Source organism: Pedobacter lusitanus (assembly GCF_040026395.1).
In the GTDB taxonomy this organism is placed as follows: domain Bacteria; phylum Bacteroidota; class Bacteroidia; order Sphingobacteriales; family Sphingobacteriaceae; genus Pedobacter; species Pedobacter lusitanus.
The window spans coordinates 1,326,444-1,384,114 of the sequence record NZ_CP157278.1 but is presented as its reverse complement, the minus strand read 5'-3'; the positions used below and the strand labels follow the sequence as shown (position 1 = coordinate 1,384,114).

General features: G+C 36.3%; 55 protein-coding genes (1 of these 55 only partly in view). 35 read left to right on the top strand and 20 right to left on the bottom strand.

Translation table 11 applies throughout. From position 1 onward, the window contains the following. Nucleotides 1-25: 25 nt before the first annotated feature. Nucleotides 26-1,147, bottom strand: coding sequence for an AI-2E family transporter (locus PL_RS05860; RefSeq protein WP_041886935.1), 1,122 nt, complete (start codon nt 1,145-1,147; stop codon nt 26-28). A 96-nt stretch (nt 1,148-1,243) separates the two neighbouring features. On the opposite strand from PL_RS05860, the gene mnmE reads away from it, so the two are divergent. Next, nucleotides 1,244-2,614: a tRNA uridine-5-carboxymethylaminomethyl(34) synthesis GTPase MnmE gene (gene mnmE, locus PL_RS05855; RefSeq protein WP_041886937.1), complete on the top strand. Its 1,371-nt coding sequence runs from the start codon at nt 1,244-1,246 to the stop codon at nt 2,612-2,614. A gap of 311 nt (nt 2,615-2,925) precedes the next feature. On the opposite strand, the gene PL_RS05850 is transcribed toward mnmE, so the two are convergent. Then, complete coding sequence (locus tag PL_RS05850; RefSeq protein ID WP_041886940.1) at nt 2,926-3,162, bottom strand: helix-turn-helix domain-containing protein; 237 nt, start codon at nt 3,160-3,162, stop codon at nt 2,926-2,928. Between the two features lie 413 nt (nt 3,163-3,575). Between PL_RS05850 and PL_RS05845 the strand changes: the two genes are divergently transcribed. The 4 genes from PL_RS05845 to PL_RS05830 all read left to right on the top strand — a co-directional run bounded on the left by PL_RS05845 (nt 3,576) and on the right by PL_RS05830 (nt 7,727). After that, entirely contained in the window at nt 3,576-3,965 is a 390-nt protein-coding gene (locus tag PL_RS05845) for a helix-turn-helix domain-containing protein (RefSeq protein WP_160292167.1), read from the top strand. Then, nucleotides 3,965-5,089 (top strand): site-specific integrase, encoded by a 1,125-nt coding sequence (locus PL_RS05840; protein WP_041886941.1) that lies wholly within the window; start codon nt 3,965-3,967, stop codon nt 5,087-5,089. Before PL_RS05845 ends, PL_RS05840 begins: the two co-directional genes overlap by 1 nt. Before the next feature lie 234 nt (nt 5,090-5,323). Then, on the top strand, nt 5,324-6,859 hold the full coding sequence (locus PL_RS05835; protein ID WP_041886944.1) for an ATP-binding protein: 1,536 nt from the start codon (nt 5,324-5,326) through the stop codon (nt 6,857-6,859). A 58-nt stretch (nt 6,860-6,917) separates the two neighbouring features. Continuing rightward, nucleotides 6,918-7,727 (top strand): DUF6602 domain-containing protein, encoded by an 810-nt coding sequence (locus PL_RS05830; RefSeq protein ID WP_041886946.1) that lies wholly within the window; start codon nt 6,918-6,920, stop codon nt 7,725-7,727. A 933-nt stretch (nt 7,728-8,660) separates the two neighbouring features. Here PL_RS05830 and PL_RS05825 read toward each other — a convergent pair. Together PL_RS05825 and PL_RS05820 are read right to left on the bottom strand one after the other, a co-directional pair. Next, nucleotides 8,661-10,826, bottom strand: a complete 2,166-nt coding sequence (locus PL_RS05825) for an ATP-binding protein (RefSeq protein WP_052496625.1) — start codon at nt 10,824-10,826, stop codon at nt 8,661-8,663. Then, entirely contained in the window at nt 10,823-12,277 is a 1,455-nt protein-coding gene (locus tag PL_RS05820; RefSeq protein WP_052496626.1) for an SIR2 family protein, read from the bottom strand. Before PL_RS05820 ends, PL_RS05825 begins: the two co-directional genes overlap by 4 nt. A gap of 157 nt (nt 12,278-12,434) precedes the next feature. Between PL_RS05820 and PL_RS05815 the strand changes: the two genes are divergently transcribed. The 6 genes from PL_RS05815 (at nt 12,435) to PL_RS05790 (ending at nt 19,885) form a co-directional block, all read left to right on the top strand. Next, complete coding sequence (locus tag PL_RS05815) at nt 12,435-13,178, top strand: hypothetical protein (RefSeq protein WP_041886948.1); 744 nt, start codon at nt 12,435-12,437, stop codon at nt 13,176-13,178. A 201-nt stretch (nt 13,179-13,379) separates the two neighbouring features. Continuing rightward, nucleotides 13,380-14,441, top strand: coding sequence for a DUF3644 domain-containing protein (locus PL_RS05810; RefSeq protein WP_052496627.1), 1,062 nt, complete (start codon nt 13,380-13,382; stop codon nt 14,439-14,441). 304 nt (nt 14,442-14,745) lie between these two features. Then, complete coding sequence (locus tag PL_RS05805) at nt 14,746-16,401, top strand: RNA-directed DNA polymerase (protein ID WP_041886950.1); 1,656 nt, start codon at nt 14,746-14,748, stop codon at nt 16,399-16,401. A 133-nt stretch (nt 16,402-16,534) separates the two neighbouring features. Continuing rightward, a complete protein-coding gene (locus tag PL_RS05800; RefSeq protein WP_041886952.1) occupies nt 16,535-18,856 on the top strand; it encodes a hypothetical protein in 2,322 nt (773 codons plus the stop codon). 58 nt (nt 18,857-18,914) lie between these two features. Beyond that, nucleotides 18,915-19,109: a hypothetical protein gene (locus PL_RS05795; protein ID WP_348621201.1), complete on the top strand. Its 195-nt coding sequence runs from the start codon at nt 18,915-18,917 to the stop codon at nt 19,107-19,109. A gap of 17 nt (nt 19,110-19,126) precedes the next feature. Then, complete coding sequence (locus PL_RS05790) at nt 19,127-19,885, top strand: hypothetical protein (RefSeq protein WP_041886955.1); 759 nt, start codon at nt 19,127-19,129, stop codon at nt 19,883-19,885. A gap of 822 nt (nt 19,886-20,707) precedes the next feature. On the opposite strand, the gene PL_RS05785 is transcribed toward PL_RS05790, so the two are convergent. Then, the gene (locus PL_RS05785) at nt 20,708-21,199 is read right to left on the bottom strand and encodes a hypothetical protein (protein WP_041886957.1); all 492 of its coding nucleotides are present in this window, start codon (nt 21,197-21,199) and stop codon (nt 20,708-20,710) included. 25 nt (nt 21,200-21,224) lie between these two features. Then, a complete protein-coding gene (locus tag PL_RS05780) occupies nt 21,225-22,535 on the bottom strand; it encodes a C39 family peptidase (RefSeq protein WP_041886959.1) in 1,311 nt (436 codons plus the stop codon). Between the two features lie 355 nt (nt 22,536-22,890). On the opposite strand from PL_RS05780, the gene PL_RS05775 reads away from it, so the two are divergent. Continuing rightward, the gene (locus PL_RS05775) at nt 22,891-23,124 is read left to right on the top strand and encodes a hypothetical protein (RefSeq protein ID WP_041886961.1); all 234 of its coding nucleotides are present in this window, start codon (nt 22,891-22,893) and stop codon (nt 23,122-23,124) included. 202 nt (nt 23,125-23,326) lie between these two features. After that, nucleotides 23,327-23,626: a hypothetical protein gene (locus PL_RS05770; RefSeq protein ID WP_041886964.1), complete on the top strand. Its 300-nt coding sequence runs from the start codon at nt 23,327-23,329 to the stop codon at nt 23,624-23,626. Nucleotides 23,627-23,797: 171 nt separating this feature from the next. On the opposite strand, the gene PL_RS05765 is transcribed toward PL_RS05770, so the two are convergent. Next, a complete protein-coding gene (locus PL_RS05765) occupies nt 23,798-24,886 on the bottom strand; it encodes an NAD(P)-binding domain-containing protein (protein WP_041886966.1) in 1,089 nt (362 codons plus the stop codon). 80 nt (nt 24,887-24,966) lie between these two features. Between PL_RS05765 and PL_RS05760 the strand changes: the two genes are divergently transcribed. The 3 genes from PL_RS05760 (at nt 24,967) to PL_RS05750 (ending at nt 26,570) form a co-directional block, all read left to right on the top strand. Then, nucleotides 24,967-25,389 (top strand): hypothetical protein, encoded by a 423-nt coding sequence (locus PL_RS05760; protein ID WP_152620402.1) that lies wholly within the window; start codon nt 24,967-24,969, stop codon nt 25,387-25,389. 245 nt (nt 25,390-25,634) lie between these two features. Then, entirely contained in the window at nt 25,635-26,042 is a 408-nt protein-coding gene (locus PL_RS05755) for a DUF1016 N-terminal domain-containing protein (protein WP_348621854.1), read from the top strand. Between the two features lie 39 nt (nt 26,043-26,081). Beyond that, on the top strand, nt 26,082-26,570 hold the full coding sequence (locus PL_RS05750) for a DUF1016 domain-containing protein (RefSeq protein ID WP_262497000.1): 489 nt from the start codon (nt 26,082-26,084) through the stop codon (nt 26,568-26,570). A gap of 399 nt (nt 26,571-26,969) precedes the next feature. Here the strand turns inward: PL_RS05750 and PL_RS05745 are convergent, their stop codons facing one another. Further along, nucleotides 26,970-27,563: a Crp/Fnr family transcriptional regulator gene (locus PL_RS05745; protein ID WP_041886971.1), complete on the bottom strand. Its 594-nt coding sequence runs from the start codon at nt 27,561-27,563 to the stop codon at nt 26,970-26,972. Nucleotides 27,564-27,683: 120 nt separating this feature from the next. Then, nucleotides 27,684-28,451: an SDR family NAD(P)-dependent oxidoreductase gene (locus PL_RS05740; protein WP_348621197.1), complete on the bottom strand. Its 768-nt coding sequence runs from the start codon at nt 28,449-28,451 to the stop codon at nt 27,684-27,686. Nucleotides 28,452-28,900: 449 nt separating this feature from the next. On the opposite strand from PL_RS05740, the gene PL_RS05735 reads away from it, so the two are divergent. From PL_RS05735 to PL_RS05715, 5 genes are all read left to right on the top strand, one after another. Next, complete coding sequence (locus PL_RS05735; protein WP_041886973.1) at nt 28,901-29,098, top strand: hypothetical protein; 198 nt, start codon at nt 28,901-28,903, stop codon at nt 29,096-29,098. A 158-nt stretch (nt 29,099-29,256) separates the two neighbouring features. Then, nucleotides 29,257-30,228 carry a hypothetical protein gene (locus tag PL_RS05730; RefSeq protein ID WP_348621196.1) on the top strand — a complete coding sequence of 324 codons (972 nt, stop codon included), beginning with the start codon at nt 29,257-29,259 and terminating at the stop codon, nt 30,226-30,228. A gap of 170 nt (nt 30,229-30,398) precedes the next feature. Further along, on the top strand, nt 30,399-31,451 hold the full coding sequence (gene gwsS, locus PL_RS05725) for a grasp-with-spasm system SPASM domain peptide maturase (RefSeq protein WP_348621194.1): 1,053 nt from the start codon (nt 30,399-30,401) through the stop codon (nt 31,449-31,451). A gap of 172 nt (nt 31,452-31,623) precedes the next feature. After that, a complete protein-coding gene (locus tag PL_RS05720; RefSeq protein WP_348621192.1) occupies nt 31,624-33,819 on the top strand; it encodes a peptidase domain-containing ABC transporter in 2,196 nt (731 codons plus the stop codon). Beyond that, the gene (locus PL_RS05715; RefSeq protein ID WP_041887303.1) at nt 33,809-35,113 is read left to right on the top strand and encodes an HlyD family secretion protein; all 1,305 of its coding nucleotides are present in this window, start codon (nt 33,809-33,811) and stop codon (nt 35,111-35,113) included. Before PL_RS05720 ends, PL_RS05715 begins: the two co-directional genes overlap by 11 nt. Nucleotides 35,114-35,708: 595 nt before the next feature. On the opposite strand, the gene PL_RS05710 is transcribed toward PL_RS05715, so the two are convergent. Together PL_RS05710 and PL_RS05705 are read right to left on the bottom strand one after the other, a co-directional pair. Further along, entirely contained in the window at nt 35,709-36,173 is a 465-nt protein-coding gene (locus PL_RS05710; protein ID WP_041887346.1) for a hypothetical protein, read from the bottom strand. Nucleotides 36,174-36,183: 10 nt separating this feature from the next. Next, on the bottom strand, nt 36,184-37,491 hold the full coding sequence (locus PL_RS05705) for a hypothetical protein (protein WP_041887349.1): 1,308 nt from the start codon (nt 37,489-37,491) through the stop codon (nt 36,184-36,186). 767 nt (nt 37,492-38,258) lie between these two features. Here PL_RS05705 and PL_RS05700 point away from each other — a divergent pair. The 4 genes from PL_RS05700 (at nt 38,259) to PL_RS05685 (ending at nt 39,679) form a co-directional block, all read left to right on the top strand. Next, on the top strand, nt 38,259-38,597 hold the full coding sequence (locus tag PL_RS05700; protein WP_041887351.1) for a YybH family protein: 339 nt from the start codon (nt 38,259-38,261) through the stop codon (nt 38,595-38,597). Nucleotides 38,598-38,609: 12 nt separating this feature from the next. After that, complete coding sequence (locus PL_RS05695) at nt 38,610-38,933, top strand: MazG-like protein (protein ID WP_041887353.1); 324 nt, start codon at nt 38,610-38,612, stop codon at nt 38,931-38,933. A gap of 139 nt (nt 38,934-39,072) precedes the next feature. Beyond that, on the top strand, nt 39,073-39,336 hold the full coding sequence (locus PL_RS05690) for a hypothetical protein (RefSeq protein ID WP_041887355.1): 264 nt from the start codon (nt 39,073-39,075) through the stop codon (nt 39,334-39,336). Further along, entirely contained in the window at nt 39,323-39,679 is a 357-nt protein-coding gene (locus PL_RS05685; protein WP_041887357.1) for a hypothetical protein, read from the top strand. The genes PL_RS05690 and PL_RS05685 overlap by 14 nt, the downstream gene beginning before the upstream one ends. A 448-nt stretch (nt 39,680-40,127) precedes the next feature. On the opposite strand, the gene PL_RS05680 is transcribed toward PL_RS05685, so the two are convergent. Next, nucleotides 40,128-40,865, bottom strand: a complete 738-nt coding sequence (locus tag PL_RS05680) for an SDR family oxidoreductase (RefSeq protein WP_041887359.1) — start codon at nt 40,863-40,865, stop codon at nt 40,128-40,130. Between the two features lie 94 nt (nt 40,866-40,959). Between PL_RS05680 and PL_RS05675 the strand changes: the two genes are divergently transcribed. From PL_RS05675 to PL_RS05655, 5 genes are all read left to right on the top strand, one after another. Then, nucleotides 40,960-41,316 (top strand): winged helix-turn-helix transcriptional regulator, encoded by a 357-nt coding sequence (locus PL_RS05675; RefSeq protein ID WP_041887361.1) that lies wholly within the window; start codon nt 40,960-40,962, stop codon nt 41,314-41,316. Between the two features lie 300 nt (nt 41,317-41,616). Next, complete coding sequence (locus PL_RS05670) at nt 41,617-44,079, top strand: TonB-dependent receptor domain-containing protein (RefSeq protein WP_348621187.1); 2,463 nt, start codon at nt 41,617-41,619, stop codon at nt 44,077-44,079. A 41-nt stretch (nt 44,080-44,120) separates the two neighbouring features. After that, nucleotides 44,121-44,960, top strand: a complete 840-nt coding sequence (locus tag PL_RS05665; protein ID WP_348621185.1) for an AraC family transcriptional regulator — start codon at nt 44,121-44,123, stop codon at nt 44,958-44,960. A gap of 161 nt (nt 44,961-45,121) precedes the next feature. Then, entirely contained in the window at nt 45,122-45,628 is a 507-nt protein-coding gene (locus PL_RS05660) for a DUF2911 domain-containing protein (protein ID WP_235324470.1), read from the top strand. 10 nt (nt 45,629-45,638) lie between these two features. Beyond that, a complete protein-coding gene (locus tag PL_RS05655; protein WP_041879969.1) occupies nt 45,639-47,156 on the top strand; it encodes a M28 family peptidase in 1,518 nt (505 codons plus the stop codon). Between the two features lie 94 nt (nt 47,157-47,250). Here the strand turns inward: PL_RS05655 and PL_RS05650 are convergent, their stop codons facing one another. Both PL_RS05650 and PL_RS05645 read right to left on the bottom strand, forming a co-directional pair. Continuing rightward, nucleotides 47,251-47,580 carry a TfoX/Sxy family protein gene (locus tag PL_RS05650; RefSeq protein WP_041879972.1) on the bottom strand — a complete coding sequence of 110 codons (330 nt, stop codon included), beginning with the start codon at nt 47,578-47,580 and terminating at the stop codon, nt 47,251-47,253. Nucleotides 47,581-47,649: 69 nt separating this feature from the next. Continuing rightward, nucleotides 47,650-48,348 carry a DUF1826 domain-containing protein gene (locus PL_RS05645; protein ID WP_041879974.1) on the bottom strand — a complete coding sequence of 233 codons (699 nt, stop codon included), beginning with the start codon at nt 48,346-48,348 and terminating at the stop codon, nt 47,650-47,652. 245 nt (nt 48,349-48,593) lie between these two features. Here PL_RS05645 and PL_RS05640 point away from each other — a divergent pair, with 245 nt between their 5' ends. The 3 genes from PL_RS05640 to PL_RS05630 all read left to right on the top strand — a co-directional run bounded on the left by PL_RS05640 (nt 48,594) and on the right by PL_RS05630 (nt 51,733). Continuing rightward, complete coding sequence (locus tag PL_RS05640; RefSeq protein WP_041879976.1) at nt 48,594-49,508, top strand: DUF4274 domain-containing protein; 915 nt, start codon at nt 48,594-48,596, stop codon at nt 49,506-49,508. A 339-nt stretch (nt 49,509-49,847) separates the two neighbouring features. Then, nucleotides 49,848-50,480 carry a TetR/AcrR family transcriptional regulator gene (locus PL_RS05635; protein WP_041879978.1) on the top strand — a complete coding sequence of 211 codons (633 nt, stop codon included), beginning with the start codon at nt 49,848-49,850 and terminating at the stop codon, nt 50,478-50,480. A gap of 41 nt (nt 50,481-50,521) precedes the next feature. After that, on the top strand, nt 50,522-51,733 hold the full coding sequence (locus tag PL_RS05630; RefSeq protein ID WP_041879981.1) for an FN3 domain-containing metallophosphoesterase family protein: 1,212 nt from the start codon (nt 50,522-50,524) through the stop codon (nt 51,731-51,733). A gap of 52 nt (nt 51,734-51,785) precedes the next feature. On the opposite strand, the gene PL_RS05625 is transcribed toward PL_RS05630, so the two are convergent. The 5 genes from PL_RS05625 to chrA form a co-directional block, all read right to left on the bottom strand. Next, nucleotides 51,786-52,694: a DUF4267 domain-containing protein gene (locus tag PL_RS05625; protein WP_348621182.1), complete on the bottom strand. Its 909-nt coding sequence runs from the start codon at nt 52,692-52,694 to the stop codon at nt 51,786-51,788. A 73-nt stretch (nt 52,695-52,767) separates the two neighbouring features. Beyond that, nucleotides 52,768-53,343, bottom strand: a complete 576-nt coding sequence (locus PL_RS05620) for a Crp/Fnr family transcriptional regulator (RefSeq protein WP_041879984.1) — start codon at nt 53,341-53,343, stop codon at nt 52,768-52,770. A 51-nt stretch (nt 53,344-53,394) separates the two neighbouring features. Continuing rightward, entirely contained in the window at nt 53,395-53,706 is a 312-nt protein-coding gene (locus tag PL_RS05615) for a pyridoxal-phosphate dependent enzyme (RefSeq protein ID WP_041879987.1), read from the bottom strand. A 26-nt stretch (nt 53,707-53,732) separates the two neighbouring features. Continuing rightward, nucleotides 53,733-54,113 carry a RidA family protein gene (locus PL_RS05610; protein ID WP_041879990.1) on the bottom strand — a complete coding sequence of 127 codons (381 nt, stop codon included), beginning with the start codon at nt 54,111-54,113 and terminating at the stop codon, nt 53,733-53,735. A gap of 126 nt (nt 54,114-54,239) precedes the next feature. Next, a complete protein-coding gene (gene chrA, locus PL_RS05605) occupies nt 54,240-55,562 on the bottom strand; it encodes a chromate efflux transporter (RefSeq protein WP_348621179.1) in 1,323 nt (440 codons plus the stop codon). 369 nt (nt 55,563-55,931) lie between these two features. On the opposite strand from chrA, the gene PL_RS05600 reads away from it, so the two are divergent. Next, nucleotides 55,932-56,645, top strand: a complete 714-nt coding sequence (locus PL_RS05600) for a hypothetical protein (protein ID WP_041879992.1) — start codon at nt 55,932-55,934, stop codon at nt 56,643-56,645. 32 nt (nt 56,646-56,677) lie between these two features. Here the strand turns inward: PL_RS05600 and PL_RS05595 are convergent, their stop codons facing one another. After that, nucleotides 56,678-57,091 (bottom strand): hypothetical protein, encoded by a 414-nt coding sequence (locus PL_RS05595; RefSeq protein WP_152620272.1) that lies wholly within the window; start codon nt 57,089-57,091, stop codon nt 56,678-56,680. 288 nt (nt 57,092-57,379) lie between these two features. Between PL_RS05595 and PL_RS05590 the strand changes: the two genes are divergently transcribed. Next, nucleotides 57,380-57,671, top strand: the beginning of a protein-coding gene (locus PL_RS05590; protein WP_041879995.1) for an aminoglycoside 6-adenylyltransferase. The gene runs 1,484 nt beyond the window's last position; 292 of the gene's 1,776 nt are visible here — the first part of the coding sequence; the start codon lies at nt 57,380-57,382; the stop codon falls past the right edge of the window.

Here is a 57,671-nt window from a genome sequence, read left to right as displayed (position 1 = left end):
CGTGAAATAATTTTTAGAAATCTGGTTAATCTTTTTGCGTTCCTGATGTTAATTCAACAGGGCCTTTTCGCCTGAAACCGGGAAAAGTCATTGGGCTTTTTGCCGGACGCTCATCTCCAAAAAGTACACCCCATTGTTTAAATGATTCTGTTCTGTCAAAGATGACTTTAAGAACGGCGATCAATGGCATGGCTAAAAACATCCCGGAAACTCCGGCAACGCTGCCGCCGACAACTACGCCTAAAATCGCCATCAGGGCATTGATTTTTACTTTTGAACCAACTATTCTTGGCATCAGAATATTATTGTCGAGGAACTGAACTGCAGCAATTACTGCTAAAACTGTAACCACCGGTGCCAGGGAGGTTGAGGCGGTTATGGTGAGCAGTACGCCGATAATGTTCCCTATTAAGGCACCTACATAAGGGATAAGGTTAAGGATGGCAAAGATAATTCCGATCAGTAAAGCGTGCTGAATACCGAAAAGCATTAATAAACCTCCCAGAAGGATCGTCATATAGGTAATCTGGATCAGCAGACCTACCAGATAGTTTTTGATAATAGATTCAGTTTCATAGATCGCGTCTTTAACTTTTGGATGATCTGTTGTTTTAAACCACATGAAAATGAAACGTAACAGAATGTCTTTATAGAAAAGCATCAGATAAATATAGATCGGCAGCAGACCGACAAATACGAATAAAGAGCTCAACGTTACTGCTGCGCCACTTGCCATGCCTCCGGCCATATTTAGCAGGTCATTGCTCTTCTTGTTGATGAAATTCATTTGTTCGGTAGGTGAGTAACTGCTCACACTACTGATCCATTCACTTAGTGATTTTAAGTGCTGGGCCATGTTTTTCTTAATCTCAGGGAAATCTGAAACGAGGTTTCCTACCTGAGCGGTAAAGAACCAGGCGATTAATCCGATAAAAATTACCACCAGAAGGATAGGGAAAATAATAGCTATGATTTCCGGAACTTTATATTTTCTCAGAAAACGATAGACCGGAAGGAGCATGATACTGATAAAAAATGCCATGATAACGGGCATGATAATATCGCTTGCAACAACAAATAACGCACCGATAAGCACCAGACCGAGTAATTCAATGGACCGCCTGACGGTGAGGGGTAATTCTTTCATATTGTAATGTAAATGTTAATTTTCAATGGTTAAACATGAAAAGATAGGAAATGTTTGGGTATTTTTGCGCAATCTTAAATCTAAGTTCTGTCCGTTATGATTACAAATGAAACAATAGTAGCTTTATCAACCCCACCTGGATCGGGTGCCATTGGTGTAATCCGTTTATCCGGGAAAGATGCTATTGAGATCACCAATTCCGTATTTAGCGGAAAAAATCTGTTAAACCAACCTACGCATACCCTGCATTTCGGACTGATCAAAGATGGCGACATCGTGATTGACGAAGTGGTCGTGAGTTTGTTCGTTGGTCCTAAATCTTATACTAAAGAAAATGTAGTGGAGATCTCCTGCCACGGATCAAATTATATCATCCAGCAGATTATTAATTTATTAATCAAAAAGGGTGCTTCTGCAGCTAAACCGGGAGAATTTACGCTAAGGGCATTTTTAAATGGTGCAATGGATTTGTCTCAGGCGGAAGCTGTAGCAGATCTGATTTCGTCAGATTCACAGGCTGCGCATAGTGTGGCGATGAATCAGTTGAGAGGTGGTTTTAGTACGGAACTGAATATTTTAAGGGAACAGCTGATCCATTTTGCTTCGATGATCGAATTGGAACTGGATTTTTCTGAAGAGGATGTTGAGTTTGCAAACAGGGATCAGTTACAGGACCTGATTAATAAGATTACAATAGTATTGAATAAACTGATCCGTTCTTTTGAATTAGGGAACGTGATTAAGGAAGGGATTAATACGGTGATTGCCGGAAGACCTAATGCGGGTAAATCTACGTTATTGAATGCGCTGCTGAATGAGGACAGGGCAATTGTTAGTGAGATCGCCGGAACGACCAGGGATACGATTGAGGAAGTTTTGAATATCAATGGTATCAATTTCAGATTAATTGATACTGCGGGGATCAGGGAGGCTACGGATACGATTGAAGCGATAGGGGTAGAGAAGACGATGCAGAAGATTAGTCAGTCTGCAGTGCTGGTTTATTTATTCGATGTATTGAATCTGACAGCAAGTGAGATTAAGGACGATATTGCAAGATTGTATAAACCAGGTTTGACTTTCATAGCTGTTGCGAATAAAATTGATTTGTCGTTTAATGACAGGTTGAAAGAACTGAATTTACCTGCGGAGATCAGGTTCATAGGGATTTCTGCGAAGGAAAATCAGAATGTGGAGGAGCTGAAGGAGTTGCTGTATGAGACTGTGATTGGGGATAAACTTTCGGATAATCATACGCTGGTTACTAATATCAGACATGTGGAAGCACTGAGGAAGACTCAGGATTCGTTGAATAGCGTTTCTCAGGGGTTGATCAATCCGGTTACTTCGGACTTTTTAGCGATGGATATTAAGCAGGCGCTTTATTATTTGGGAGAGATTACCGGTAAGGTTACTACTGATGATTTGCTGGAGAATATATTTAGTAAGTTTTGTATTGGTAAATAGGTGTTATAACTAGCTGATAATCAATACTTTAGTAAGTTATTTCCAAGAACTTACCGAAGTATTGTTGGGTATTGTAAGTAGCTGTAATCTAGTTGATTACGGTTATTTTTTTTGTCTTTTTTTTAGTGAAATTCTTTATTTTTGGCAATTTTTGTACCTCATTTGTTCCTCAGATTACTTATTTGTTATCGCCAAATTCCATAAGAAATGCATGTCTCTTATAGATGCTTATATATACTTATTGATGCTTATCTGATCAAAATAAGGGTAAATAACTAAAGATGATTTGATAGGTTTACCTTGCTAAGGTTTTATACGTTGGAGTCTGCACCGTCTCTTTTAATTAAAACCTCAAGATCTACTTCCAGACCATCAGCTATTTCATAGAGATAATAATAGGTGGGGTTTATATTACCCGCCTCTAATCTCTGCACAGATTGTTGGTCTTTGCCAATGGAATGGGCAAGTTGTTTTTGAGAAATACCCTTCTTATTACGTATTTCACGTATCCTGGCACCAAGATTTTTAAGTAGAGTTTCCTTTTCCATTGGAAGCGTAAAAGAAGGGCAAACAACTTAGATGTTGTACAACGGATGCGTTGTAATTGAAATGTTTTTTTTACGTTTGTGGAAGATTAGAGGCTTTTATTATGGAATTACCGCTGTAATTTCAAGTGCTTTTGTATCTCATCGTATCGATGAATAAAGCATTTTTTATTTATCATGATATGATTTAATGGTTAGCATAAGTTAATATGCCGATGCCAAATTTTATATAGAATATGAGTTCCAATTTTACAGTCAAAAGGATTTGTGAGCATTGCAAAGGAATATTTGATGCTAAAACAACAGTAACACGTTTTTGTAGCGCAATATGCAATAAGAGAAGTTATAAGCTAAGATTGCGTATTAGTGCAATGAAAGACACAGATCAGGAAGTACAAACTATTCTGGAAAAACCGATGAAGAGTTTACAGGGAAAAGATTTTTTGAGTGTGAGTAATGCGGCGAAGCTTTTAAGCACATCAACAAAAATGATCTATAGAATGATTGCAGACGGGAAATTAGCTGCTGTAAATCTCTCGGTCCGTAAAACTGTTATATCCCGTAAGGAAATCGATCGATTGTTTGAAATTAAAGAGCAGATTAAATTCCCTGAAGAGAAGCTTGTGGTTAGACCCAAGATAAAAGATAGCTATTCTATGGCAGAAGCACAAAATAAATTTGAAATTTCAGAGGCAGGTTTGTATCAGCTGATTAAACGACATAAGATATCTAAATTTAAAAATGGCTGGTATACTTATGTCGCAAAAAAAGATCTTGATGTAATTTTTAATAATGGTATAAAATAATGTCCAAGGTTACCATACGGCGTAAAGCTATTTCCAAAGCGAGGCATACCATCTATCTGGATCACTATCCGCCAATTTATAACCCATATACTGGAAAACTGCAGCGAACGGAGTATCTAAAGCTATATACCTTTGATAAGCCATCTAATAGCGCGGAAAGGTTGCATAATAAGGAAACTTCAAATCTTGTGGAATTTATACGTGCTAGTCGTCAGATTGATATTCAAAATAGGAGATTTGGGTTTTTGTCTGATACTATCAGAGATTCTAGTTTCATAGAGCATTTTAGGACCTTTACGATTAAGAAGCAAAAGTCTGACTCCGATAATCATGCAATGGCGCTTCGTTATTTTATAGCTTTCGCTGGGGAAGATATTAAGTTGAGTGATTTAAATGATTTTTTGTGCGAAGATTACAAAAACTTCTTGTTAAGTGGGCCTGGAATAAGTAGGAGAGAGAAAGCTATAAGTAAGAACACCGCAGTGAATTATTTTGCTAAATTTCGTTCAGTTCTTAAGGAGGTGTTTAAAAGAGGACTGATTGATGTTGATTTATATAAAATTGTTCTGCCTATTAAGCCTAAGGAAACACACAGGGATCGTTTGGAAATTGAAGAGTTTCAGCGATTAGCATCCGCACCTTCATCATCTGATTTGATGAAAAGAGCGGCTTTATTTTCGGGACTTACTGGCTTACGATTTTCTGATGTACAGGCTTTAACTTATTCAAATGTTAAAGGAGTACCTGGCAGATACTATTTGCAGTATATCCAGGATAAAACAGAGAATGCTGAGGTATTGCCAATCTCAGATCAAGCAGTGCAACTTATTGGAAAAAGAGGAGAGCCCAGAGAGTTAGTCTTTGGTAACTTAAAATATTCGACCCTAAAGCCATTTTTTGTTTCTTGGTTATCTAGAGCGGATGTGTATAAAAATATTACTTTTCATAGTTTTAGACATACGTATGCAACCTTGCAATTGGAATATGGAACGGATATTTTTACATTATCTAAATTGCTCGGACATAAAAGTCTAAAAAGTACTCAGGTTTATGCTAAAATTATTGACAGGAAAAAGACTGAAGCAGCAGGTAGAATAGTCCTTGATTTGGAATGCCTTTCGTGATAGCTATCTAGTTTAGGTCTTCAGTGGCGATAGCTTTAATGTTAATTGTAATAATAATTTGGTAATTAGATTTACGGTTTCCCGTAGGGGGGTGTCGATAATCTTTTATATTTTAGTAAAATATGAATTGAAATTTTACATGTTAAAAACTAATCTGATTCCAATTCTTGGTGTTGGCACGTTTAGTAACATTTAAGATTAAAATAGAAGCTATTAACCAAGTAAATTTAAATTATGAAATTACGTTCTGTAAAGCTTAAAAATTTCAGAAGCTATAAGGAGGAAACAATTATTGACTTAGATGATTTGACAGTATTTGTCGGTAAAAACGATATTGGAAAATCAACAATCTTAGAAGCGTTAGATATTTTTTTTAATGATGGAAAAGGAGCTATTAAATTAGATAAAGATGATGTTAATAAAACAGCTATAGCTGAGGGGGATAATGATATTTATATATCTGCAATTTTTACAGACTTACCAACAAATGTTGTCATTGACTCAACAAATGAAACTACATTTGATAATGAATATCTTTTAAATTCTGATGGCTATTTAGAGGTGATTAAAAAATATCCAAATGCAGGAGCATCAAAGGTTTTTATTAAAGCAAATCATCCAACAAATCCAGATTGTGCAGATTTACTGCTTAAAAAGATAGTTGATTATAAAAAAATTATAACCAAAGAAAATATTGAATGTGAAAATCTTACGATTAACGCAATTATGCGAACTGCAATTTGGAGCCACTTTGCTGGTGATTTACAATTAGAAGAAATACTAATTGATACTTCGAAAGAAGATGCTAAGAATATTTGGGAAAAAATTCAAACGTATTTGCCTCAATACTCACTTTTTCAATCGGATAGGAAAAATAGCGATAATGATAGTGAAGTTCAAGATCCATTAAAAAAAGCTGTACAACAAATATTGGCAGACCAAGAGATTGTTGCAATGTTTGAAGACATTGCTCAGAGAGTTGCATCACGATTAACGGAGGTTTCGGATTTAACATTAGATAAATTAAGGGAGATGAATCCTGAAATAGCTAATACTTTAAACCCAATTATTCCAGCTTCTAATGCTTTAAAATGGAGTGATGTGTTTAAAAGTGTTTCAATTTGCGGAGACGAAAATATTCCAATCAATAAAAGAGGTAGTGGAGTTAAAAGGTTAATTTTATTAAATTTCTTTAGAGCTGAAGCTGAAAGAAGATTGCAGTCAGGTAATTCTCAATCAATAATTTACGCTATTGAAGAGCCTGAAACATCACAACATTCAGATCATCAAAAATTATTAATAAAAGCATTTATCGAATTGTCTCAAGCTAATAATACACAGGTATTGTTAACTACACATAGTTCTACTGTTGTTAAGGGATTAGATTTTGATCATTTAAGACTAGTTTCTAAAAATGATGCAGGTAATAAATCAATTGAAGCTATTATTCCAAATCAATTACCTTACCCGTCTTTAAATGAAATTAATTTTATAGCTTTCAAAGATTTAACAGAAGAATATCATAATGAACTTCATGGATTTATTGAAGGAGAAGAAATGTGGGCTAATTTTAAAAATGGTAGACCAACCATGAATTATACTAAAATATTTAAAGATGGAAACACAGGTTTACAACAGGTGGTCTTAACTGAATATATTAGGCATCAAATACATCATCCTGAAAATGCATTAAATCAAAGGTACACATTTGATCAACTTGTAGATTCGGTAAATAACATGAGGGAATTTATATTAAGCCAAAGAAACTAACCCAACTACAATCTTTTTTATTAATACATTGACGCTTTCTAATAGACAGTAATTACATATGTACGGGGAATACTTGGAACGCCTTTCTAGGCAGATTGAAGCTAGATTTAATCAGATTGAAGCTATTTACAATTTTGAGCATGGAAATGAATTTGAGGTTGCCTTGTGCCAGCTATTGGCTGAATTATTACCTGATAAGTATGGTGTTTGCCGGGGGGTTATTTTATCGCATGATGACGATAAAGAGGGCGACGATATCATTATTTATGATAGAATGAATTTTCCATCTTTACGGGGAGATGAAAGTGTAGGTTTTAGTTTGAGGCAACAAATTCCATTTGATGCTGTATACGCATATATTGAGTGTAAACATGCTATTGAAGATTATGAGACTTTAAATAAGGCGCTAAGTCAAGTTGCAAAAGTGAAAGAACTGTTATTTAAAAGGCAGTTGAGAAAAAATAAAGATTATGATGTTGCTGGACCAATTTACAATGGCAAGGTTCGAGACTGGCCGAGGCAGGAACCAGAGTACCTAAACCAACCTTATGGGGTGGTTTTTGCGAGACGATATAAGAGCAGATTGATCTCTTCAATTCGCCCTACATCGTTATCGCCGGATTTAATGATACTTGGGAAGGATCATATCGGAAGCCAAACGGTTAATTTGGGTCCAGATGGGGTTAAGGGAGCCATATTTGTCGATGAGAAATGTGGTTATCCCCTTGTTGAAGAATTTAATAAAGATTGTGCTTTCGGTTTAGGCATTATAATGTTATTAAATGCGTTAAGTAGTATCCAACTTGAGCCTATTAATTGGAATGCCTTTCTTAATAATCATTTCAGCGAAAAGCTGAAAAAGACTTAAGCTGTGAATTAAATTCGACGTCATTTTTAAAGCTCGGGTGAAAATATATTAGAACAGAAAATTTTTAAATTAGTTAAGGTTGCATTTTTTTTTTGATTTTATTTCTGAAAGAGATATCAATTTTCGTATTTCAATGAGAGGGCCCCTCGGTTTCGGGTCAAACTGACCGACTGACTAGCTGCCGAGCGTGGTAGCGAATACACCACGAAGTCTTACCAAAGATAATTAATTCTCAAAAAACCACGATCTGGCACCAAGCAAATGTAGCTCAACTTCGCTCTCATTCCTTCACACTCCTTTTTGAAGCAAAACAGAGCTCTGATTAGATTGCCCTGTTAGGCATTTCAAAGCCACCTCAAATTAGAGCCTATAAACGGTTCAACTCTCAATTTGGATAGTGCCCTTTTCGCAGCATACATCACCGCCTTGCGGCTATTATTCAGCCTCACAACTTCAATATTAACAGATTAATTAAGATAGAAAAAGTGGCCTCAGGTAGATACTCCGACGAAAGTACACCAGGAGCAAAAGGGTAGCATTTTTCCCCGAAATGAGGGGGGCGAATTGGAGCGGAATTGAGCGTCAGTACAACTGCGGAATGAAGAGCTCAGTTTTGACGAAACTCCCACACAGATGGCAAACCAATGCTATAGGAGGAGGCGGATGTAAAATAGCTATTCAGTAATTCTTCAATCTTTTGCATTATCCCCTTATTTACATTTTATGATCGTCATAAACTGACGATCATAAAATCTTTCACAATAATTGAGGAAAAGCTAAATATTGGATGCATTCAACTTTTTAGTATGCTTGTCAACTTTAAATGAAATTCGTTCTCTCCTAATTCTCGATTTATTGGTTCAATAAGCAGTATAAAGCACTTTAAATTGTTTGTGTGCAAATTTTCCAGATACCTCGTCTCAATAGTTTTTGTTATTGTGCATTCTCTGGGCTGGCATCGTCAATTGTTTTTTCTGATGTTGGGGTATATTTCATGCCTTTTTCCCAAGCCTCGGCAATTCCCTTATAGTTGGGGAAGTCCGGTGGTAACTCTTTTGTCCAATTCTCTATGAATTTTGGGTTGTTACTGTTTGGTCGTGGGTTTGCTGTATTCATTCTGGCTTGAACAGGTGTTCTAACAGCGTCTCCCATAATGACTACATGTTGTTGAGGTAGGATTGGCAGTTGTTGTAAAATATCTTCGTTTGCGGCTGAGACTAACTGTCTGACATATTTTTGATCCTCTGGATTTTGAAGTCTATGGATAATGAATGAGTTACACTGGGAAAGTACAGTCTTTGAAAGTTCGGAAGGACGTTGACTAGAAACGAGCAGCGATATACCATACTTTCTGCCTTCTCTAGCTATTCGCTCAAAAACTTTTTTGGCAATGGAATCCTTTTCGCCACGATTTCGCTCAGGAATATAGTTCTGGGCTTCTTCTAGGGCAATGACCATTGGTAGCATTCCCCGGTCGCTTTCAGGAAATCTGGAAACAAATTCTAAGATTAATCTTCCAATCAGTCCGGTAATAGTCTCTAAGACTTCGTGTGGCAGAAGCGACATGTCGATAATAGTAATTTGGCTAGGTTTAGCGTGGTTTAATTCTGAGCCTTGTGGCCTGGGGAACTTCTCCTCATAGTATTTTGAAAAGTAATCTTCATCTCCTGTTTGGAAAACCTTGCAAAAGTCGCCAAGAATAAATGATATGAATTTGGATAGTGCAGAAGTGATCTCTGTTTCATGGCCAAGTATCAATGGTGTCGATATTCGCTCGTCTCCTAAAAACGATTGTAGCCTTAATCGAAGTGTCGATACAAATTCTCTGAGCCTATTTCCAGTATTTTCATTTTCTGTAATAGCCTCGTCAAAGAATCTTTCAATGAGGTCTTTGAAATTAAAATAGATGGGCAGATCAATATTGCGCTCTTCAGTTGACTCTTTTCCGCGGATGGAAACATTGTATAAAGATATATGTATTTTTAGGAGTTCACTCGTCTCCGCCAATACCTTAGTGCTAACAATCCCATTAACGTATTGGCCTGGCTTACTAAGTTTACTCTTCTCAGTAAAGAGGCTCTTTAGTGCCTTAATTATTATGCTTTTATCGAAATCTGTCTGTAATGAACTTAACTCTTGTATAAAAGAGTCCACTTCATCGAAGATTGTATTTTTGATCTTGAATGAGTTTTCATCGCATTCATTTGCAATGGATTCAAGTCTAGAAATATACGATTGTGGTATAGTCTTTTTTGTTGTGGCAACGGTCTGGTTTTTTGCAAGGCCTAACGCGCGTTTGAAGACGGGTGCTTGTGTTCCGGGGGTCGGCTCGAAAAGATAGTCAAAGTCAGTAAAATTCATGAACCAAAACGGTATTTTCATGCCATTCTTGTCAATGTGGAACGGATTTACCTCTTTCAGTTTTCGGTATGGAGCCTCTAAGGTACCTTCGAAGGCCGATTTATATTCACCGTTGGTGTCTAAGATGATGATGTGCGCATTCTGTAATTGTTTTCCATTATAGTCGAAATCAAATAGGCTCTGGATGATCGAGGCGAGTGTGCAGGATTTTCCTGATCCTGTATTGCCTAGTATGGCAGCGTGTTTTCCGAAAAATTTATCAGGGTTTATTTTGATCTTGTAATCTCCAAATGCTGGGGATGTTCCTATGGGTAGATAGAAGTCCTCATCAAAGTTTATGGTTTCCTTTGTTTTTTGGTCAAATATATTGTTAAGGTCGTCAGTTGTGACATACCAGACAGGGTTATCTAGGATAGGGTAGTTATAGACGCCCTGTATGTATTTACCATTGTTCTCAATGGTCCCTATCATAGTTGCGGTGAGGTATCTTGCCGATTTGGTTAGGAAGATAGCTTCCTTGTTCTTGCCTAGTTCGGTCTCATCAGCAGCCCTTACTTCGGTTACCATTCCCACGATTCTATCGGCACCAATGGGAATGATCACGTAGGAATTTATTCTGGCTACTTCATATATTCCTTCGTATCCACTTTTATAAAGACTTTTGAGTTCGTCATCTAATTTGATTGATACCCTAAAGCTGTTGACAGAAATTACCTTTCCTATAGTTTTTTCGCTCATTGTTCAGGTGTTTTAGTATTCTCAGCTTGGGTATTAGTATTTTTAAATAGGTTATTTAAGGTATTAGCTACTCTTTCGTTATTGTCGATATTGTTAAAGTTCGGCATTAGTGTATCGGAAAAGCTGAGAAAGTCGCCAAAGAAAGATCCTTCGAGAATGATGATCCTTGGATCATTGAGATCTTTCATGTTCTTAATATAGTCATTGCGTGTACCAGAGAAGTCGACTATAATAAGGGTAAAGGTTGGATTGGATAATGCCTGAAAGATAATATCGTTGAAATGATCATCTCCAAATGAATAGCCAATGGTGATGAGTACAGACTGGGATTGGGTTATTGTTGCAGCAAATTGTCTGAATAGTTCTGAATAGGGGAGATCTAGTGTATAAGATTTTTTGACTGCAGAAGGATAAATAATTATCTCACCTTTTTTGTTGAGGTTTTCTATTAGTTCTAAAGGCTTTTCCTCTATCCCATATATATTATTGGAATCTCTCTTTTCCGAGTTCACCCAGGATAGAGACCCATGTAACTTGATATAGCGGACCACCTTTTCTATACGTTGTACCTTTCCTGCAGTTGTGGATCCCGGATAGAAGATGTCGTATTCGAAAGTTTCAGGCTTAAAGAAACGTTTGTGAAATCCGGCAAAGCCGTCGATATAATGGATGCCAAGCTTATCGAAAGCGTATTCAAAAGCTAGATCATAGTTTGCAGTGAATATTGTTGCGCGCCTTAAATTTAGTGGTCGCTGAAGTAGTGCCTTTAGGAATTTTTCATGGAAGATGTATTTGCTTTGTGATTTAAGCAATTCACCTTGCTCTACTTCTTTAGGAAATTGGCTTGCTTTCTTACGGTCAATTACGTCATCAGAAACTGGCCTATTTTCCAGATTGCAGACATTGAACAAGCCTTCTTTTATTGCCGTAATGAGTTCGCTGATCTTATCACTTCTCTCTATACTTTTATCTTGATCCAATACAAAATCCTTTGCTATAAGATAATTGAGGATAACCTCATATTCTATTGCTATTTCTTTTGAATCTGCGTCTCTAATTATATCAGCCACTATCGCGAATTTCCAACCACGTACATCCAGAAATTCATTTGTTTCTTGTTTTAGATGAGTGCGAGCATAGGTTAATTTTTCCGACTGTAATATTTTTACCGTTTTGTTTAGTTCATTAAAAATACCTTTCTGTTCCTTGTCTTTCTCTAGTAGATAGTTCTCGACCTCCAATGGGAAATTCCTGATGGACACTGCACCAAGGTGAATAGATGTCCCAGATCCGAAGAGGAAGCTAACGTTGTCAAGTTCAAGATAGTTCTTGAGCATTAGCTTTACTTTGTCAATGATTTTGGATTGATCTGGATCGGCTTCTATCCAGTCATTAAGTTTATCAGTATTGCCGAAAAATATCCTGTTTTTTGAAGAATCAAAATGAGTCATGCGTTAGAGAGTAAAAGTGATATTTTCAAATATAGATATTCGTGGGAGTAATTGAATCCATAATGTTTACTTTAAGATTAAATGCGATCTAGATTTCGATATTTTTGATTAACAGAAGATACGTATCTTTGTAAGACCAGTTAGGTGTAAATTTGTGATGGATTTAAAATATTATTATTTTGGCTCGGCCGATTCTTTAGATACCGACGTCCTAGTGCATCATCCAGAGGCAACGGGTACAGATTCAGATTCCAGTCTTGTGGACGAATTGAGAAGCAAATTTCCTATGTGTATTAAATGGGATATCAATATTGTGAAGATTGATGGTGGGTATGTAACAAAATCTATTCCTTCCAAGGGTAATGTGGATTCGGTCAACAACAGTCTCTACCAAACCTATCATTTGCACGTTCAAGACCATGAACAGCCAATAATTGGTAATCTCCCCCGACAAAAGCTACTTGCCGTTGTACGCTGTATTAGGGCGATCTTGCTTTCTGTAAAGAAAACTTCTCAATATAAATTGCATATTCGTCCTGCATTGAAAGCTGACTTTATTGACCGTCTAGATGCTTTATTAAAGGTCAGCTATGACCAACCACCTTTTTCCAAAGAGGAAGATAACCTCGACGAATACAAGCGCGTCGCCTTTCGGATCGGTCAGACCCTGTCACTTTTGGATGGAATTGAGATTTATACTAAAGAAGATTTTATAAGATACCATCCTGATTTGGCCGCTATCATTAACAGAGCATCGATGCCTATTCTTGGTCAGATGGAGGCTAAGATAGCTGAGCTCTACCATGTCATACAACGCATGGGAATTGTCCAGATGGATAAAGATATCGTACAATGGAACCAGTTTAAAGCCAATTTTAAAACTGAGGATGATATTTTGTAAGATAACAGAAATAGAAATTTAAGAGGGATAATAATGACAATTTAGAATGGTTCCATAGCCTTGAAAGAGCTCTGAATCACAATATTCTATCATAACCTGAGGCCATTAAATTTAGTATATTCGGTTATAAAGATATGTTCCAATACCTTTCAATCATTTTTTATGTTGCGGAACTGTGTCGATAAGATAATTAGATATAATATGGCCAGAAACAGCGTACTTTTTGATAAATCTATTGCGGCCTGCATTTCAGGAATAGAGATTTATAATAAACCGGATTTTCGATATCGCGAAGAAACGTTCACGATATTGATGATCAATGCTTGGGAGCTGTTGTTAAAAGCGAAAATTCTCAAAGACAATAAAAACCAGGTTCAAAGTATCTACGTTAAGGAGCCGAAAAAGTTGAGGAGTGGAGAAAAATCAACGAAACAAACCATAGTAAAGAAGTCAAGGTCAGGAAATCCCTTGAGCATAGAATTGCTCAGAGCGCTCGATTTAGTCGCCTTTACAGATGGGAGTATTACTGCTCCTCTTAAAGAGAACATAGTTGCGTTGTGCGAAATTCGGGATAATGCAATTCATTTCAAAAATGATGAACCTGAATTGGGAAAGCTAGTATTGGAATTAGGAACTGCCAGCTTAAAAAATTATCTGAATGCTGTGAAAATGTGGTTCGACAAAGACCTGAGTAGGTATAATTTTTACCTAATGCCTATGTCCTTTTTTCACGAGTTTGAAAGTATGAACAGTTTTTCTATTTCCAAACCCAGCATCCAATTGGAGAAACTCATGAGTTATTTGAGTGAAAAAGTTGCGCAGCATAAATCAGATCCTGATCAGGAATATAATCTGCTACTTAGAGTAGAAACAAAATTCGTGAAGTCAAGTGTAGAGGATGCGCTAATTGTTAAACAGGTTAGAAGAAGAGAAGAAGCTGAGGATCCAGATTCGGTTCAAGAGGTGATTCTAACGGAAGAAAATGTTTTGCTGAAGTTTCCATGGACCCATCGTGAGTTATGTCTTCGCTTAAAAAAACGCTATGATACATTCAAACAAGATTCTAAATTCAAAGAATCGATCCGGGAGTTGAAGAAAGATACTATGCTATGTCATACTCGTTTTGCGAATCCATTTGCAGAAAAGAGTGCTAGAACCTATTTTTATAGTCCTAATTGCATAGCCATTTTTTTTGATAAAATTTACAAGATACAACCTCCATTGAAGGTTGTATCCAAGGTCGCTGCCGTGGACGAGGCTTGAGTGAGCTAGATCGAAAGTTATAGAGGTCTGTTAATAGTTTATCATCCTCCGCAGCAATGGAAATGTTTCTGCTCGTGGGTACGATAAAAAAAAGTCATGAACTTGAAGCCAACTGATAATTTTGGATATTTTTTTTGATCAATTTAATCAGTAATTTCTGTTTCAGCTTGGATGACCTTTTATTTTGAAAAATAAATCTACTGCATTTGAAGAGTTTCATGTTATGTTAGTTCTGTTAACCATGGGAGTATACTTTTTAATTTATTATTATGATATTAGTATAAATTATTGAATCTCGTTAAATATGACATTAGAAGACCTAGTTATCATTGGGTATTTGCCTGAAGAGCTATTGCCCGTGTTTACTACGGAAGATCTTAAGCCTTTACTTCCAGATATTATTAGAGACTTGGATCGCTTTAATCCTCTTAAAGGGGGAGATATTAAGAAGAAAGTAAGTAAATGTGTTACTTTTTCTATTCCCAAAGCCAGTGGATATAGACGGACATTAAGTATCCCGAACCCGTTGCATTATATTCGGCTCAGCAATACTATCGTAAACCACTGGGCTGATATTTCAAGGCATACGGAGTCTTCTATTGTGTCAGGTTCTAGGCTTAATAATGGTGGTGTCAGAGCTATAGAAAAACCAAATTTTGAAGAATTTATTAATCAGCGGATTATAAGAGCAGTAGGTAATCGCTATCTGTTGAAAATTGATATCTCCAGGTTTTACAATTCCATTTATACACATAGTATTCCATGGGCGCTGCATACTAAGTCTGTTTCGAAAAGTATTAGGACACGAGTTGGTCTCTTTGGCAACGCACTAGATGAGGACTGCCGGAGAATGCAAGATGGACAAACTATGGGTATACCCGTAGGTCCTGATACCAGTAGGGTCATTTCCGAAGTAATCCTAGCTGCAATCGATAAGATGTTGATTGAGCAATTACCTGGATTTAAAGGAATTCGAATTATTGATGATTACTATTTATATTTTACTTCTCTTGCCGATGTTGAGATCGCAAGGGCACTTATCCATAAAATCCTCAAAGAATATGAATTAGAGTTAAATCCAAGTAAAGATGCAGTCAGTATGATCCCTGAGATGTTGGAGTCTCAATGGTATACCGAACTGAAAATTATCAGATTCTCCAATATTAAGTCTGCTCAAAGAAAGGAGCTTATCTCATTTTTTGATAGGGCAGCTTTCTATGCTAAAAAACATCCAGAAGATTCCGTCATTTCTTATGCAATTTCCAAAGTGCGAAATTTTGCGATTCATAAAGACAATTTAATCATCCTACAATCTCTATTATTGAATTCAATCCTGTTGGAATCTAAAGCCATCGCACTCCTGACGGAGATATTGATTTCTTATCATAAAAATAGTTACACCTTGGAGTTGGTTGCAATTAAACATGCGCTGCAAGAATTTATTAAGTTTCACTGCGACTTGAACAATGAGTATGAGATTTTTTGGGCGTTATGGGCAATGAAGAACCTCGCTCTGAAAGTGGATAGATCTGTTGCTGATAAGCTTACTCTTTCTAGAAACCCAATAGTCATTTTAGTGGTGCTCCATTTGAGAAATTCACGATTTATTTCAAAAAGGATTGATGTGTCAGAATGGGAGGCATTACTTACAAAAGATAATTTGTATAATGAATATTGGCTGGTTGCTTATGAAGCGAAACTTCGTGGTTGGCTAACTACTGCTGATGATTACTTAGAAACTGATCCTTTCTTTAAATTTCTTAAGGACAAGAGAGTACATTTTTATAAACCAAGAAAAACTCTATCGGCATCGCGTGCCGCAGTTTTTGCTCGAGAACCTTCAATGGCTCGGCATGAGGATGCGTATGATTTAATTTTTAGTAACATTATACGATCACGGGTGAGGCCGACAACATCCCAAATTTTGCCGGATTCTACAGGTTTTGACTTGGAGTTTTAGCACCTGGTATTCTTCACTCTAACAAAGTAATATTTGTATTCATACGTAAATATAAATTTTGGCTATTCTAAAATATTGCTAACAATTTTGCTTTCCAGTGATATAAACCGGATTTTTGAGTCAAAGCCTTATTATGACTAAGAAAACTGGCGGCGGAAGTGCCACAAATTCTGGGATAGACTATCAGCAACGCGTCGCGGCTTGTTTTCAAATCTTCCTTTATACTCAATTTGAGATTAGCCAGGTACTAAACGAGGATTTTTCGCTGACGATTAAAAGTTTACATTTTGAAACGGCGGATGCGGTTGATGACCTAAAACTCCTCTGTGATAAAGATCATACACTCTATTTGCAGGTAAAGCGATCAATTTCTTTTTCGGACTCACCCGAGTCTGAGTTCATTAAAACGTTAGACCAGTTTATCGAACAACAGAGTGTTGGCGGTTTCAATAATTATTATGTCCTCGTCACAACTTCCGACAGTTCAAGGCGGTTAACAGGAGAACTACGTAAAATTCTTACAAGTATCAGGTTAAATGATACTGCGTTTAAATTAAACCCGCTCAATAAAAGCGAGCAGGAAGTATATAATAAATTTCGGGCGGCTTTTATATCAAGAAGCCTAACGTTAACTGGTAATAGAATAGATGACCGAAAATTCGTTGAATTTGCAAAGCGGGTTTACATCGAAGTAATGGACGTGGAGGCCGGTATGTCGCTTGAAAGGAGCGCCAAGCTATTGCTTGTAGGTCGAATGCAAAACCCAGATTTGGTGTGGTCATTGCTCATCAGAAATTCGCTTGTCTATGCTACCAATCGTGCGTCCATCAACCGACAAGCATTGACAAATGTTCTTAATAACTATCGGGTTCGCAAAAATCATTTTATTGATCAGGACGAATTTGAAGCTATCTTGAGGGATGCTGTAATACTCAATGGGGAGTACTCTTGTAATAAAGAGGTATTGATCCTTGAATCGGAAGAAGGCGATAAAAACGAGATCATGGAAATCGCACGTTTTTCAGATGTGTGCTCGAAACAGCTGTCATTCTCAAACAATAAAGTCAAATTTATTAATGATTCTGAATCACTCACCTTAATTTATCGTGGGTCCAGCGCGATAGGGCTGTCCAGATTTGTCGAACAGAATCCTGGTGCACTGGGGATTAAACCGCTGGTCATTTTCGATTTGCCAGCCATTGAGAGAGGTGGCCAGGAAGAATGCATCAAATTGTATAACGAATATGTTGACCAACTAAGTAAAGAAAACCGTAACATCGGCAATTGCTTGCATTGCGGTAAACCCGTTGGTAAAACTGAGAACTTATTGATCGAGATCGATGATGATGATACCGCAAGTGCGGTTGGAGCTTGCCACCTTGCTTGCAGACGTCCTATGGATAGAGTTTTAGGAACTGCTCGTTTGGAAAACGAGCTTTCCTCGCCATATTTAGAGGATTTTGATTTCAATCGGTGGGTATCACTTAGTCTCAAAGGTGGGATAATATTAGACGGTCTCATTCCTGCATTACAGGGGAAAGCCAGTATCGCGTGGAGTGGTTTTCCGCATCAGAGCGATGGTGACTTTTGCGTTAAGTTTCAAATGGAGGATGGTACGAAGCGCTTTGCATTTCATCGCGGAAAAATTGAACGCATGACCGAGCAGGAAGCCACAGAACACGTCCGCCGTTTCAAAGTACAATTAGAAAAACAAAAAGCTGAAAATGACCTACTGGGTTTTACAACAAAAAATCGTCAATACGGCGTTTATTCTCGCTTATTGCTTAGCATCGAACAAGATGACGAATTTGTAGCGATTAATGATGCAGAGGCCGTTCGTTACAGTCAGCAGGAAGCAAAAATACATGATACTGGGAGGATGTACTATGCACCACTCTGTTATATTGCCGACAAGCATAGCGGAGCTATACTGAATATTAGCAATATGATTCCTATTATATCAGACCCAAGAATGATGGACTCATTGGCTAAATCATGGCAGCGGGCCGGAATTGATATAGAAGACTTAACCCTACGCATACTGTCTTCGGATAGTGAGGTAGACATTTTCTTTGCGCAGCTATTTGCGGACAAGAACACGCTGGTTTTGAATCCCCTATTAGATCAAAATGCAAGACTGGTCAAGGGTTTTTTCATTAGCCCAGCACAAGATATTTTGCAGCAGCAAGAAGAGGCAAATGAGGGCCTATGGGAAATAGATGATCCTGCATGGCAAAAAGGTGATTTGGTTAAGATTATTGTGCCTGACGAAGATGGGCCTAAGAAAATGTTTGGGCAATTGCTTTTTGACGAAGCATTAAATGAAGATGATATCCGGGTAGTGATCTTTCAGCCTATGGAAAATGGTAAGCCTGTGTATGATATCGAATTGGTTATTCCATCGGTATTAGTATCCTGTTGGGACGGTTCGGATAATAATAATTCTCTGACGTAAGCAGCGAATATAAAGCTCAAAAATAATAACTGGTTAATAATAGTTTGATTAAACGACGATGAAAAAAATAGATCTACAAAGAAGATTAGATCCGGAAGAACACATATTGGGTGGTATTCGTCCGAGCGCAAAAATATGCCAGGCACAGTTTCAAAAGGTAAAGGATATTAAAGCAGAAATCGAGTTTTTAGAAATTCAAGAAAGGAATGAGCAAATTAGGGATTCTAATAGTAAGGGGCCAGAAAACTCTTAGCAAACCTGTAATGACCTATGATATTAAATGATGAAACAACTTGGCCCGATAGGGTAATTGCATTTCTGGAAAAGAGAGGCCAACCACTATTGGACTATGAACTAATGATGACGGGTAAAGATATTTCTTTTAATGGACTTTTATATGACAGTGTTCACAGAGAATTAACGGATTTGCTACTGCCTTACAAGATTGAGAATGCATTTCATTGCACCCGGCTAACAGATGATGAAATAAATTTCATACAAAAACAGGGGATGCAGTTACCGAATCTTGATACGTTAAATTCTAGAATCGATAAACTCGTGCAAACCGGACTATTAAGTAAAGCCATATCTGAGAACTTAAAATTCAAAAACGAGGCCAACGAACAATACAGAAAGGATATTTTACATTTCGTATTTCAATCACCTCATTTAGAAGGCGAGGGAGGTATTGCAAGGTTTTTTACCTCGTGGGGCGGCGAAGCGCTTTACAATGCACATGAAGAAGATCCTGTTACAGGTCCCGTGCTTGCTGGGATCGGCCGACCCTGTATTATTCAAGCCCGCATACCAATAGCCAATATGGGCCGTGCCTATTTTAATACCAAAATTGCGCGAATTTATTTTAAGAACCGTGGATTAAGAACCGAAGAACCCACCAGTCATGAAGACCATACAAAACAACCAATACCACCGGATGACGTAATTGCCATCTTTCAATTTCCAGAAAAAAGATTTCTGGAACTTAGCGGCTGCCAAACATGGCGTGATACATTCCTTAATATTCACTAATCCCTAGAAAAAAACGTAACAAATGCGTAACAGTGCGAAATTTTGCGATTTCAAAAATAGTTCGTAGATTCCTTTTGTAAACAAAAACGAAGATTTTGTGCCATATTGGTTGGTAAGACTAGAAGACCCATAATCACAAGGTTGAAGGCTACAGATTATACTAGAGATTTTTCTTTAATCATCAAAATGAACCTTTTAAACTAGTTCGCATTATAACCATCTTAGGTTGTGTTTTATTGAATTTTAGTTCTTAGTTATAAAGAATAATATCACTCATTCAGATTTTATTATATTAACTATATGGGTTTAATGTTTTGATATGTAGGTATTTGCAGTGGTTGTTTAAAGTTGTAGTTTTCGATTTGTATATTGTCAATTGGGTGTAAAATAAATGTGCTCATTTTGTACCTGTAAGCGTGTAACGTTCTGATAATCAGATGTTATTAAGTTTTGTATCGGTAAATAGGTGTTGTAACTAGTTGATAATCAACGCTTTAGTAAGTTATTTCCAAGAGCTTACCGAAGTATTGTTGGATATTGTAAGTAGCTGTAATCTAGTTGATTACGGTTATTTTTTTTGTCTTTTTTTTATGATTAACCATATTGATGCTAATTTCAGAGACAATTGAAGATTATGATTTCTTGGCCTTTTAACCTATGTGCAATTTTAGAATTATTGGTCTGATAACTGAAAAAGACCGTTTCTAAAGAAGACCCGGTCTTTTAAATTTTAGATTCGACTCTCCTTATAATTTAAGGAAGTAACCTCAAGTACTTTCAGTTTCTTATTGAAAACTACAATATGTCATCACAATAAAATTATCAATTCTTTTGATCAGGATATTTTTTTATAACAATTTTCTTCCTTAATTCATCGACAGTAACCGATTCTATAGAGTTCTCTGCTGCACAAATATCCTTTTGTATAGAGATTGGGAGATGATCATAGCCAACAACTTCTATTTCGAAATTTCTGTATTCTCTTTTAATTTTAAAATGGTCTAAAATTTCAGTTAAATTCAATACCCTTTTAACGCTGGAAAAAAGAGGATATGCTACTACGTTGGTTCCTTTAATTTCTGGATGTTTTACGTAAAAACTATCTCTATTGAGTAATTTTACCCCATTCGTTTGTTTACCCCATATAACCAGTGGAAGTCTTGTAATCTTTTCTGTACCATTTGAAAGTTTCATAATGTATACTGGCCACTCCGACAATGGCTTTTCCATCCACCCTTTACCTTTTTGAAACTGTGCGAAGCAAAAATTGATGCTCAAAATCATAATAATAGCTGTAATAATATTCCTTTTCATAAGATTTTTAAATTTAAACGTTTGTTTACTTTCTTCCTGTTATAGTATATAGATTAGTAAAATCACCTGGTCCTGGTTTGACATCATATTTGCCTAATTGTGGATCGAAATATTGTATACTCCCATTATTGTTGTAACCAGTAATCATTACTTCATGTCCAATATCCTTTGTATCAGTGGTAATAGTTCCCATGAGTGGGTATCCTGAATCAATTGATGCCTTGATTGTTGTTGTCGGCGTAGTATCGAAAAACATAGTGACCAAAGTATTGAGTTCATTTTCAGGCACTCCATTAGTGAACAAATTAAAAGCTCTAGTTCCAGAACTCTCCTCTGGCCCTGTAGTTTTTGCATACTGATTCAAGAAATGATCTACATCTCTTTTTCCATCGAAATAACTATCTATCCACTCCATACTTTTAAATACGCACGTATTGGCGAGTTGTCTATCTTTTGTATTATTTGTTGGCAATTTATCCTTTTTTAATGAATGATCCGCCTGTGAAGGATCTCCAGTCCCCCCAATTCCTCCTGGAAGTGGAGATTCATCAGGAACGTTGACCAGCCCACAAACTTCACGGGGAGAGGTATCCGATTGATACCAGTCAACCTCGTGCCATAAACAACTACCTGCACCACTATTTGGAGGAGAACAACCTCGAAGATTAACGGTAATAAAAAGCCGACCATGGCATATGGCAGTCCAGGTACAGATATATTCTGTATGACATTCGGTTGTAATAGCTTCAGTCTTGATCTTAGATAGTGAATTTACTTTTGCCTTATTAAGTACTAACAATTGCTTCTGATAATCAGACACGCCATTCTTGTAATTTAATTGATAAGAATTTCCTGTGACCAGATTGATAAATACTGCAGTACCTGTAAAGGTCTTAAAATTGAAAACATCTGGATCCTCATTGCTCACTGTTTCGTTAATTTCTCGAGAATAAATTACCTTAAAATATTCTTTATTGTCTTTGATCATCAGGTAAGTTCGGTTTCCTCTCTCTATGCCAATCAAATCTTTATTATCCTTTTCAACATGTGGAATTAAAGGGATATACAGATAGGAGCTTTGATTGCTTTTTGAATTTAAATAAGAGCTTGCTTCTTCCCAATTTGGCTCCCAACTTGTTTTTACTTCTGGTGTAAACTGGTGGACCAATTTCAGATTTACCTTTTCTTCATAGAATTGACGTTTTATTTCACTAATGTTAGCAAGAACCTTAACGGATTTTCCTGCATCCTGATCACTGAGCCTTTCTTTTACGCAACCAGCGATCAGAATTAATAACATCACAAGAGTAATTAATTTGATTTTTTTTTCTTTCATTTTTTTCTAATTTGATCGAGCTATTACAACTAAGAGATATCGAAGTGGTAAAGTCAGGCAAAAGTATGATTAATAATCCTTCAAATGCAATAGTGTTGCGATAAATAAAGGTGATAACTTGAGTCAATTGAGATCTGAATTTTATTAAACCATTAATATCAGGTACTTAAGACATTCATTTTGAGGAATATTTAACAAAATATGCTTTTTAAAGTGTCAGGTATATATTGACTTTTTATTGTTTTTATCCATAATACAGTCGTATGTTATATTTTTAAGGTGTCATGTATGTCACTTCTAAGGGTAATCAATTTATTCCACTTTGGTGTTCATTTTTAACTGTAAACTAATTATTATGATCAAAGAAATTGCAGAAGAACTCTACAAAATGGAACGTAATGCATTGGATGAAATTGATAATTCGTCACATCGAACCGTAACCGTTCAGAGAAAAATACGAGTTGAAACAGCTTCCTATTACTTAAACCAATTGAAAGAAAAAGTCCTTGATTATTCTTTTACCTCGTCAAAGGAAGAGATCACCTTTTTCAAAGTGACTAAGCCTAAATTCTCACCTCGGCGAAGCTGATTTGGGGTAAGATTTAAGTATGTCATGCAGTGTTTCCTTAAGCACTTTAATTAGTATGTTTTTGAATTTAAGTGTCTATTAGGTAGTTGTTTGTGTGCGTTATTTGAAGATTAGATTTGTAGTTTTATAATTGTCTATTTGATGTAAAATAAATATACTCATTTCGTGCCTGTACGTATGTAATTAATTGGTAATCAGTATTATGTTTGGTTTTGTATTGAAAAATTTAAAATCAAACAGTGATGACATGTCCTATAACAAAGCTCATAAGGAAATGATCATTGCTTATAGAAATAACTGGACTTATGTGAAGTCGGAACGACTTAATACGTTGGAAGGGCATTGTAAGCGCATCGTGGCTTTGCGCGGTCATAAAGCGCTTAGTAAATTTATTCAGTTCCGCACTGAAATAAACATGATTCATGAAGCGTTGCATAAAGCGGCGAGTGCCCTTGATGCCGAGATTGAAACTCAGATTGAGCGCTTATGTGAGCGAAAATAAGTCCATAAGATATTTGTAGCAGAGGTTATTGCTCTAGCATAGGAAGTAATCGATGATAATTAATGCATAATTATGCTAAGTAATGAAAAGTAGTTCCCTATTGTGATATCAATTCGTCTTTCTACTTAATAAAGACAGGTTGTGGATACTTATATCCCTATAAGATCTATTTTACAATTTAAGAAATTCAATCAACTCTATTGCTGCAATCCGACCGGCACGATTGGCGCCAATGGTAGATGCTGATGGACCATAGCCTGTTAAGTGGATACGCGGATCTTTAGCGACTTGTGTGGCTAATTTTCCAGATATTTGAATTCCATTTTTATCATTCAATAACTTTAAAGGGGCAAGGTGATTTAAAGAATGACGGAAACCGGTATTCCAAAAAATAACATCAGCATCGAGTGTAGTTCCGTCTTCCCATCGAACGCCTGTTTCAATGATTTCTTTGAACATAGGTTTCCGATCTAAAACGCCTTTATTCAACATTCCTTCAATAGCGGGAGTGATAGGCAAGCCTGTTACAGAAACCACTGATTCAGGTGGCAAGCCTTCTCTTACTCTTTTCTCTACTAAAGCTACAGCTTCACGTCCTATTTCTGGCGAAAATTCATATTTTCTAAAATCAGGAGATCGACGGGCTACCCAGGTAGTTTGGGTTACTGCTGAAATTTCACCGAGCAATTGAATAGCTGAAATGCCACCACCCACAACTATCACATGCTTTCCGATAAATTCTTCAGCGTTTTTGTACTCGCCCGTGTGCAGTTGCTTCCCTTTGAATTTTTCCCAGCCGGGATATTTAGGGCAGTGTGGGGTTTTCCAGGTACCGGTAGCATTGATCAATCCGCGAGCACTAAATTGAATTCCATTTGTTCGGATGATAAATCGCCCGTTTTGCTCAGTAACATCAGTCACTCTTATGGGACGAATGATCGGAAGGCCAAAGGCCTTCTCATATTGTTCATAATATTTGGGAATTGCAATATTCGCTTGCAATTCTGTTTCCTTAGTATTTACAGCATCGGAAAAGGCCATTCCGGGTAAGTCATTAATGCCATTTACATTGCTAAGCGTTAGAGAATCCCAACGATGTTGCCAAGCTCCACCTGGACTAAATTCATCATCTAAAACAACAAAACCTTTTCCAGGTTTTATTCCTTCTCTTTGTAAATTGTAGGCTGCTGATAAACCGGCTTGTCCTGCTCCAATCACGACAATATCTACTTTATAAAAAACATTTTTATCAGGTATCATAGATAACTTTTATAGGCTTTACTCCACACCTCTGATGCTAAGGTAAAGTTAAGGAAGCTTTTAAAGTTTTGCGTTGATCTATGTTAAATAAACTAAAGATCTTCCACCATGCAAGAATCCGTCAACTAACAATAGGATTATTTATCAAACGACAAGTAAATTCAGGACGAGACAAAGCTTTAAATTTTAATTTTTGTCTTAAATTTTGTATTTTTAACCTAAATCATCGGTTTAAAAATATGTCAGATTTAGAGCTTGAAACTAAACATGAGAAATATCTGATTACAATCAGAAATCTGAGAGCAAATAATTTCAGTAAGGATTTACCATTCCTTATTCTTTCCGAAAATCTCCCAGGAGGACAAGTTTATAAAGAATTTGCTGATGGTCGCATCGAAATCCAAGAAGTTGTATCTGCTGGAAAAAAATTCCGTACACGCGTAATTAAGGTTCTTAAAGGATTGCAGGCAGATAGCGTTCGTAAAACTTATGGATTACTCTAAGCCCACTCTTCTAGTAATTTCTGGTCCTAATGGTGCAGGTGTAACCCTTCCTGAAAATCGAACTGTATAAGATGCGAAAATTCGTGACTTTGACCTCCCTACCAAAAAAAACCAGACCGCTGAAAATTAGAAAAAATAGGGGCAGTTATCTGTGTGGTTTATTAAAGTTATTCTCTGTAATTTTGACTAGATGAAATTACTTCAGCATGGGTGAAATAGAAAAACCGAGTACTCTTATTAAGTAAATTACTGAAATTGTAACTCATGCAAAGCAAAAGGCATATCAGAGTAGCAATGCCATTTTATTAGAAATGTACTGGCAAATTGGACATCTTATTGTTGAAGATGAGCAGGATGGTAATGCTAAGGCTGCATATGGAAAAGCTGTATTAAAAAACTTGGCTCAACTGCTTACACTGGAATTTGGAAAAGGTTTTGATGAAAGTAACTTAAGAAATATTCGACAGTTTTATTTAGCCTTTCCAAAACGTGACGCAGTGCGTCACGAATTAAGTTGGACGCATTATAGAATTATAAGTCGTTTAGAAACAGAAACTCTGAGAAATCAATATGTGATGTATGCAGTTGAAGCAGGTTGGAATACACGTACCTTACAACGCAATATCGCATCACAGTATATTGGTCGGGTATAAGATACGAGTAGGCAAGAAGCTCCTAGAGCTGAACAATTAATAAAAGATCCTTATATATTTGAATTTTTGGGCTTGCCTATAGATGTAAAGACATCAGAAAATAAAATAGAAACAGCATTGATTAATCACCTACAGCAATTTTTAATGGAATTGGGAAAGGGGTTTGCTTTTGTAGCAAGACAACAACATATTGTTACTGATACTTCTGACTTTTTTATTGATTTGGTTTTTTACAACTATTACTTGAAGTGCTTTGTGCTGATTGATCTGAAAACTGATGAACTAACTCATGGTGCAATTGGACAGATGGATATGTATGTCAGGATGTATAATGATTTGAAGAAAGGTGAGGATGACAATCCAACCATTGGCATGATACTTTGCACAGAGAAAGATGAAACAATTGTTAAATATTCCATTCTAGCAGAAAATGAAAAATTATTTGCAAGTAAGTATCGTTTATACCTGCCGAATGAAGCTGAGCTGAAAGAATTAATAGAACAAGATTTGACCTTGATAATGACATAGAAAGATAGGTCTGGATTTTTGGGATCAGTGCATTATGTCCGAATTATAAAAAATGAATTAGTTTTTTTGCATTAATGATAGTCAATATTTCATCGGATTGATTTTCTCTCCATAAAAACTCGCTTCTATTTTTAGCAAAAATAGAAGCGAGTTTTCCACAACAAGCGTAGTCTTTTACATGTTTCTTATTTGTTTCTTTATTGTTTTAATACATTGAATTACAGCTGTTTGTGTTTGTTGTGTTGGCAATTAGTCCTGTATAATTACGAATAATCACGTTGAATAATTAAGTAAGACTATTAATCAATACAAATTGATATGAAAAAAATCATTCAACAATTTATCGATGCTACAAACGCATTTGAGATGTTCAAATAAGCCAGTATTCAAATAGGGTCATCATTTATCCTTAGAATGATATTTTGCGTATTTTTTCCTGACCCTGCTAAGGGTTTCCCGTGATAAACCAAGATATGACGCAACCATATGTAATGGTACCCGATTATAAATTTGTGGATATAACCTGATGAAATTATCATATTTTTTTTCAGCGGTTTCAGTAATACTGCTAAGAATTCTGTTTTGACTGGCTTCAAAACGTTTAATACCCAGTCTGTCCTTCAAGTCCCGGAATTTAGGTATAGAATTAAATAAGAGATTCAGGTTTTCCTTCTTAATCAGCAACAATTCGCTGTTTTCGAGTGCGTCTATGTTATATTTGGTGGGGCCGCCTGAATTATAACTTTCATCATCAGTTATCCACCAGTTTTCAACCGCAAATTTTATGGTATGCTCTATACCATCTGTGCTTAGATAATACATGCGTAGACATCCTTTAGTGATGAAAGCCCTGTAATCAGAAATATCCCCCTCCTGTAACAGATATTGACGCTTGCGAAGTTTTTTTGTTACTGTGAGGTCTTCTATCTGTTTTAGTTCTTTATCGTTTAAGCCGGCTTTTTCAACCAAATAAGCAGCGAAAATTTTAAACATATTGAATAGCTTTATGCAAAGCTATTATTTTTTGGAATATGAAAGCAAACCAAAGGTATGGGCCTATTTTTCATAACCCTAATAGAATATTTTAAATGCAATTTGGATTATTTTTAGACACTATTTCATCAAATTCATAACAGAAAAGCCACCGTCCACAGTGATCTCTGTACCAAGTATAAATGATGACGCATCAGATGCAAGGAAAACAGCAGCATTGGCTACATCAGAAGGTTGGCCGATTCTTCCAACTGGTGTGAAATTTGCCCAAAGCTGTTTAGCATAGTCAATATGTTCCTCAGGTACCATTTTTGCGAAAACCGGTGTATCTATCGAACCCAGGGTTAATACATTCACCCTAATTTGTCTTGACAATAGATCAAGCGAAAAGCCCTTTGCAAATGATATAACCGCTGCTTTGGCAGCGCCATAAACTGACATTCCTGGTGTTGCAATATGAGCAGCCACAGAAGCTATCAAAACAATTGAACCTCCATCATTCATATAGGGTAACGCTTTTTGAACGGATAAATAAGCACTTTTCACATTCAGGTTCATATATTTATCATAACTCTCTTCCCCAAAATCGGTAACAGATCCCAGATCAATACCTTCTATAGCCCCACCTGCATTAGCTACTAACACGTCAATCTTACCAAACTTTTCAAATGTTCCTTTAAATATTTTTTCAAGGTCATCTAAATTGGTTACATCGCCAGTTATTCCAATAAAATCATTTCCCAGCTGCTCTAAAGCGGTGTCGAGTGTTTTTTTATTCCTGCCGGTTATTGTGCCAAATGCACCTTCGCTTCTAAAAGCATTAGCAATCCCAAGTCCTACGCCACTGTTACCGCCGGTAACTACAGCTATTTTGTTTTTTAATCTCATGGTTTTATTAATTTTTACAAATCAAAAGTGAGATGTTTTTGCCAGGTGCGAAGAGGACTTTTGACAGATTATTTATGTGATATATGTCACGGTTTATAAAGGAATCGGGTAGTCTTATAGCGTATATATTAGGCTCAATGTCATAATCCAACAGCTATCGTGATGTTAGAATTGCTACAAACCATGGGTCATAGTTCGGATCCTATTGAGTATAGGATCTGCCTTTAAAGCAGGTTTAAGTGCGTGCAGGTTTTTATATGCCTTCTTAGGTGCACTAAACATACTTTTTGATACGATATTTTGAATTTGCAGAGATCTTTTAAGTCAGAAAAGCGTGGTTTCGATCCGTATTATAAATTTTATCACATTAATGTGATAAAATTTGTTTTATCACTTTTAGTATTTTATATTTGATCAAATAATCAATTAAACTATAAAAAGATAATAAAATGAAGAACCAAAAATCAATTGCAAATCTTAAAGCAAAAAACCTTGGTGGGTTTACAAAAGCATTTGGAGCTAAGGTGTATGGAGGGTATAATACTTATACTATTGAAGAAGTAGTAATTCCGTCAAAACCTAAAAGCAAAAGACTTGCTCCGGGCGGTACAGATTATCCTTTAGACTCAACAGGCGATCCATATTAGGATGTTTAATAGGTGTGTCAATAAGCGTATAAATTTTATACGCTTATTTTTCTGTTATGACTTACTCAAATTCTGGTCTTTAGATTTGAAACTAAATCAACGAGATTTCTGCTGGGAATTGTCTTTTTTTGACCAATAGTTTCAAATGCAATAAGTAGATGGTCCTAATTTTTTCAACTAAAACAGACACTTCCACTGATCTGGTTATAAGCTGGCTTAAAAAATTTAACGTACAATATCTAAGATTAAATGAAGATTTCTACGATTCATTAGAAATAAATTTTGCTGAAGATATAATATCATTTTATGGAGTTTCCCAGCAAAACATTTCAGTCATCTGGTTTAGAAAAACGCCTGCTATCTTTGATGATTCAGAAATGCATAACATATCAAAAAAGCTCGGAAACAATGTAAATATATTCATTGAAAAGGAGTCGAAAGCAATTCGTGAATATGTCTTTAAAACTTTACGTGAAAGTACAAATATTAAATGGTTAACCTCTCCATTTTTATTAACACAAAACAAGTTAATGCAAATGCAGGCTGCTAAAAAATTTGGATTAGAAATCCCTCCATCTTATTTAGTAAGTAATAAAAAACAGCTAAAATTCATACTGGAAAAGGAAGGGGAATTAATAACCAAACCAATGGAAAATTGTGTTAATCTGTTTTTTAAAGAAAGGGCTATTGGGATGAAAACTACTTTAATAAATAACCTTAATAATATTCCTGATTCATTTGCTCCTGCACTCCTTCAAAAGAGAGTTCAAAAAAAAATTGAAGTGCGCACCTTTTATGTTTTGGGTAAGTTTTTCTCTACCAAAATTGTCGAAAAGAATTTTAATGAAGTAGATCACCGATTAAGCCTAATTGATTTTAGCAGCAGATATGAAATATTTGAACTGCCTGAGGAAATTGAAAATAAAATTGAGAATGTTTTATCATATTTTGATCTTAATTGTGCTTCTATTGATTTAATGGTAGATGAAGATGAAAACTATGTGTTTTTAGAAATAAATCCTACTGGACAATTTACCTATCATTCTTTTTTTAATAACACTTATTTAGAAAAAGAAATTGCATTAGCATTAAAAAAAATGTACAATGAATCGCAGGAAAAACAAATTTAATCTCATCTATTTTTTGATGGATGTTGAATTTAAACAGGAAATTGAAAGCTTTAATGACGATCAACAGAACTTTTCTGATATTGTCTTTTCAAAGAAATTCAACACTTCTAAACTTAAAACAAAGGTTTATGATAAGGTAAGTACTCCTTTTATAAATACTAACCTATTTCATGAAGAACTTTAAATATTTCCATTTATATCAAGACTGCATTATTGTAAAGGGGAGTTTAAATAGTTTAATAATAGATCATTATAAACGTAAAATATTTAGCCTTTCAACTGATATAATAAACACTCAATTTTCTGACAACCAATTTATTCTTAATACAGATGAAAATTATGACTTGATTTCAATTCTTTTGAGAGATGACTTTGGTTACGCAACAAATAATACCAATGCTATACAAAAACAAATAGTATGGGAAAGTCCGAGGGATATTAATGAAATAATTATTGAAGATAAATGTGACGACTCTTATTGCCTGCCTGAAATATATAATCAAATAGAAGACATTGATGCTGAATTTATCCAGATTCGATTTTTTGAATATTCAAAAAATCGAATAGAAAAGATATTAAAATTGTTAGATACTTCCTCCATAAGAACGATTGAAGTACTAATTCCCTATACAAATGAAAAAGAGGCCAAAGCGGCTACGAAAAGAATAGCAAGAAATCAAAGAATACAGTTACTCTATATTTATAATGCACCTTATAATAAAAGTTTGCAATATGATGACTTGTTTACTGTCTTATTCTATGAGAGAAATCTTACGGATATAAAACATTGCGGTATAATAGATGAAGACTATTTTATGACTGATATAAAAAATATATCCAAATCTATGCTTCATAATAATTGTTTAAAGGATAAACTTTTTATATCTCAAAACGGAGATATAAAAAATTGCCCATCAATGCCCCAAAATTTTGGGAATATAAAAAACACAAGTCTAAAGGATGCCCTAAGCTCCGCAGGTTTTAAGAAATATCAGGACTTTACTAAAGATCATATCGAAATATGCAAAGATTGTGAGTTTCGTTATATCTGTACAGATTGCCGTGCTTACACAGAACGAACACATATTGATAAAGATGGATTAGATAAATCTAAGCCTTTAAAATGTGGTTATGATCCCTACACCGGAGAATGGGAGGAATGGAGTTTAAGTCCGTTAAAACAAAAAGCTATAAAATATTATGGCATGGCCGGTTTTTTTTAATATAGAGCATGATTTCGTGTTTATCCGGGAAGTGAAATTACTCTGGATTTTAACGAACTATACTTAATATAGATCACAAAAAATTAATAATCGTATCGAACTTTCAGATATCATTAAATATGTTGATTAGTTTGAAAAACAATTTATTACTATAATTTTATAAAGCATTTACATGCTAAAAAACTTCCCTCATTATCGCCAGGCGGATACCAAAGACTGTGGCCCCACTTGCTTACGCATTATAAGCAAGTACTATGGCAAAAATATTTCATTACAGCAAATCCGTAACCTGTCTGAAACAACAAGAGCAGGCAGTAGTTTGCAGGGATTAAGTGTTGCAGCTGAAAGCTTAGGTTTTCGCACGCTGGGAGCTCAAATAGATTTCAAAACTCTCGTAGAAGAAGTCCCATTGCCATGTATTGTACACTGGAATAAAAACCATTTTGTTATTGTTTACAAAATCGATAAAAAAAACATTGTCTACATTTCTGACCCAAGTTATGGACTTATCACTTATACAAGGGAAGAATTTATTAAATTTTGGATTGGTGAAAATGCTAAAGAGCATACTGAAGAAGGCGTTGTTTTAATTCTGGAAACTACTCCGGTTTTTTTTCAGACAGAATTTGACAATCAGCAAAGTAAAGTTAGTTTTATATTTCTGTCGAAATACCTGTTGAAGTATAAATCGCTTATCATTCAGTTAGCGACTGGATTATTGGCCGGAAGTTTATTGTCTCTTATCTTACCCTTTCTAACTCAAAGTATTGTAGACGTCGGCATTCAAAATCAGGACCTCAATTTTATTTATTTAGTTTTACTGGCTCAAGTTATGCTTTTCCTGGGAGGAATGGGAATTGAAGTGATCCGAAGCTGGATCCTGCTTCACCTTTCTACCCGAATCAACATATCAATTATTTCTGATTTCTTTATTAAACTAATGAAGCTTCCTATTAGTTTCTTCGATACAAGAATGACAGGAGATATCATGCAACGAATCAATGATCATCACAGGATTGAACAACTTTTAACTAATTCTTCATTAAACACACTTTTTTCACTGGTGAATTTGGTTATTTTCAGTATTGTCTTGCTGTTGTATGACTACAGGTTGTTCGTCGTCTATCTAATTGGTGCTGTTATATATATAGGATGGATCAGTTTCTTCTTAAAAAAAAGAAAAGAACTGGATTATAAAAGATTTTCGCAGGTTTCTCAAGAACAGAGTAAAGTGATAGAACTCATCAACGGGATGCAGGAAATAAAAATGCATAACGCTGAGAGACAAAAACGATGGAGTTGGGAATTTCTACAGGTAAAACTATTTAAAATCAGAATTAAATCTCTCTCTTTAGAGCAATGGCAATCTGTCGGAGGAAACTTCATCAATCAAATGAAAGATATTTTGGTAAGTTTTCTTTCTGCCAAATTAGTTTTGAGTGGAAACCTAACTTTAGGGATGATGCTTTCTGTTCAATACATCATCGGACAATTAAATAGTCCATTAGTACAGTTAATTGATTTCATCAAGCAAACTCAGGATGCTAAAATATCTTTGGAAAGATTAGGCGAAATTCATGATAAAGAAGACGAAGAAAATCAAGACGAAGAATATGCTTCTGAAATTTCAAAAAAAGATATTGAAATTCTTAATATATCTTTCCGATACGTAGGATCGGAAGCTTTTGTTTTTGAAAATTTAAGTTTAACTATTCCTTATCAAAAGACAACAGCTATTGTTGGGGCAAGTGGAAGTGGAAAAACAACACTTCTGAAATTATTAATGAAATTTTACGAACCCAATATTGGAGACATTAGAATTGGAAATACCAATATGAAAAATATCTCTCCAAGAGTCTGGAGAGATCATTGTGGAGTTATCATGCAGGAGGGATATATTTTTAACGATACTATTGCAAATAATATTGCTGTAGGTGAAGATTATGTTGATAAATCAAAATTGAGACAAGCAGTAGAAATGGCCAATATAAAAGATTTCATCGAAAGTTTACCATTAAGTTACAACACTAAAATTGGAACTGAAGGTGTAGGAATAAGTACTGGACAAAAACAACGGCTTTTTATTGCAAGAGCCATTTATAAATCACCAGGATACATTTTCTTTGATGAAGCTACGAGTGCATTGGATGCTAATAATGAAAAAGTGATTATGGAAAATCTGGAACATTTTTTTAAAGGAAAAACAGCCCTTGTGATCGCACATAGATTATCTACCGTAAAGCATGCCGATAAAATCATTGTTCTGGATCAGGGAAAAGTTGTAGAAGAAGGGAATCATACTGAATTAGTGGCCTTAAAAGGAGAATACTATAAACTTGTTAAAAATCAATTAGAGCTTGGAAACTAAAAAAGATATTTTAGATAATATTGAACTCCGTTCTGAAAGTGTTCAGGATGTTCTTAGCGATCCCCCTCACTGGATGATTCGCTGGGGAAATAGTATTATTATGGCTATTCTTCTGCTTATTTTACTAATGAGCTATATCATCAAATACCCTGAATTTATTCCGGCGTCAATTATCGTAACCTCACAAAATCCACCTGAAAGACTTCAATCCAGGACTAATTCCAAAATTGAGAAAATATTTATTAAAGATCATCAGGAAGTAAAAAGAAATGAGTTATTAATCGTTTTGCAATCAACAGCCAATTATAAGGATGTTTTAGAACTTAAAAAACTGGTAGATTCTATAACTCCCGCACAGCTATCCTCATTTCCAATTCATAAAGTTTTAACGTATAAATTAGGAGAGCTTCAGAGTGATTATAATACATTTTCCAAAGCTTTTCGGGACGAAAAATTGTTTACAAGATTACAACCCTATGCACCTGAAAATCTGGCAGCCAGCCAAAGCATTTCAGAATACAAGAGAAGAATAATTGCTTTAAAACAACAAAAAAATATTGAACTGATAAAATATGAGCTTACAAAGAAAAATTACCAGCGTTTTCATGAATTATTCATTCAAGGGGTAATTGCATCAACGGAATTTGAAAATGAAAAGATTAAATTTCTCCAGGCTCAGCAGAATGTGGAGAATTTGAATATTTCGTTATCACAAATGGAGGAAGGTATTTCTAATCTGAATAAAACAAAAAGCGGAGTGAGTATTAATACCGAAAAAGATAAAATTACCTTCTCTTCTCAAACTTTACAGTCATTTGAACAACTAAGGAAATCATTAAGGCAATGGGAACAAGAGTATTTAATAATTTCTTCAACAAACGGTATTGCGAGTTTTCAACAGTTTTTTGGCGAGAACCAGTTTGTAAAAAGTGGGGATGCAATTTTATCGATTCTTCCAAAAGAAAAAATAGCTTTAGTAGGTAGAATGTCTGTACCTGCAATCAATTCCGGTAAAATTGCTCAAGGCGAAAAAGTCTTAATTAAGCTTGATAATTACCGTTTTCAGGAATATGGTATTGTGGAAGGAAAAGTACGAAATATTTCCCTTACAACCGATGAAAAAGGTAATTACTATGTAGATATTATTCTCCCTAAAGGTTTGAAAACGAGCTATAATAAGTCGTTGGTTTTTGATAAAGAACTTAGAGGTAATGCAGAGATTGTAACTCAGGATTTAAGACTTATTGAGAGGTTTTTTTATCAGATTAGGAAATTATTGGGCTATCAAAATTGATTTCCTTTATGGAAGAATAGTACTTTATGTTTTTTTTGCAAATCTTGAAAAATAAGCCCTGAGTGTATATTCCGGTCATGTTGGCTCTTCTTCAATTTTGGTGGTAAACAAATGATGTAATGTCTCTGGCATTCGTTATTAATTCTAATGAATGCCACAAAAATCATCTTTAGACCTAAAGTGGATAAACCACGTAATATTGACCCCCTTTCGCCAAAGCTGAAATGATCCCCTTTAACTTTTATAGTCAGATAGTTATAGAGTGGTTTTATATTAGCGAAGAGGGGTCAACCAAAATGGTTTGTCCAACAAGGTTATTATTCACTATATTATGAGCGATGTTGTCAGGTGGTTACCAATAGATGAACCACGTCCTCTATTCTGGAGAGAAATTCCGGCAGGCGAATTGAAAATAATTACAACCATGTCCACACTACATAATAAAAAGGAAATGCCAAATTAAAGATAATGACATACCACAATTGAGGCTCTGGTATTGGCATGCCGGGGCTTTTTATTTAAAACCACAAAACGGGATTTAAGTTAACTTAAATCCCGTTTTGTGGTTTTCTAACCAACGTAAGTTACTAATAACTTATTTTTTAGGAGGTATTATTATGTAATCACGGATTGGTGCTTTTGTTTTCAAAGGCTCAGCCAAAGTTACTCTGGTCATCTTCATGTTTTTTCCATCAGGAAAAATAAAGAAGAATCTTTGCTTATCTATTCGGTGTTTACTAAAATTTACTGCCATTTCTATCAATTGAGTAATTGATACCGTCTTAATCTGATTAAATTCCTCCAAAGAAATAGATTTTGTATCATTTGGACGGGTGGTATTAGAATAGAACAAAACGTCCTTATTCTGAGGATAGCATTTGCATAATAAAATATATTCTTTAAAATGAGCTTCTTGGTCAAAAGAAAACATTCGGTCTTTAATTGCGACTGAAGTTGTATCCAATTTGTAATAAACAGAATCGTACTTGATTTTATCTTGTTGAGCACTTGCTCTTTGGAAACAGAAAAGAATTAGTATACCAATTATCGTAAATTTCATATTTTAAATTTTAATTGCAACCTGTTGTTGATAGCGTTTTTATTGAAACTAGCTGTGATTTATGAAACGCAGCTAATTCATCATCAGAAACCATACATTGTTTTTTTATCATATCATAAGCAATATTAATATTGTCAATATAACTTTGCGGAGTGCCTTCGTCTACAGTCTTTAGTCCATACATCATAGCCATAGCCATTTCTTTATTTGTATAACCTGCATTTTGCTCTGAATTCCAATACTGCAAAGCCCTAACTCCTTTACTAAAATAATCAGTTAACATATAATAATGTTGTGAATAATTTGGTCCTAATTCCCTAGTCAAATAAAAACCATTTAAAGCAGCCATCCAGTTGCTATTGTCTCGGTAAGACTCCCGAACTTCTATTTTAGCTGTCGAAATATTATAATTAATAAAGGCGTGCATAGTTTCGTGAACTACTGTCGCTGCAATTAATAAAGGAGAACTATTATCGATTAATTTGTTATTTAGAGTTACAACTGAAGATAAGCCTAATGTACTAGTTGGATCGTACCGTGTATTTCCTAATTCAAATATTCCACCTGTTTTAGTACTTCCCCATTCTAAATCTTTACTCTCATATGTAATTGTCGGTTTTTGGTCAGTTAAAAAAGGACCTACTAACTCACCCATTTCAGCACTATTGAAGAGTATTTGTAATATCTTTTTATCTAAACAAGGATATTTAGCTTTGATGGCATCTGTTTTTAATTCCCGACCCTGATTATTACCTGTGCCACCACTTCCACCCCCGCCACCTGGATTACCAATTGGCATTTGTGTACCAGGTCCAGTTGCTGGATTATTTGCAGGATTCGTAGGTGGAAAAACCCAATTAAAATCTGGTAACGGTGGCCTCATTTCAATTATTTTCACCTCTTCGAGTTCTGGTCCCTTACCACTTGGAGTGCATGCTTTATTTTCGCTGCCAAAGTTATTATTTTCAGAACAATCTTGCTCTTGCTCCATGCCTTGTTGTCCCATTGTGACATTTTGGAAATCTTTCCTTTTCATTGGAGCAATTAAATTACTTACAGGGTGTCCACTTATAAATATTTCTCCTTTGATCGCTTTATTCTTAAGCGTATACAAGATTATTTTCCCTGTAAAGTCACTATTGTCAATAAACTTTCTTTTGTCAGCACCAGGCAGTTCGGCACCTTTTTTATTGTAGAAATATGATTTAGCGACCTGCACTTCGTAACCCACTGCATCAATATCTCCTTTTTCGTTTTTTTGAAATAGAATATCTCTTAATGTCCAAATGCTATCCTTTAATGATTCATTAACTCGCACTTTGATTAAATTAGCGCCATTCTGTCCGGCTAATAAAGTTGGATTATTCCATTTGTCCGCCAGAACTATTTTAGGTGCATTTCTTTCAAGCCAGGATTTAGCTTCTTGTGTTGTAATAGATCTGTCTTTGGCTATATTATCGGAGATTGGAGAGTCTTTTTACATGCGCTATACATTAACGCTAAACTAATGATTAGAACCCCACAAAGGGTTTTAAATGTGTATCTTTTTCGCATAAATAGGTATAATATCTGCAAGTATAGCCATTGATGACTGAAGTTATTCTTTTATTACGGAAACCCTAATTTTGCCGTTGCAAACAGCGATTAAGTGATGGTGAGATTGGTTTTAATGCAACAATGTTATCATTTATTTTTATTACTAATAATGATCTACTCATCAAGTTTAAAGGATGTAAAAACTGATTATAATCCATTAAGAATAATTTACAAGTAATTTAGTAAGGATAATTGTATAAGGGTATAAAATGAAATTCTTTAGAAAAATGAGTGGAACGTTAGCTGTTGTAATTAGAAGTATAATTGCGGTAGGCGGCTCTTATTGAGAAAAATGGCTTGAACGTTATCACCCCGGTACAAAAGCGGAATGGGTGAAGCTTTTTAAGAAAACCTTCAGGTTTACCGGCGGTGAGATAGTGGGCGAATTTTGATGAGTATAGGCTATTTGCCAGGCGCACATTACGATGGTTGTCCCATCCATAAAGAGATACTTAAACTAAAACTGATGTGGTTAAAACGATAAAAAAGATGAATATACAGACTTTAATTAACGACTGGATTGCCGCTGGCAATGCATTTGATACAGAGCGGTACCTGAGTTTTTACTTAGAGGATGCCGTACTGGACGATCCCTCGGTCGGGAAGGTATTTAAAGGCCGCAGAGAGATAAAAAAATATTTTGACAGCTATTTTATCGGGTACAATACGCGGACAGAACTGGTAAACTTAGATATAATTAATAACAGCCAAGCCCATATCGAAGTAAAGTTTTCAGGCAATTTTTCTGAGGTGAGCATTGGTGGTCTTTTCCACCTTACTTTTAAGGAAGGGAAAATAGCTTTTGTAAAGGCTGATCTTATACACTAAAACTATAATAATATGAAAAATGATTCTTTTGAAATCATAATCGCCCGTTCCCTGGCATTAAGGGAAAAATATCATTCGCTTGAGGTTGAACACCACGGTAGCGAGTGGTCCGTAGAAGAAGATGCGCTGGCATTTTTAACTGATGCAGCACTAGTGGGAAGAAATATCATGTCACAGCAGAATAGATGGCCCAAAAGCAGTTCTGAAAAGGAGTTGGAACATAAACTCGGTGAGAGTATCTGGTGGCTGATTGTCCTTGCGGAACGGTCGGGAATTGATATCAAACAGGCTGTTGGAAATTTTTTGGACAAAACAGAAGGAATGATGCCAGGATGAAGAATAGAATAACCAGATGTTTTCAAACGGGAAAAGTGACTTAATAAATAAAGGGAGGTCAGTGCAATGATCAATATAAGATGATTTTAGTTTTTGTTATAAATTTTGTATTTTTACTTAACAATTAGAGGTTAGAAGTATGTCAGATTTTGAGCTTGAAACTAAACATGAAAAATATCTGATTACAATAAAGAATCTGAGAGCTAAAAACTTCAGCAATGATCTTCCATTTCTTATTCTTTCGGAAAAACTTCCGGAAGGGCAGGTATATAAGGAATTCGCTGACGGTCGTATTGAAATTCAGGAAGTAGCATCTGCTGGTAAGAAATTTCGTACTCGCGTTATAAAGGTCCTTAAAGGATTGCAGGCTGACAACGTCCGCAAAGCTTATGGATTACTCTAAACCAACACTTCTAGTTATATATGGTCCAAACGGTGCAGGTAAGTCTACACACATTCAAACGATGTTACCCGATGCTTTTGAAGGGATATTTTCCTTTGATAGAGATAATACTAGGGTCGCTTTTGAATCAGAATTAGAATCACAAGGTCTTTCAGAAACTATAATAGTTGCTCGTGCTACCCGTATGATGGAAGAAAAGCTTTTTGAAGAAATGAGAAAAGCTATAGTGGTGAAAGAGCACTTTGTTCTGGAAACACCATTATCTCATCGTGATTATTGGAGATATATCGATATGTTTGAAACTGCTGATATCAGGTTCAGCTTATTATCTTTGTTTAGATAAAGTAGGGGATTGTATTGGTCGGGTTGAGCAAAGAGTTATTGAAGGTGGGCATGTTGTTTGACCAGATACCATTAAGGGAGTGTTTAATGATAACCTTTTGCATATTAATACGGAATACCAGACATTTCAAAGACTAGAACTGTATGATGGAATGTTGGTACCAACCTTACTTTGTAGCTTAGAAGATAATATTATTGAATATGTTTCTCCAAAAGCGCTAAAGAAGACCTGGATCAAAAAAGGGTTACCACTGTTATTTACCCGACTTAAATCTTTTTCAGAAAGGGAATAACTGTTGTATAAGCAAAGGGCTACTTATGTTGATCTTAGATCTCAGTAAACCCCTTAAGGAATAATTGTCTATTGTACAAAAAGGCCTATATACACAAGTTTATTGTTAATACTATTGGATTGTTTAAGTACTTTGATTTTTTATTCAAAATGAAATTCATACTAGTAAACTCCCACCATCAACAACTATTACCTGACCTGTGGTGAAACTCCCGCGCATTAGGTATAAATAAGCTTCTGCCAGATCATTTGCATCGCCAATTTTACCGGTTAAAAGTTTACTTCCAACCTTGTTAAATAACACCTCCCTTTCTAATTCTGGCATATTTGCTAACAAATTAGTCCTCACTGTTCCTGCGCAAACTGCGTTAACTCTTATTGGTGCAAGTTCAAATGCAAGTGAGCGAGTGAGCCCATCAATAGCACTCGCCATTCCGGCGATTACGACTGTTCCTGTTCTTGGCCTTTTCCCAATTGCACCTGTCGTTAAGGTTATTGATCCTCCCTTCCGGATCAGCGGTGCCCCATACTTTGCAGCCATAATTGAACCCCAAAAACGCAGGTTGATTGACTGCTTTGCCTCATCGATATCTAATACGGATAACTCGCGGAATTTCAATTCGTCACCAGCTGTGAAAATAAGGTGGTCGAATTTGCCGGTTTTCTTAAATAGCTCTTCAATTTGTTTTTCGTCTCCAAGATCAGCGGCGAAACCTCTGCTGTTTTTTGGCAATATGGATAAGGCATTGTTGATCCGTCGCTGGCTACTGGAAACTATTACTATAGATGCACCTTCCCTGGCCACTGCTAAGGCCGTGGCCAGACCAATCCCCGATGAGCCTCCTAATAGAACGACTTGCTTACCTTTAAGACTGCTTTTTATTGTATGTTTCATGTCCTGTATATTTCATATTTTCTTTTCGGGATAAAATTATTGGACTTTTAATATTAACTTGCTATCAGTTACCTACAGGATAGTTACTATTTATATGGAAGAACTAAGATGTGAATCAAAACCGGGTATCGATAAGCAACTAGCATTGAAAGATGCACTTGAGTTACTGAGTGGTAAATGGAAGGTCTGTATTTTGACGAATCTATACCATAGTGGAACGCTGCGCTTTAAAGACATTATAGAGATCTCTAAGGGTATTACACCAAAAGTACTGTCTAAAGAGCTGCAGCAATTGGAGGAAAACCTGCTGATCACCCGAACTGTAAATAACACAAAACCGGTCACGGTATCTTATGCACTAACTCATTACGCTATTGAAACGCAGCCAGTCATTAAAGCGCTGATCGAGTTCGGATTAAAGCACAGGGCGGAGATCAAAAAGATTTTTTAGTTTTATAATTTATTGGTTGTTTTCATGTGCTAAACCAATCTGAATTGAATAATCTGTTCAAATAAGCTTAATTAGTTTATATGAAGTGTTTATTATCAAGTACATGATTGGTGTAACTAGTTAGCTCTTATATATAGTTCATACCTCAATGACTATCAGTTACCTTGAGAAATTCCTGTTTCACTGACTGGCATCTGAGAAGCTGATCCTCCTTCTTAACATACAGAATTAGTGAAAGAAAGTACAAGATTGTGAGGGTATCGCCTGTATAAATTTGCTGTATAAAAGATACAGCATCTCATGAATCTGCATAAAATTAAATCAAGTCTAATTGTTCTGTTTGTACTGGGGATTGTTTTTTCTTCATCCGCACAGAGCGATAGAAAAATAAAAGGCTTTGTAAAAGACGCCATCACCCTGGAAAGTATTCCTTTTGCTTCTGTCGTTTTACTGGATAAGATGACCAGTACCATAATCAAAAGTATTCAAACAGATACCACTGGTCTTTTTATCCTGGACCAATTGCCTGATGGCCTGTTTAAATGTAAGGTTAGCTATATAGGCTACCAATCTGTTGTGAAGGATAGTGTGGTGATCTCTTCCGTTGACAGGACCGTCAACTTTGGCAATATCCTGATCAATCCGGGGAAAGGAAACTTATTGTCTGAAGTAACCATTATCGGTCCATCCAATCATACGCAAATAGGCCTGGATAAAAAGAAGTTTTCGGTAGAACAGAGTTTAGTGAGCAAAGGTGGTTCGGCGACAGACCTGCTCCAAAATATACCAACGGTATCGGTTGATGCAACCGGGAATGTGAATTTGCGCGGTTCTTCTAATGTCAATGTTTTAATAGATGGCAAACCATCATTGATCGCTGGTGGCAATGTCACCCAGATCCTTCAGTCTTTACCTGCAAGTGCTATCGAAAGCATTGAAGTGATTACAAACCCCTCGGCAAAATATGATGCCGAAGGAGAATCAGGGATCATTAATATTGTGCTTAAGAAAAACAAAAAGCTGGGGTTGATTGGAGCTGTGGAAGCAACCGCAGGGACTAGAAACAATTACAATGGCAATGCAAGCTTGAGCTTCCAAAATAGTAAAGTAAATGTCTATGGAAATTACAGCTATCGGAACAGCACGACGGTGAGTAATGGCCATCAAAATATATCCTATTTACGACCGGCAGATTCAGTGGCCTTTTCCAATGAAACATTTCCTTCCAAAAGCATTAATAAAGGACATAACATAAAGGCTGGTATCGATTACTATCTGACGGATAAGAATGTGTTTAGTTTTTTCGGAGGCTATAACTCATTGAAAACTGACAGGAGCGAGGTCTTAAATATTGATCTGTTGAATGCTTCTAATTTGCCCATAAAGCTCAGTCGACATGATAACCTCACCAAAGGAACCGGAAGTAACTACGACTTAAATTTAGATTTCACCAAAACATTTCATAAACCCGGTGAAGAATTGGTATTGAGTGCTGGCTATGCACATGGCATCAATGATAATTTTCAAAGTCTGATTTCTAATATCTACGCTGTAAATGGACAAGTAGTTCAAAAAAGTCCGGTAACCCTTGACAATGAAAACAATAATCGCAATCATTATTATAATATAAAGGCAGATTTTACCTTGCCCATTGGCCAGACTGGAAAAATTGAGGCAGGGTACCGCAGTCAGATCCGCCTGGATTATAGGGACCAGCTTTCCTACAATTTCAGCGATACGACCGGCTATGAACCCAATTATCCATTCACCAACACCTACAATAGTAAGAACCAGATCCATGCCCTTTACTTCAATTATTCGAATCAGATTAAAAATTTCAGTTATCAAATTGGCCTGAGGGGGGAGGCCGCCAGCCAGACTGCAACTGTGAATGGATATGACTCCGGGAATGTGAAATATAGCACACCCATAAAAGTAATCAACAACAGGATCTATCCAAGCATCGTCGTGGGAGAAAAATTTAGTGGCGAACAGCAGCTGCAATTCAGTTATTCCCGTAGAGTAACGCGGCCAACGATGCGCAATTTAAATCCTTTGGTTGATATTTCTGATCCAGTGAATTACGATACCGGCAATCCCAACTTGCTGCCAGAGGACATTCATTTATTTGAATTGGGCTATACGAAGCGCTGGAAAGTGGTTACACTAACCTCTGGCCTGTACCATCGCCAAACAAATGATCTGATCAGACATATAGAAACTGATCCCGTAAAAGGGGTGATTACTACCATCTCACAAAATATACCTCATGCATATACTACTGGTCTGGAGTTTATTGGCCGGTTTAACCTAGTGAAAGGATGGGATTTTACGGCCAACGCGAATGTATACCAAAATAAAACGGAAGCAGCCCCGCAGTATGGAATTGACCAAAGCAGTGGGTTGAGCTGGAATACAAATATTACCAATAATATTGCCATTGGTAAGGACCTTTCTTTACAGATCCGCGGAGATTACCATGCTCCGGATAAGATCGCGCCCGACAGCAACCATGCCATTTATGGGATAGATGCAGGTGCAAAACTCAATATTCTGCACAATAATGCGACGTTAACCCTCAATGGCCGGGATATCTTCAATACACGTAAATGGGGTTTTCTAAGAGAGAGTGATGCTGTTTTACTGGATTTTGAACGCAGGACGACAAGTGCCAGGGCAAGTTTGACTTTTACATATCGTTTTGGCGCAAGCACATTCCGGTCTAAAAAAATAGAACATTCCAGTGAACTTAACGAAGGTTAATAGCCGCTTAATTTTCAGTGTGTTTAATTAACTTTATACTTATGGTAAAAGAGAATTTGTATCAGCCTTTTGAAATTGATTTTAAGGAAGTGGAGGAGTTCCCTAAAGCAGTGTACAGGAATAATTTTTTTAAGCTCATATATATTGTGGATGGAACCGGAGTACAGTACATCAACCAATATGATTTTAATTACCGAAAGGGGAACCTTTTTCTAATTACTCCGGAGGATAGTTATTCTTTTATTATACAAGAGAAGACCACCTTCTTTTTTTTGAGCTTCAATGATATTTATATCCGACCGAAAGCCAGTAAGGAAAATGACTGGGTGCAGCGTATGGAGTACATTCTTCAAAATGCGAGTCACCGCCCGGGATGTATTTTGAAGAATAGGGCAGATAAGCCATTGATTGCTTCATTAGTGCAGGCTATTTTTAATGAACATACTTTTTTACAGATCTACCATGTAAAGATCATACAACAGATTGTAAATACCCTGATACTGGTGGTGGCAAGGAATATTGCCCTGAAACTTCCAAAAAACGTCAAAGAGAATACTGGGGAAGCTGTACTCGATATCCTGCATTATATTCAACAGAATATATTTGAACAGGGAAAATTGAGATCGGAAACTATTAGCCAGACCTTTGGTATTTCACTGACCTATCTGGGCCGCTATTTTAAAAAACAAACTGGTGAAACCTTACAGCAATACATCTCAAACTATAAACTGAGGCTGATAGAAACCAGGCTTTTACATAGTGATATGCGGATCAATGAGATTGCCAACGAACTTAACTTTACTGATGAAAGTCATTTGCACCGGATCTTTAAAAAATACAAAGGATTAAGTCCATCCGAATATCGAAAAAAGTACACTTAGGTGATGCTAATGCTTGTTTTTGCGGAAAAAACCTTAGTCTGAACATACAGAATAAGTGTAGGATTGTACAAGTTAAGCCCTGCACTTACTTGTAGTTTTGTTTAGGCTCCAACTAAAGAAGTCGGGAGATTTTTCATTCAAAAACAAAAAGTATGCGCATCATGAAAAGTGTAGTATCATTCCTTGCAGTAGGTATTGTTTCCGTAAGTGCATTTGCACAAAACCCTAAACCACGTGTAAGTCCGCCTGAAACCGTATCGGGGAAAATTAAACAGGCAAAAATTATCATCAGCTATAGCAGTCCGTCTGTGAAGGGCCGTAAAATATGGGGAGAACTGGTGCCCTATAATCAGGTATGGCGGGCAGGAGCGAATGAAGCAACAACCTTTGAAACGGATCGGGATATCAAAGTGCAGGGGAAGCTGTTGCCAGCCGGAAAGTATAGTTTTTTTCTCATTCCTAAAGAAAACATGACCTGGATAGCGGTTTTTAACAAAGAGCCTAAACAATGGGGGGCTTTCAAATGCGATGAAACCAAAGATCAGCTGAGGGTAGAGGTTAGTCCGAAGGTATTAAAGAATGTCCAGGAAAACCTTGTTTATGAGATCAATTCAAAAGGTTTTTCTCTAAACTGGGAAAAAGCATCTGTACCGTTTTCAATCAAATAAAATTCTTCTTATGAAAGCAATTTGTGGCATTATAGTATTTCTTTTAAGTGTTTCTTCGTTATCCGCTCAGAATAAACAGAGAATGGCCAGTGTAATTAATACGGATAATCTGAAAAAAAACCTGTATATCCTCGCGGGAGCAGAAATGGAAGGCCGCGAAACCGGAACCAGAGGACAAGCAAAAGCCGCTGGGTTTATTGCCGATTATTATAAACAAATTGGATTGGCCCCAGGGAACAATGGGAACTACTTCCAAAACTATCCTTTGATTAAAGATAGTGTGGAATATAGTGTGATCAAGGTTAACGGTCAGGAGTTTAAGTATCATGCCGACTTTACTTTTCCGTTAACGCTAAATAAACAGGAAAAGGTTACTGCTTCAGAGGTCATTTGGGGAGGTTATGGCATCACGGATTCCTCATTCAATAATTTGGCGGGTATAGATGCAAAAGGGAAGATCTTATTGGTATTGAGTGGAGAACCAGGTACACACAGGCCATCACGGTGGAGCAATTTTAGTGCGGGCGCCAAATTGCGGGCAGTGGCAGCAGCCAAAGCAGGGGCAAGGGCCGTATTTATAATTGATTCTACCTTTTCTACCGCTCAGAACAAGTTTGCTGGCTCTATCTCTATCAGGCCCGCGGAAGAGAGTGGGACAACAAAGGCGGTTACAAATGTATATATCATCTCTAAAGCCATTGCAAAAGTCATAACTGGAGATCAATACGAGCACCTGATCCAAAAAGCAGATCAGGTGGCCCCGGTCGACTTTCATAAAACGCTTTCGATCTCTGTAGTACAGCTGATGCACCATGAAAGCTTACAATCCAGTAACGTTTTGGCCTATCTGCCTGGAACCGATAAAAAGGAAGAACTGCTCATTGTTTCTGCGCACTATGATCATCTCGGGATCCGCGAAGGGAAAATCTATTTTGGTGCGGATGACAATGCTTCAGGAACGGCATCAGTACTGGAGCTTGCACGGATTTTTACGAAAGCAAAGGCTGAAGGCAAGGGGCCCCGGCGCAGCATTCTTTTTCTGAATGTTTCTGGAGAAGAGGAGGGTTTATGGGGATCGGACTATTATACTTCTCATCCTGTATATCCGCTGAGCAGTACAGTGGCAGACTTAAATACGGATATGATAGGCAGGGTGGATACTTTGCATACACCGCTGGACAGCAATTATATCTATATTATTGGTGATAACAAACTGAGTTCTGCATTGCGACCTATTAATGAAAACAACAATAATACTTTTACAAAACTGAAATTGGATTATAAATACAACGATCCTTCAGATCCTGAAAAGATCTATTACCGTTCGGATCATTATAACTTCGCAAAAAACAACATCCCTATTGTTTTCTTTTTTGATGGAATTAATAAGGATTACCACAAGTTTACAGATACGCCTGATCTAATCAATTATGGGCTAATGACCAAAAGATTGAAGCTTGTTTTTTATGATGCCTGGGATATTGCCAACCGGGAAGAAATGTTGGTAGTAGACCGGCATGAAAAATAAATTTATCTCCCTGGGAGCAGGGAGATAAATCATTTTTAGTTGAAATAATCAATCTTAGCATGTTAACGAACTTCAGCTTTCGCCCTGAAATAAGTTAAACGTTTTTTCTTTTTTTTGGCTTAGGATCAGGGAGCTCATTTACTGTAACTTTTACCAGGCCAGAAATCCAGTTATGATCTTCCAATTCCTCTTGTATTAAAAAGTATGACTTTGCTCCGGGAAAGGGGGATGCTAAGTTTGGTTTTCCAATAAATGCTTTGCCCGCTTCTGTGGGTTTGATCAGTAGCCGGTTGTCACATACCAGTGCAAAAATCCGAATTCCGGCATATAGACCGTACTCACCGAACATTTTTTTATAGGTGACGCCAGCGGGATGATTAATCTGGTCGATGATATAATCTACGTATTTCTGATCCGTTGCCATAGGGTTAAAAATTGGATACGACAAGTTAGGAAATTAATTCAGCTCCCCAATTCAGATTATAATAAGCATTTAACAAATCAGAAGCAACCTATATTCACCGTCATTTTCTATAGGTGCCCGATGAACACACGGTGATACTTTTTGTTCAGGATGATCTACTGCTATTCTCCAAAGATGACCTGATCCTAAACTTATTGGCTGAGCATTGGGTTTAGGCTGATAATGCAGATCAAAATAATATTCCTTCAAAAAGCTTTCAAATTCTGCTTCTGAACCATTATGTAATTTTTTGAGTTTTTCCCGAATTTCAGGAATCAATATTTTTTGTTCAACCTGATTGCTATGTAGGATCTCACTTGCAGCGCCATAATAGGTACATAGAAATGTATCTGTTCCAATGGTTGAACGATCTACATGATAAGAATACACATCTGTTGAAATGAAGTCTAACTCCTCATCCCGTTCGTAATTTTTAAGTAAGTTGAGTGATGGTAATGCTCCGAAATCTGTTAATAAATGCAAGTCACTTAAGATAGTTTCTCTTGCCATATTACCTTTTTCTGATAATTGAAGCGCTAAAAGATCTTCAATGGAAACTTCTGTAATATTCTCTTTTAATTGAAGTTTAGATACAATTTCTTTAAAATCTCCAACTAAATTTCTGGACCAGCAAACTGCATTCACAGATCCTTGAAAATTGGTGTTTACAAGATCCGAAAAACTGGAAACCGTTTCAGTTTGATTGTTGTCAGAGAATTTATTTTTCATGTTTTAAAATAAATAATTTAGTCGCTTAATTCTTTGCAAGAATAAGGAATAGGTTAGAAGATAATGCTAAATTAACTTAATATCTTCTTTGGTTCGATCAGAATGTTATTGCTTAAGCAGGGTCTTTGTATGCTATTAATCGTTTTGAACAATTAAGTCCGGAAGATTTCTTCAACAAACTATTGAATATTGGTGGCTTGCGTATATTTGAGAGTTAGTAGCAAGAATGAACAAATATCGCGAATATGACAATAACCTTTACCAGAAGAAATAAGAATAAAGTTTCTGATGCAATTGATGGAAAAGTGTCTTATAAAAAACTTACGGCAGAAGAATGGCACCAGTTTGTACAGAATTATAATTATGATGATGGAAATGCACCATTTGAATGGCTAATTCGGCAAAAAATATGCGATAAAGGAACTGCATTGTGCTTGTATTGGCATTTGCAGCCTGATTTCTATTGCCATGAAAAAAACAAAACTGACATCATTGATCAAGACTATCTGCTTATTCAGGAAATCGAGAAAAATTTTTCAGACAATTTTTACGAAAGCGAACAATTTTCATTTGACCCTATCGAAAGTGATTTTTTCGACTCAAGTACAAATACGGCTTGTATTCCAAAAATTATGCTGGAAAAAACAAATGGCATCCTATTTAATAGAATAGAATTAGAGGTTGCTTTTTTGCGAAATCCAAATGAAAAAGAGCTGAAAACTATTGATAAAAAGGTTAAGAATGCCGTTTTAATCATTCAAGAAATAATGCCTGATTTTGTTTATGATAACACAGAAGTGGCAATTGATGCAATAGTCAAGAGTGTGGAATACTGGAAAGGAAAAGATTTAGGAAAGATGACAATTAAAAATCTATCATATTTATGGCTGGACTGTTTGCATAAAAAATATGAATGGGATTGGATAATGTGGGATTGGGAAACCGGTGCTAGTTTTGGTGTAACCAATAAAACCAAAGAACTTACGTGTTTGGCCGATACAATAATTAATCATACAATTGATGACTTTCAGCCAACATCTATAATATCGGATTTATTTAAAGAATTAAATGGAATTTCAAACATTATGGAGATGAAACGAGATCCGTACAGTGGAATTGGACTATTATTTTCATCTGATCATCTGGCCTTCTACGAATAATGCCACTTGCCAATATTGTATTTGCGAATAGTGCAGGGGCAATTTAAAAATTATATCTAATGAATGTAGTATTTAAGAGGTGCCACTTTAATAATGGCTTTATTCTAGAAACTAAAGTAATAAATAGTGCTGGATTGCAAGAACTTCGGTTAACGTATTAGAAATCTGAAAAATAAATAGTTTCAAATAATAAAGGGGATTATAATATCCCCCTTTATTATTTGAACAAAATTTTCATATTGAAGAAGAATATCTATCTGTATTGAATAGAACGGGCTCAAAATAAACTGTAGATAATAAATGAAAAAATCGGAAATTGCGCTGTAAATATGTTGTAACATGACCAGAAAGATAACGAATGGCCCTCTCAGAAATAAGGAAAGGACAAAAGATAAACTGATGAATGCAGTTGGGGCGATTTTAAAGAAAGAAGGTTTCAGGGGCTTAAATGTAAGTAAGGTGGCGACAAAGGCAAATCTGGACCGGAAACTTATTTACGATTACTTTGGCAGTATGGAAGGTTTGGTAAAAGAATATCTGAACAGCCGTGACTTTTATTCAATAGACATTAACCAGACAAAGGAGATAGTTGAACAAGGTAGAAGTGATATGGGAAAAGAAACGTTATGTAATTTGCTGGAGAGCCAGCTTGATTCTCTTGTTGCCAATGAAGAGTTACGCAGGATCATAAGCTGGGGGGTATGTGAAAGTTCAAAGGCCTTAGAAGAATTAAACGAAAAGCGTGAGTTTTTGGGCGAACAGTTTTTCTCTGAAATTACTGACGGGTATTTTAAGAATAAAGACCAAAATATAAGACCAGTTGTGGGGTTGCTGATTGGAGGTATTTATTATATGACTTTAATTGCCAATACTAATAACGGCCTTGTATGCGGACTTGATATTCGAAAAAAGGAAGCACAGGAAGAAATAAAGAAGACCATTAAACAGATTATTGAGTGGGCCTATGCTTAAATAATATAAATCCTATTAAAACCTAAACCAACCAAAATTGTATGAAAGAGAATTTATTAAAGGAGAACAGAAGATCCTTTTTAAAAGGAGGACTTGTTCTTGGCGGGCTGGCTTTGTTAAAGCCTGAAAGGGTGATTTCTGGTCCCGTTAGTGATCATTTTGAAGATTTTAAAATTGTCACAGGACCTTATTTACAGACAAATTTTGGCAATAGTATCTCCATTTTATGGATTACCAATAAAGACAGTTCCAGTTGGGTAGAATATGGTGAGTCGCCGGATCAGCTGAATAAAAAGGCGTATGGCAAAAGTGATTTAGGGCTTAAACCTGCAGGCCGCCTGAACTGTGTTAAACTGGAACAGTTGAAACCGGGTGCGACCTATCATTATAAGATCGTGTCCAGAGAAATTAAAGATTTTCAACCTTATAAACTGACCTATGGTGATACTATTTCTGCCACTACTGAAAGTTTCTTAAATTCTGATGTCGCAAAAGACGTGGTTTCTTTCTTGATGTTAAATGATATTCATGACAGACCAAAATCTATAGCTCATCTTTTGGATCTGGATAAGGGGAATAAACGTGATTTTATTTTCTTCAACGGAGATGTTTTTGATTATCAGACCGATGAAAAACAAATTATAGATCATATGCTGCAGCCTTGTGTAGACTATTTTGCCAAAAGTACGCCTTTTATATATGTTCGTGGTAACCATGAAACCCGTGGTAAATTTGCGCGCGATTTTGCAAACTATTTTGATCATGTAGGTTATACTGCATTTACGCTCGGTCCTGTCCGGTTTGTAATTCTGGATACCGGTGAGGATAAGTTAGATTCACATCCGGTGTATGCCGGGATTGTAGATTTTGATCAATATAGAGAAGAGCAGGCTGTATGGCTAGAAAATGAAATTAATCATAAGGAATTTAAAAAAGCAGCCTTCCGGGTAGTGTTAATGCATATACCTCCCCGTTATTCGGGCGATGAGCATGGGGCTGTTCATTGTACAGAATTATTTGAGCCGATCATGAACCGGGGGAAGGTTGATTTGGTATTAAGTGGACATACTCATCAGTATAAGGTTCATCAGCCGGATAAAAAGTTAAATAACTATCCGATTATTATTGGAGGGGGCCCAAGGGATGGTTCCAGGACGCTGACAAAAATCAACGTAACGAATAAGCAAATACAAGTGAGTATGGTTGATGATTCCGGTAAGGAAGTGGGCAGTTATCTGGTAGCAAAGCGTTAAATTATTAAAGGTGTCGCGAATGTGACACCTTTAATATCCAATAAGTTTCTGTTTAGATTCTTTCACAGTATTTTTGTATCAATTCATTTAATCGCCCGCTTTTAATCGCCGCTTTAGCAACATAATTAAATATAGGCTCCGCTATTTTTTGAAATCCGACCATCCTGGAATTGTTCAGGTAAATAAACAATGCCAGGTCTGATATCTTTTTAGGAGTACCGGCTGCACTGGCCAGGCCATCTTTTGCAAGTCCTTTTAATATAAAAAGAGAGTTTTCAAAGTTTCTATTACCGGGGTTAAGAGTTGCATTTATGATACATTCCTCGTTAGAAATATTGTGATAATAATGTTTTTCCTTTGGCTTTATAGTAGCTATATCTCCTTGTTTTAATTGATAGACTTCTTTACCTTTTCCTACTTCCAATGTGCCTTTCAGAATTTCAAAGGTTTCAGAAAATAACGAGTGGTAATGCCATGGTGTTTTTTCGCCCGGAAGAATATTCATTTCTAATTTACTTTTTTTATTTGTGGCTGCTGAATGCGTTAGCTTAATGTAGCCTCGTGTTCTTATAGTGTGTTTTTTCGTTTGTGTAGATGCCAATAGAATTATCCCGGATATCAGGCAAATAATAATCGCAAGGATATGAGGCACTGCTTGCACAAAGCCGTTGTAATTTTTACTGAGAACAATAAGCATGTCGGAAATGGGAACCATTGTCCCGGCTAATAAAGTTACACCTAAAGCGCGTTTTTCATTCATCAGAACAAAAAGGCAAATCAGCAGTCCGGAAAATATGTCCCTGATGCCTTTTATATAGTGAAACGAATAATTGCCCTGTTCATTAAAATGAATGCCGAATCCGGCTTCGGCTACTTCAGGTGATAAAAAAAAGCGAGCGCCGATGAAAATTAGCCCAAGGCCAGTTAAGAATGCAATACTATAAGAAACTTTTGTGGTCATGATAATTTGTTTTAAAATGATGAAACAAAATTATTGTGACAACTGCTGCTATTAATGCACCTGGGTTAATAAATCAAAATTGAGTTGAATTTCTTTTACGTATGCGGCTTAAAGATTGGGGTTTGACGCCTACATAAGAAGCGATGTAGTATTGTGGAATACGCTGGGCAATATCAAAATAGGCTTGCGTAAATTTCTCATAGCGTAAGCCAGGTTTGTCAGCGTAGAGCGAACCCATTTGCCGTATAATGTCGATGAAAACTTGCTCTATTCCTAAACGTCCGAATCTTTCTCCATACTTAATCTCCTGATAAAAGGTTTGCAAATCATCATAGCTGATTGTCCAGATCGTAGTATCCTCTAATGCTTGTATATATACTGTTGCAGGCACTTTTGGTAGGAAACTCTGATAGTCGCAAACCCATTCACCTTCCTTATTAAAATAATGTGTTTGCTCCTCGCCGTTATTGAACAGGTAATATCTGACTAAGCCTTTCTCAATGAATATTAAACGTCGGCAAACATGCCCGGCTTCCAGCAAATGTTCATCCTTATGAATCACCTTTTTATGAAACAACTCTCTGATGATATTTTCATCTGCTGCAGATAACGGAATATAGGTTCGTATGTTTTCTATAAGTAGTTCCATTTAAATCAAGTTCATAAAAAGACGATTTAATTTATCAGTTTATTCCATGCATCACCATTTTTGAGAAAATCCTCTATTAAATTTGACTCCCGGGATCTGCAGTGATATCAAGCTATTTACCTGGGCATGGTTGCCCGAAGAGTGGGTAACTATTGATTTTACTCCATCATCGGCAGCTGCCTGAAGTACAGAGTTAAGCCCGCCTCTGGCCTTAAAAGCACCTGTTTTCTGGAAGTTTTCACACTTAAAATAAAGCTCTGTAACGGTTAAGCTGTTGAGATAACTATTGGTCAGTACAGGTGTATGGTGAATAAAAGGACTTATCCTGTTATGGGCATCTCTGATGTCTTGTAATGCAATCATAAATATTTATGCGGGGATAAGTTGAATTAACTGGTAAGTTCTGCTACAGCCTCTATTTCGATCAGATAACCATGATGTAATTCCGGTACCGGGATTACTGCTCTGGCAGGTTTGTGATCGCCCATGATAGAAGCATAAAGCTGATTAAACTCAGACCAGTGCTCCCCGCCAACGATATATACATTGACCTTGACAATTCCGGTTAGTTCAGCACCGGCTTCCTTTACAATTTCAAGTACGTTTCGCATAGCCAGTCTGGCCTGTGTTTCAAATGATTCAGTAAAATTATGACTGCCATCCGGGCTTACGGGCAACTGACCAGAAACGAACAACAGATTATTAGTTACAACTCCCGGAGAGTAATGGCCGGCCGGAGTAGGAAGACCGCTTGGCGTAATAAACTTCATAATAGGATTCTTTTAAAATAAATGTATCATTTCATCCTGACTTAATTCATTTTATCTCCAAAAAATAAGTTGAGCTCTGCAAGCCGGAATAGAATCAGGTGTGGCGCCTGCGCGTATGAAGTCTTATCAGATGAAATAATATTGGAACAATCCATATAACATGCTGATCAGAATTAAATAAACAATATTTAACCTGAGTTTGAAAATTAAGAACAGAGATACTGCAATCCAAAGTAAAGCCATTAAATCTATTTTGTTTAGCATCAGACCCTGAGGAAACAGGACATCTTTTCCAAGATAAAAGGTAAGATTCAGAATCACTCCTACAACCGCAGTAGTAACAAAACCGAGTACATCACTGATTACATTACTTCCCCGTGTACGTTCTAATATTGGTCCGCCAATAAAGATGAAAAGAAATGAGGGCAGGAATGTATAAAATGTGGTGGCCAGAAGTCCGGCAGTACCCATCAGTAAAGATCCGCCAAAATGGTTGAAACCGGCCATAAAACCAACATAACAAACTACAATAATAAGCGGGCCGGGAGTTGTCTCTGCCAGTGCGAATCCATCTACCATCTGAGATTTACTTAACCAGTTAAATTTTGAAACACTGAACTGAGCTACATAAGGCAAGACGGTATAAGATCCGCCAATAGTAAACAGAGCGGTTTGAGTAAAAAACAAAATCAGACCTTTCCAGAATGTAAAATCCTTGCTCAGGAGATAGAACAGGACCAGGGGGAAAATCCAGAAAACGAGAAATAGGATGGTTTGTTTCAATAATAATCTGGTATTGAAATTCTTTCCACCTTCAGTTTTGCTGTTGATGTAATAATCATCTTCATTCAGATTTTTGTGTGATTGCCCGGCGCTTTTTCTATATACTATTGACGGCCAGAAATATCTAAGTATTAAAGCTGATATAATGGTACCCAGGATAATATAAGGCATGGAAATATTGAAGAAAAAAATGCTGCTGAAAGCAAGCACTGCAAATAGGTAATGAGCAATAGTATGGAGTGCTTTTTTGCCAACGCTCCAGACAGCATGAAAAATAATTGCTACAACGGCCGGTTTTAAACCGCCGAAAATGGCGTTCATCCATTGCTGATTACCATAGGAAACATATATACAGCTTAGCGCTAAAAGAATAAACATGGAAGGAAGGATGAAAAATACTCCTGCAATTATACCGCCCTTTTTACCATGAAGCTGCCACCCGATATATATAGCGAGCTGCTGTGCTTCCGGTCCCGGTAAAAGCATACATAAACTAAGTGCGTGAAAGAATCTGCTACTGCTGATCCACTTCTTTTTATCAACCAGAAAGTCGTGCATAATATGAATATGCCCCAATGTCCCTCCAAAACTAATCCAGCCTAATTTAAACCAGAATCTTATCGCTTCATTAAATGATGGTACGGGAACAAGCTTGTTTTTTTTCATATTTAAATAGCGTGTTTCAAACGTACTGAAGTAAAGTTTATAGTTTTTATCATGGATAGAGATTCCTGTCCGGGTAGTGTTCTTAAACAGAATATATCTGAGGAAACAGGCCGGTTAGACGTTCGTTTTTAACTGATGATTTTGCTTTGAAATTTAATGTATTGTGGCTTTTAGTAAGCTACTCAAAGATACAAAATATGGCCCCGGGAACAAAGATTTTGCCTCATTATACTTTGATTTTTTGTAACGTTATTGATTGTGTTTTTATGCAAAATTACATTTGAAGGTTGCCTATCTTTATAAGGCTCTGAACAGAGGGAACAGGGGAGCTTTGCAGTTATTGAAATATACAAAGTCTTTAATGCTGATATGAACAGGACAAATGCAAAAGAAATAGAAGAGCATCCGTATTTAACGCTGCAAGGCGTAAGTATTCAGCTGGGACTTGCTGAAGATGAGGTTCAGAAAGACGGATATAAAGAGGGAGGAATCTGGTTTAGCGATACAAAGTCCATTGTTTGCGGTACTTTTCCTCCAAAAGGCGAATATGCTGGCCGCATTGGTTACATACATTTTCCAGGTTCAAGAAATCAATTCTGGAAACATTTTGATAAGGTGTTCGGTACGGAGTTATTCTTTGCTTTCAAAGACAGTTCGCAGGATGATAAAAGAGCTGAAAATGCTGTAAAGAAAATTCAATTTTGCAAAACAAAAGGCATAGGCTTTATAGACGTTTTTACAAAAATCTCACGTAGAAAACAGGATGCAAAGGATATTAATCTTGAAATTGAAGAGACAATATTTGAAGGAGACGTATTTGATGAAATTCTGAAAAGCAGTGTCAGTCAGATCATATTTGTATATAGTTTGTCGCGGGATGCTTTTCTGGAAAAAATCCCTCAAGAATATAAGTCCTCATTGACAATGGTAAGAGCATATAATTCTGAAGATGTTCCGTTAGAAATCAGGAAGATAATCGTCAATGAAAGAGAACTTTTGTTGACTTACTGCCCGATTCATGGCCCTATAAAATGGCAGAAAAAACAGCTGGCAATGAAGACTGCTTTTGAACTTTTTAGGTAGGATATGCTTAAAAACGACTCATCCTTTTAAGTTCAGACCGCGGCGTTATTGATGGTCTCAAGTTTATATAGAAGGTCCGCTGAAACGGATTCACTGCTACCCGCATCAGATAATTTATGGTCTAAGTGATCTTGAAGTACTTCGCTTAGTATGGTAATGTTGCCGGATAAATTCTGGTAGATTACTGTCAGGTGTAAAGGGGAAATATCGGGAGGTGACATCAGCTTACTGTTACTGATATGTAAGATAGCCAGGACCTCTTTTAAAGCTGAGTCAAAACTTCCAAAGTTTGATGATGTATTTAAGATTTCAGTGGATAATGACATCCCGCCCTGTCTTAACTCCATTAACATATCCAGATATGGGATGCGGGATCTCAACGCTAATGAGGTTTGGATGTTGTTAAGTAATCTGTTTGCGTAATCTGTGCCTGTGGCTATAGTCATTTTTTTTTAGCTCCTTTGGTTTCTTTTTTTTAATTCGTGAAATGGAATTTATCTGCTAAACTGCGCATGAATAAATCAAAAGACAAAAATACATAATTGTAAAAAAGAAATTTTGAATTGTATGAGCGTTACAAGTACACGTTTTATTTTGCAATTACTCTGGTTGGTTCTACAGGAGATAATAATAATCGAAATTGAAATAAATATTTCCTTATAAACATTAAAATATTTTATAACTTATCAAAGAAATACAATTTGTAAAGATTTAGCTTTTGATAATTATAAAATATGACACCTAATTTTGAAATTTTCATAGAAAATAATAAAGACATACAAGCCGTTATTTCTTTCGGATCTTCCGGCAATATCAGAAGTGATAAATATTCAGATGTAGACCTTGTCTTATTTACGTCTTCTCCTTCAAAGTATATTAATGAAAATGATAGTCAATGGACAGCAGATCTGGGGAATGTATTATCAAGGGTAGTTTTTCGGGATCTTGTTAACTATGTAGAGGTTAATAAATTAGTGATGGAGACGGGACCGGCTTTGGATCTGCTGATTATAGACATTGCAGTAT

Bases quoted from the DNA above. Each gene is read 5' to 3' on its own strand.
- PL_RS05860 (WP_041886935.1), bottom strand. From the start codon at position 1,147: ATGAAAGAATTACCCCTCACCGTCAGGCGGTCCATTGAATTACTCGGT.
- mnmE (WP_041886937.1), top strand. From the start codon at position 1,244: ATGATTACAAATGAAACAATAGTAGCTTTATCAACCCCACCTGGATCG.
- PL_RS05850 (WP_041886940.1), bottom strand. From the start codon at position 3,162: ATGGAAAAGGAAACTCTACTTAAAAATCTTGGTGCCAGGATACGTGAA.
- PL_RS05845 (WP_160292167.1), top strand. From the start codon at position 3,576: ATGAAGAGTTTACAGGGAAAAGATTTTTTGAGTGTGAGTAATGCGGCG.
- PL_RS05840 (WP_041886941.1), top strand. From the start codon at position 3,965: ATGTCCAAGGTTACCATACGGCGTAAAGCTATTTCCAAAGCGAGGCAT.
- PL_RS05835 (WP_041886944.1), top strand. From the start codon at position 5,324: ATGAAATTACGTTCTGTAAAGCTTAAAAATTTCAGAAGCTATAAGGAG.
- PL_RS05830 (WP_041886946.1), top strand. From the start codon at position 6,918: ATGTACGGGGAATACTTGGAACGCCTTTCTAGGCAGATTGAAGCTAGA.
- PL_RS05825 (WP_052496625.1), bottom strand. From the start codon at position 10,826: ATGAGCGAAAAAACTATAGGAAAGGTAATTTCTGTCAACAGCTTTAGG.
- PL_RS05820 (WP_052496626.1), bottom strand. From the start codon at position 12,277: ATGACTCATTTTGATTCTTCAAAAAACAGGATATTTTTCGGCAATACT.
- PL_RS05815 (WP_041886948.1), top strand. From the start codon at position 12,435: ATGGATTTAAAATATTATTATTTTGGCTCGGCCGATTCTTTAGATACC.
- PL_RS05810 (WP_052496627.1), top strand. From the start codon at position 13,380: ATGGCCAGAAACAGCGTACTTTTTGATAAATCTATTGCGGCCTGCATT.
- PL_RS05805 (WP_041886950.1), top strand. From the start codon at position 14,746: ATGACATTAGAAGACCTAGTTATCATTGGGTATTTGCCTGAAGAGCTA.
- PL_RS05800 (WP_041886952.1), top strand. From the start codon at position 16,535: ATGACTAAGAAAACTGGCGGCGGAAGTGCCACAAATTCTGGGATAGAC.
- PL_RS05795 (WP_348621201.1), top strand. From the start codon at position 18,915: ATGAAAAAAATAGATCTACAAAGAAGATTAGATCCGGAAGAACACATA.
- PL_RS05790 (WP_041886955.1), top strand. From the start codon at position 19,127: ATGATATTAAATGATGAAACAACTTGGCCCGATAGGGTAATTGCATTT.
- PL_RS05785 (WP_041886957.1), bottom strand. From the start codon at position 21,199: ATGAAAAGGAATATTATTACAGCTATTATTATGATTTTGAGCATCAAT.
- PL_RS05780 (WP_041886959.1), bottom strand. From the start codon at position 22,535: ATGAAAGAAAAAAAAATCAAATTAATTACTCTTGTGATGTTATTAATT.
- PL_RS05775 (WP_041886961.1), top strand. From the start codon at position 22,891: ATGATCAAAGAAATTGCAGAAGAACTCTACAAAATGGAACGTAATGCA.
- PL_RS05770 (WP_041886964.1), top strand. From the start codon at position 23,327: ATGTTTGGTTTTGTATTGAAAAATTTAAAATCAAACAGTGATGACATG.
- PL_RS05765 (WP_041886966.1), bottom strand. From the start codon at position 24,886: ATGATACCTGATAAAAATGTTTTTTATAAAGTAGATATTGTCGTGATT.
- PL_RS05760 (WP_152620402.1), top strand. From the start codon at position 24,967: ATGTTAAATAAACTAAAGATCTTCCACCATGCAAGAATCCGTCAACTA.
- PL_RS05745 (WP_041886971.1), bottom strand. From the start codon at position 27,563: ATGTTTAAAATTTTCGCTGCTTATTTGGTTGAAAAAGCCGGCTTAAAC.
- PL_RS05740 (WP_348621197.1), bottom strand. From the start codon at position 28,451: ATGAGATTAAAAAACAAAATAGCTGTAGTTACCGGCGGTAACAGTGGC.
- PL_RS05735 (WP_041886973.1), top strand. From the start codon at position 28,901: ATGAAGAACCAAAAATCAATTGCAAATCTTAAAGCAAAAAACCTTGGT.
- PL_RS05730 (WP_348621196.1), top strand. From the start codon at position 29,257: ATGGTCCTAATTTTTTCAACTAAAACAGACACTTCCACTGATCTGGTT.
- gwsS (WP_348621194.1), top strand. From the start codon at position 30,399: ATGAAGAACTTTAAATATTTCCATTTATATCAAGACTGCATTATTGTA.
- PL_RS05720 (WP_348621192.1), top strand. From the start codon at position 31,624: ATGCTAAAAAACTTCCCTCATTATCGCCAGGCGGATACCAAAGACTGT.
- PL_RS05710 (WP_041887346.1), bottom strand. From the start codon at position 36,173: ATGAAATTTACGATAATTGGTATACTAATTCTTTTCTGTTTCCAAAGA.
- PL_RS05700 (WP_041887351.1), top strand. From the start codon at position 38,259: ATGAATATACAGACTTTAATTAACGACTGGATTGCCGCTGGCAATGCA.
- PL_RS05695 (WP_041887353.1), top strand. From the start codon at position 38,610: ATGAAAAATGATTCTTTTGAAATCATAATCGCCCGTTCCCTGGCATTA.
- PL_RS05690 (WP_041887355.1), top strand. From the start codon at position 39,073: ATGTCAGATTTTGAGCTTGAAACTAAACATGAAAAATATCTGATTACA.
- PL_RS05685 (WP_041887357.1), top strand. From the start codon at position 39,323: ATGGATTACTCTAAACCAACACTTCTAGTTATATATGGTCCAAACGGT.
- PL_RS05680 (WP_041887359.1), bottom strand. From the start codon at position 40,865: ATGAAACATACAATAAAAAGCAGTCTTAAAGGTAAGCAAGTCGTTCTA.
- PL_RS05675 (WP_041887361.1), top strand. From the start codon at position 40,960: ATGGAAGAACTAAGATGTGAATCAAAACCGGGTATCGATAAGCAACTA.
- PL_RS05670 (WP_348621187.1), top strand. From the start codon at position 41,617: ATGAATCTGCATAAAATTAAATCAAGTCTAATTGTTCTGTTTGTACTG.
- PL_RS05665 (WP_348621185.1), top strand. From the start codon at position 44,121: ATGGTAAAAGAGAATTTGTATCAGCCTTTTGAAATTGATTTTAAGGAA.
- PL_RS05660 (WP_235324470.1), top strand. From the start codon at position 45,122: ATGAAAAGTGTAGTATCATTCCTTGCAGTAGGTATTGTTTCCGTAAGT.
- PL_RS05655 (WP_041879969.1), top strand. From the start codon at position 45,639: ATGAAAGCAATTTGTGGCATTATAGTATTTCTTTTAAGTGTTTCTTCG.
- PL_RS05650 (WP_041879972.1), bottom strand. From the start codon at position 47,580: ATGGCAACGGATCAGAAATACGTAGATTATATCATCGACCAGATTAAT.
- PL_RS05645 (WP_041879974.1), bottom strand. From the start codon at position 48,348: ATGAAAAATAAATTCTCTGACAACAATCAAACTGAAACGGTTTCCAGT.
- PL_RS05640 (WP_041879976.1), top strand. From the start codon at position 48,594: ATGACAATAACCTTTACCAGAAGAAATAAGAATAAAGTTTCTGATGCA.
- PL_RS05635 (WP_041879978.1), top strand. From the start codon at position 49,848: ATGACCAGAAAGATAACGAATGGCCCTCTCAGAAATAAGGAAAGGACA.
- PL_RS05630 (WP_041879981.1), top strand. From the start codon at position 50,522: ATGAAAGAGAATTTATTAAAGGAGAACAGAAGATCCTTTTTAAAAGGA.
- PL_RS05625 (WP_348621182.1), bottom strand. From the start codon at position 52,694: ATGACCACAAAAGTTTCTTATAGTATTGCATTCTTAACTGGCCTTGGG.
- PL_RS05620 (WP_041879984.1), bottom strand. From the start codon at position 53,343: ATGGAACTACTTATAGAAAACATACGAACCTATATTCCGTTATCTGCA.
- PL_RS05615 (WP_041879987.1), bottom strand. From the start codon at position 53,706: ATGATTGCATTACAAGACATCAGAGATGCCCATAACAGGATAAGTCCT.
- PL_RS05610 (WP_041879990.1), bottom strand. From the start codon at position 54,113: ATGAAGTTTATTACGCCAAGCGGTCTTCCTACTCCGGCCGGCCATTAC.
- chrA (WP_348621179.1), bottom strand. From the start codon at position 55,562: ATGAAAAAAAACAAGCTTGTTCCCGTACCATCATTTAATGAAGCGATA.
- PL_RS05600 (WP_041879992.1), top strand. From the start codon at position 55,932: ATGAACAGGACAAATGCAAAAGAAATAGAAGAGCATCCGTATTTAACG.
- PL_RS05595 (WP_152620272.1), bottom strand. From the start codon at position 57,091: ATGACTATAGCCACAGGCACAGATTACGCAAACAGATTACTTAACAAC.